Below are 56,749 nucleotides of genomic sequence, written 5' to 3' on the forward strand. Positions count from 1 at the left end.
CTTGCTATCTCCGATAGACTTTGAAAAGCAGTTCAATCAATCGGCTGAGCAGTGTCTACAAAGTTAGTGGCGATTCAAACTATATGGAAAAAGAATTTTCTATAAGCATTAAGTGGATAGTTATTGTACTGAGCACTTCATTAGTAGCTTGCGAGTCAAAGCCACCTCCTCCCCAAGAGTCTGTTATGGCCCAATATGGATGTCTGCCAGAACTAGAGGCAAATGACCAGACTGATAAGAGGCTGGTAGACAGTGGGATTTTAAAGTTATTTTTGAGAGAGAATCCTGAATATCATGTATCGACCCTCAAGGACATTTCAGATCATCCAGATATTTTTCGCTGGTGTTTGCATAGTCAACAAGAGCAAAAGTTTCAGCAGAAATTCAAAGAAGAATTCTTTAGACCGATGGTATCTGCGGATACTAACCAGGATGGTTATTTAGATTTCATAGTTGTTTTGGTAAGCAACGCTAAATTTAGTGTAGTGGTTTTTAATGGACTCGAGAATGAGCAACACTCGAAGCCATATTGGTTAATTCAAAATGACCCAGAAATTATTTTTGGAGTTGAAGTCAACGAGAGTGAGTTCATTATGCCTATGTATTGTACTGGATGTGATTCAAATCCAGTGTTCCATTGGGAAGGTGACGACTACGATCTCTATGGGCATATAAAAGACGAATCAGTTTGTTTAGCAGAACACACTCAGGCATATATTAAACCCGATCCGAGCTCAGATATTGTGTGGAGTGCTGAACGCGATCAAATGGTAGTGATTACAGATATAGGACCCAGAAATAATAACGAATATCGTTGGTATCAAATCAGCCTCCAGGATGAGCTTGAAGCCATTGGATATGTCCAAAGTAATGGATTTCAAGATGAGCCGGGTTCCTGTCAGTTATAAAGAGGTCAGTCGCAGTTAGTCTCAGAAAAGGCTTAAGACGAGTTTTTCTTTAAATCAAGTTTATTATTACAGTAAGGGCATTTAGTGTTTATGCTAAATCCCGCCTATTTAAAATTTTTCTTTAAATAAAACCCTCTTGTTCAGAGCAAAAATCCTTAATAAAATATTGGTCAATTAAGTAAATGTTTTTGACGTTTTTTGCATCATGTCTATCAGTAGTTTGTACAACAATTCATCTGACGTAAACCGTCGTTTGTGGCGCAAAAAGTCTCAGTTAATTGATAGTACTGGACGCGCCTATACTGCAGTTACCCACGATATTTCCATGAGCGGCATGAGCCTGTTTGCGGATAAGTATTACAAGCCCGGGCAGGTGTGTGATGTGGAGATTCCGGTGGCGGCTGAGTCTGGCTTGCGCAAATACAGGTTTAACTGTCGAGTGGTTTTTTCATCCTTGTGCGGGATGCGGGGATTCAGGACTAATTTGGAGTTTCTGGATGTGCCGTCAGAAAATAAACACTTGATTCAGTCAGTGATGTCCAGATAAGCGTGTGGGCAGATGGTCGCCACGAGAGATGCAAAGACCCAGGGTGTGTGCCTTGGGTCTTTTTGTTTTTGGCTTACTGCTTTTTGCTAAGGGTGCACTTTTTCCAGGTGTAGGCGCCGCAGGTCATCAAGTAGAGGATGGCTGAGAAGATGTTGAGGACGGGCACCATGCTCCTGAAGGTGAGGAAGAAGGCTTTGCCCAGGGCGTGCCTGGGAGTGTTGAATTCGCAGTTTCTGAATTCAATCAGCGAGCCGATGGCGGAGATAATGAGTGGTACCAAATAGAATGCCGAGAATACCTTAAAGTCCATTGTGTGCCCCCGAGTTGTTTTTATGATTATAAATATATCTGGTTTAATGCGGTTTGGGGATGATTCCCGCGCTTGAGGTCTAGAGGTGACATATTTTGCATGCAGGGGATGGGCTGGTTATTTTTAAACGCTTGTATTAGCATCGTTGCTGGGTGATTGTTGGTCTGGTGATGTTTGTATTTTGCGCCATACCCCTGTCTTAAGCTTTCTGGTCTTGTTGATGACCGGCCGGTCTGTATCACTGATTTATCCGTATCAGTCAATTTGTCGGATGTTTATCTGTGTAATTGGCGAATTGATTTTAGTCACTTCCCTTAAATTAATGTGCGGGGGCTTAAGCTGGACATCCATGACTGCACAAAAAAACATATTCGCAGGGCAGGGCGCGCTTATCAGAATGATATGGCTGATAGGCTTGTGTGTTCTATTGTGTTGCCTATATTTGGCGACGGGCGATGATTTTTCTGCCGAGGCGGGTTCTGTCAGTTTGCTTCTGGTGATCGGCCTGGTGGTGTGGAGTGTGGGCGGCTGGTTGGCCTGGCGCCAGCAAGTGCTCTTCAAGCGACGTGTGGAGGCACAGCAGGCTGAAGCCAGTGCGCAGCATAGGCAGCTGAATCAGCTCTACATGGCTTTAAGCCAGTGTAATCAGTTAATTATTCAAAGCCAGAATCAACAGGCGCTGTTCGACCAGATTTGTCGCATTATTGTACATCTGGGCCACGCGAATCTGGTCTGGGTCGGTGAGCTGGATCATGATACCAAGCAGGTTCGGATGGCGAGTGCTTATGGTTCAGGGCTTGAGTATCTCGATCAGCTGACCATTACAGCAGATCCTTCACAGGTCAGTGGCAGAGGACCTTGTGGGTTGGCGATTGTGTCTGACCATCCTTACTGGGTACAGCATTTCCAAACGCATCCGGTCACCGCGCCCTGGCATGACAAAGCCAAGGAGTTCAATTGGCATTCAGCCGCTTTTTTACCGTTGCATACAGAAGGCCGGGTGATAGGTTGCCTGGCATTGTATGCCCAGCAGCCGCAGGCGTTTCATGAAAATATCCAGCATTTGCTCAAGGACATGGCGGCCAATATTGATTTTGCGCTGGACCGCTTTGCGGTTGAGGCGCAGCGCACGGCTTTTAGGCGGGATTTGCAGATCAGTGAGCAGCGCGCGCAGCTTGTGCTTGAAAACGCGCTGGATGCGATTGTGAATATTGATCAGGCCGGGCGGATTGTCGAGTGGAATCGGGCGGCCAGCCAACTGTTTGGCTATGCGCGAGCTGATGTCATGGGACGCGATCTGGGCGAGGTCATTGTCCCTTCCGCTTACAGGGAGGCGCATCATCAGGGCATGCTGCGTTTGCAGCAAACCGGCCAATCTACACTACTGGGCAAGTTGATTGAGATCACGGCGATCCGGCGCGATGGTCAGGAGTTTCCGATCGAGCTGACGATTGTTGAAATCGAGCGCGACGACGATCATTATTACAGCGCGTTTATCCGCGACATTACCACGCGAAAACAGGCTGAGGAGCGCATTCGATTTCTGGCTAATTATGACGCCTTGACCGGGCTGCCGAATCGCAACCTGCTCACCGAGCGCGTGATGGCTGAAATCGAAAAAGCCTGGGATCAGGATGGGCAGTTTGCGTTGATGTTTCTCGACCTGGACCACTTTAAGGACGTGAATGATAGTCTGGGCCATCGCTACGGCGATAATCTGCTGGTGGCACTGACCAAGCGCTTTCAGGCCATGGTGCGCCCGCAAGATACGATTTGCCGCCTGGGCGGTGACGAGTTTGTCTTTCTGCTGACTGAGGCCGATCAGGCGATGGCCAAAGACATGGTCGAGCGCCTGCTCAAGGTGGTTGAGCTGCCTGTGATTATTGACCAGTATGAGTTAACAATCACGGCCTCGATTGGTGTGGCGATTTATCCTGATGACGGGTTGGATATGGAAAGCCTGCAACGCAATGCGGATGTTGCCATGTACCGCGCCAAGCAGGAGAGTCGTAACAGTTTCCGTTTCTTTAGTAATCATATGCAATTGCAAACGGCGCGCAATTTGCAATTGGTGAATGGCCTGCGTCACGCCATTGCCCTGGGGCAATTGGCAGTGTATTACCAGCCACAAATTGCACTGGAGAATGGGCAGTTGGTTGGCGTAGAGGCGTTGTTGCGATGGCAGCATCCACAGTTGGGCTTTATCTCGCCTGCAGAGTTTATTCCACTGGCGGAGTCTAACGGGCTGATTATTGCCATTGGTAGCTGGGTACTGGAACAGGCGACGCAGCAAATTCAGCGTTGGCAGCAGCTGGGATTAGACAAGATGACGGTCTCGGTCAATCTCTCCAGTATTCAGTTCCGTGATCCCAAATTACCTGCGCTGGTGAAAAGCACGCTTGAGCGCTATGACGTGGCACCAGATTGTCTGGAGCTTGAACTGACCGAAGGCGTAGCCCTCGAGAACCCCATGGGGGCGGTGACCATGATGGATGCGCTCAACGCGCTAGGCGTGCGGCTGTCGATTGACGACTTTGGGACCGGCTATTCGTCTTTAAGCTATCTCAAAAAATTCAAGGTCTACAAGCTCAAGGTCGATCAGTCCTTTGTGCGCGATATCACCACCGATGATGAAGACAAGGCCATTGTCATTGCCATCATTCAACTGGCGCGCAGCCTGGGCCTGAAAACCATTGCCGAAGGGGTGGAAACGCCTGAACAACAAGCCTTTTTGCAGGCGCAAGGCTGTGATGAAATGCAAGGCTACCTGTTAAGCAAACCCATGCAAGTCGAGGATGCCACTGCATTCTTGCTGGCCTATCCGCACCGTCACTAATCGCACGATCTCTGGCCCTTATTTACCACCGCTATCACGCATGCCGTCTTTTTGGTTGACTTTATAAATGATAATCATTATCATTTAATCTCAATCAGCTAAAGGAGGCTTGTGATGAAACGTCAAACTGTTGTGGGTAAAACCATGCTGGCCGGCAACACCGCATGCAAAGTACTTTATCACCAGTCATCAGACATGGTGGAGCTCGAAGTGGGCGGGACTACGCTCAAGTTTGAAGCAGACAGCTTTATTGTGATTAATGAAATGTTGCGCAAGGCGGCGGCACGGATTGTGATGCAGACCGAGATTGCGATGACGGTTTAGAGAGGAGAACACACCATGCAAACCATGACTATGCCTGCCATGCGTTATGACCCCAGCTTGCCTGATGCCGAGTCTGTGATGGCCTCGCTGCTATATGTGGCGACGTTATATATCAAAAAACCCACCTATGACCTGGCCAAACAGGCGTTGCGGCTAGCTGAAACATTGGCTGCGCCAGAATACGCGGATTCCGACCTGATATGTCACGTGTCGCGCCGCATGTGCGTGCACTGGACCCTGCTAGTCAATGAACATGAGCAGGCCGGACCGGCACTGGCGACCAGCTAAGCGCGCGCTTTTGGTGCTGCTGGATGAATTCTGATCGACGAATGGTAGAAAGAAAACATGATGTGTAAAAGAATATTATTGTCCGGCCAAAGCGGGTTTCGCGTGCACTATTGTGAAACCCACCGTACGGTTGAACTGGAAATAGGTGCCATGAGTTTGCGGCTTGATGAAGACGCGCTGGCGGTAATGAGTGATGCGCTCTCTGAGTCACTCAGCAAACTACAGGCGTTACAAGCGTCTCAAGGATCATTTCGCGCCTTTATGCGCCAGCTCAATATGCCTGACTAGGCGGTTATTCCTGGCGGCAATAAAAAAGCTGTGATGAATGTCATCACAGCTTTTTTGTTTGGGCGAGGGTCCGGTGTGCGCTTAGCCTGGGATTTTGGCAGAAACGTTTTTAGTCAAATTGCTCAATGTTTTGTTGAGCCCATCAAAGTCATCATTAGACAGGCCGGTATCGCAGGCCACGCGCTTTTGCACGGTTGACAGTTTGCTACGCAAGGCTTGACCTTCTTCAGTCAGGCTGACAATCACTACGCGCTCATCATCTTTCTGGCGGGTACGCTTGGTCAGTTTTTTGACTTCCAGTCGTTTGACCACAGGCGTAATCGTGGCAGGCTCCAGTAATAGCTTCTCTGCAATTTCTTTAATCGAGAGCTGTTTGTATTGCCACAAGGCGACCAGAACCAGATATTGCGGATAAGTCAGATTTAACTTATCAAGGTCAGGCTTATAAGACCGCAATAAGGCATGAGTAGCGGAATACAACGAAAAACATAATTGATTTTCTAAGTATAAATTTGGCATAGTTAAAATTATATTGTCATTAATATGTATAAAGACAATTACAGCACCATTTATCGAGGGTGTCCATAGTTGTCGTGTAGGAGTATGTAACTAATGTTACATAATAATCGTTAAATCTTATCGTAGTGAGCTTACAGCAGCCTTGCAATGCGTCTCAATTGAAACCCGCTAAAACACTCTTTCTGGGCTAAAATAAAAGCCATGAAATTTCTTATGTTGCATTTGTGATCGTTTGTCTGCCTGATGTTGCCCTCTGTCACTTTTCTTGACCTCGAAACCACCGGGGCCACACCACTCAAAGACCGGATTACCGAAATTGCGCTGGTGCGTTTTGACCACGGCGTCGAAACGGCACGTTGGCAAACACTGGTCAACCCGCAACAGCCTATCCCGCCGTTTATTCAATCGCTGACAGGCATCAATGACGGCATGGTGGCAGAGGCGCCAACGTTTGCCGAGGTTGCAGACACCTTGCTTGCTTTTCTCGAGGGCACGGTGTTGGCGGCACACAATGTACGCTTTGATCATGGGTTCTTAAAGACCGAATTCAAGCGCATAGGCATCACTTTGCGGCAAAAAGTATTGTGCACGGTCAAGCTGTCACGATTGCTTTATCCGCAACATTATAGTCATGGCATAGATGCGATTGTGGCACGCCACCAGATCACTGGCCTGGCCAGACACCGCGCCATGGGCGATGTGGAGGCGATACTGGTCATGCTCAACGATGCGCGTCGAGAGCTTGGCGAAGACGCCGTGAAAGCTGCCGCGCTTAAGCTGATGTCAGCCCCAACCCTGCCACCGCATATTGATGCCAGCCTGGTCGGCGAGTTGCCTGAGGCGCCGGGTGTCTACCTGTTTTATGGCGAGAATGACTTGCCCCTGTATATCGGTAAAAGTGTCAATCTGCGCGCACGCGTGCTGTCGCATTTTAGCAGCGATCATGCCTCCACCAAGGAGATGCGCATGACGCAGGAGATGAAGCGTTTTGAATGGATCGCGACCGCCGGTGAGTTCAGTGCCTTGTTGCTGGAGTCGCGGCTGGTCAAGGAGCGACAGCCCATTTATAACCGTCAGCTTCGCCGCGAACGCTCTTTATGCAGCTGGCAGATTGATCCGGCCGCGCAACCTTTAGTCAGGCTGGTGCATGAGGATGAGATTGATCCTAGCCAGATGTCCCAGTTGTTTGGCACCTTTAGAAGCAAGCGCCAGGCTGTGGAAACCTTGCGCAAGATTGCTGAACTCAGTCATTTATGTGTCAAGGCCCTGGGGCTGGAACCCGGCCGCAGCGGGCCTTGTTTTGCCTTTCAGCTCAGGCGCTGCAAAGGTGTATGCTGCGGACAGGAATCGCCTGAAATGCATGCTCTGCGCGTACAACAGGCGCTGATGGCGCACAAGCTGAAAGTCTGGCCCTATCGTGGCAAGATTGGCATTGAGGAATATGACCTGGAGCATGATCTGCGTCAGATTCATGTGTTTGAGCACTGGGTCTATCTGGGCGTGGCAGAAGACGATGAAAGTTTAAATGCCTTGCGTGCGCAAACCACAGCGCTCAAGTTTGATCTGGATAGTTACAAACTGCTACTGAAAATGCTGGCGCATAAAAAGACCCGCGTACTCGATTTGGCTGACTAAAGAGGGTAGGTCAGCCATGGTACGCGGGCAAGGGGTGCTGTCAGGTCAGGGCTGGTAGAAGGTGCTTTCCGTGCTGACTTTTTCGCCGCTGGATAAGGCAGTCACTTCTATCTGGATGCGCTGGCTGCCACGGTGGTCGCTGGCGGGGGCCAGCAGGCTCATCGGCACCAGGACTTCCTCCGTCGGTTGCGCAGTCAGTGTTCGCTCACTTTCGATCTGCAAGCCATCCAGACCAATTGCACGTAATTGATAGCTTTCGCGGTGCTCGGTGGCATTGGTCAGGTGCAGCTGGTAAGCGTTTTCGATGCCCTGGCTGGTTTCTCGGTATAGGATGTTGCGGTCACGCATGATATCGACCTTGAAATCCGGTTTGTGTAGCAAGCCGTATCCCAGCCAGGCGATCATCAAGACAAATAAACTGCTGTAAATCAGTACGCGCGGACGCAATAAATGGGAACTGAGCGCGTGCTGGTCTGTGGCGCCAGCCGCAGAAAAACGAATCAGGTCACGCGGATAGTGCGTTTTGTCCATCACGTCATTGCAGGCATCAATACACAAGCCGCAACTGATGCATTCATATTGCAGTCCATTGCGGATATCAATGCCTACCGGGCACACCTGTACGCAGATGCTGCAATCGATGCAAGCGCCCAGTCCCTGTGACTGGTAGTCCTGACCCTTGGCGCGGTGACCGCGCGGTTCGCCACGTGCACTGTCATAGGCGACGATCAGGGTGTGGTTATCAAACATCGCACTCTGAAAACGCGCATAGGGGCACATATGTTTGCATACCTGTTCGCGCAAGAAGCCTGCGTTGCCATAGGTCGCCAGGCTGTAAAAGCCAAGCCAAAAGCAGGACCAGCCACCTAACTGCCATTGTGTGAGGTCAGTGACTAGCTCGCGGATGGGCGTAAAGTAGCCGACAAAACTCAAACCGGTAATGAGCGAAAAGCCGAGCCAGGCCGAGTGTTTGCTTAACTTGAGGCCAGTTTTGCGTAGCCCCCAGGGTTGGGCATCCAGCTTTTGCCTGGCCAGGCGGTCGCCTTCTATGCGGCGTTCCATCCATAAGAAAATTTCGGTATACACCGACTGCGGGCAAGAAAAGCCACACCAGAGCCGGCCTGCCACCGCCGTAAACAAAAATAATCCGACCGCACAAATGATCAGTAGCATGGCCAGATAAAACAGGTCCTGCGGAAAGATCACCAGGCCAAACAGATAAAAGCGATGCGTATCAATATCGAGCAAAAACGCCTGGCGGCCGCCATATTGCAGCCAGGGTAAGCCGTAAAACACCAGTTGCGTGGCACAGATCATGAACCAGCGCCAGTTTTTAAAATAGCCGCTGACACTGCGCGGGTAGACTTTGCTGGTTTTCTGATACAGCGAAATCGTTTGTTCGCTGGCAGGGGCAGCCACAATCGGGATCACGGGTTTGCTACGGGAAGCGGTCATACAGGCACTCTATCTTGATGAAGACGTGTGTAGTGTAGAGGGCGGGATTAATTTAAAACAGATTCAGTTTTTAAATAAAAAACCATATCAGATTGGCTGGGTTGTTCGTTGGCTATTGCATCCACTGCCCCAGAGTCTCTATCGCCTGCCTGTGCTCTGCATTGAGCGGGTGGCCATAGTTCAGACGCACATATCCGGCATATTGCTGTTGCGAGGAAAACAAGTGTCCAGGGGCGAGGCTGATATTATGCTGGATGGCTTGCTGAAACAACCCGAGGCTATCCTGATGGCCGGGCAGTTGCAGCCATAAGAAATAGCCGCCTTGCGGCAGGGTGTAGCGCACCTCAGCAGGAAAGGATTGATGAATGGCTTGGGTGAACTGCAGTTGTTGCAACATAAGCTGGTGACGCAGTTGGCGCAAGTGTTTGTCGTAACCGCCTTTCGCCAGATAGCTGGCCAGGGCCAGCTGTGCCGGAATCGAGGTCGCCAGGGTCGTGGAGAGTTTGAGGCGCGTGATAGTTTCGCTGAAGCGCCCGCCAGAGACCCAGCCGACGCGGTATCCGGGCGCGAGCGATTTTGAAAATGAACTGCAATGCATGACCCAGCCCTCGTTGTCCCAAGTCTTGGCCGGTAAAGGCCGCTGTTTGCCAAAATACAATTCGCGGTAGACGTCATCCTCAATCAGCGGTAACTGGTGGCGGGTAATCAGGGCCACCAGCGCCTGTTTTTTCGGCTCTGGCATCAGGCTGCCTGTCGGGTTCTGAAAATTGGTCATGAGCCAGCACGCTTTGGGGTGATGCTGAAGGATTGCTTGCTCAAGCGCCACCAGGTCTATGCCCAGTTCAGGGTCACTAGGCACCTCGATGGCTTTCAGCCCCATGCGCTCGATGGCTTGCAGCGCCGCATAAAAACTCGGCGATTCGATGATTACACTATCGCCCGGTTGCGTGACCGCGGCCAGGCATAAGTTCAGTGCTTCCATGGCGCCATTGGTCACCACGATCTCATGCGGATCCGTCGGCTTGCCGTCCAGTTGGTAGCGTAATGCAATCTGCCGCCGCAGCTCGGCATCGCCCTGGCCGATATCACTGACGGTCAGTTGTGGCTGCATGCGGCGCACCGTGCTGGCCATATGGTCGGCCAGTCTGGCAAGCGGGAACAGGGACGGGCTTGGGAACGCCGAGCCAAACGGGATTTGTTGCGGGTCTTTGATACGCTCCAGCAACGTGAACACCAGGTCACTGACTTGCAGTTTGGTCGGGTGGCTGGCATTGTGAGCTGCTTGTGGCAGCAGGCGCTCGCTGCGTAACGGCCCCGCCACATAGTAACCAGAGCGCGGGCGCGTCACAATCAGGCCGCGGGCCTCCAGCAGATAATATGCCTGAAACACGGTCGAAGCATTCACCTGTTTGCTGGCCTGGATGTGCCGGATAGAAGGCAGTTTGTCTCCCCGCTTGAGCAAGCCTTGCTGAATCGCACTGGCGATCTCTTCGGCAATTATTTCGTATTTTTTCAAGCCATGGTCCTGACAGGGGGATTATCTGATATGGTCAATTTAAAGCAAACTGCCTCTGTGATGCAATCAGCGTAGGCGTTAAGCTTGTCTTTTTCAGCAGGCGGCAGGACCAATGACTGACACAGGGAAAATTCATACGGGGGTTGAGCAAATGATTCAGCACAACAAAAAGCTCTACGGCGTCACATTGCGAGATGGTCAGTCGTTACAGCTTGCCGTGCAAGATATGTTTACCGTGCAATTAATGCAACACAGCCGGGTTCTGCTCAATGTGCGATTTCAGCCTTTGAGCTCGCTGAATAATCTGGAAATACAACCGGTGTATCGGGTGGCGGACATGCAAATGGACAAGCAGATAAATCCCGTGCTGGAAGAGGAGTTGCTCATGTGCGTGTTTGCAGTCTACCGCTATTACACACGTGGCAGTATTCGTCCCTGGCGATCTAGGGTAAACTAACCCCCTTTGGTGCCAGCGCTGGCTGCCATCCACCGTTCCTGCACGCGATTGAAATGATGCATAAATATATTTGCATTCCCGAATAAATTGCGTATAATTGCGGGTTCTTTAAAAGGCGATGTTTAAGGCATTATTATGTACGCAGTGATTAAAACAGGTGGCAAACAGTACAAAGTAGCCGCTGGTGACAAAGTAAAAGTTGAGAAATTGACTGGCGACGTTGGCTCCACAGTAGTGATCGACAAAGTGTTGTTGATTGCAGACGGCGAGACAACTACGATTGGTGCACCGTTGGTAGCTGGTGCAAAAGTGAATGCCACAGTGGTTTCACATGGCCGTGGTGACAAAGTGATGATCTTCAAAATGCGTCGTCGTAAGCACTACCGCAAGACGCAAGGTCATCGTCAGAGCTACACAGAAATTCAAATCGACACTATTTCAGCAAAATAAGCACGTTCTGCTTGAGTAGAGCAGATTGCTAGAATAAGGAATCAAACATGGCACACAAAAAAGCAGGCGGTAGTTCACGTAACGGTCGCGACTCACAAGCCAAACGCCTGGGCGTTAAAGCCTTCGGTGAAACAGTAGTCAACGCTGGTAGCATCATCGTGCGTCAGCGCGGGACTAAAATGCACGCTGGTGAAAACGTTGGCATGGGCAAAGACCACACCCTGTATGCACTGGTAGAAGGCAAAGTAAAATTTGCTGTAAAAGGCGCATTGAAGCGTCATACCGTGAGCATCGAAGCGGTCTAATCGCACTTTTATGAAAAAAGCCCTGTCGCTTGACGGGGCTTTTTACTTTATAGTTATCAGATTGTAGCCTTGTATGGTTGTGCGCTGGATTGTCCGCGCGCAGTGAGAAATTTTAAGATGCAGTGCAAGGCGCACGGTAGGCCCGAGCTTGCAATACACACAGGTTTTGAGCACCGAGTTACGCAGTAATGCGCTTAAAGGCAAATTGAATCATGAAGTTTATTGACGAAGCGACCATCAAAGTCTACGCCGGTGACGGCGGCAACGGTGTTGCCACGTTCCGCCGTGAGAAATACGAGCCTATGGGCGGTCCCAATGGCGGTGACGGTGGCCGTGGTGGTTCCATCTTTGTCATTGCAGACCGCAATATCAATACCCTGGTTGATTACCGTTATACGCGGACCTTCAAGGCCGAGCGTGGCGAAAATGGCAGCGGTTCCGATTGCTATGGCAAGGGGGGGGGCGACATGATACTGCGTGTGCCTGTCGGCACGACCATCAGCGATAAGGCCACCGGCCAAATGATGGCGGACTTGAATACTGATGGCCAGAAGGTCCTGATTGCCAAAGGCGGCAATGGCGGTCTGGGGAATATCCATTTTAAGACCAGTACCAACCGTTCTCCACGTCAATGTACCAAGGGTGAGCCTGGTGAAGCTTTTGAGTTATATTTCGAGCTGAAAGTATTGGCCGATGTGGGCTTGCTGGGCATGCCTAATGCCGGTAAGTCGACGTTTATTCGCTCGGTGTCTGCCGCCAAGCCCAAGGTCGCCGATTATCCTTTTACCACATTGCACCCTAACCTAGGCGTGGTGCGGGTCGATAGCAATCGCAGCTTTGTGATTGCCGATGTGCCTGGCCTGATTGAGGGCGCGGCGGAGGGGGCTGGACTAGGACATCAGTTCCTGCGTCATTTGCAACGCACCTCCTTGCTGTTGCATCTGGTCGATATTGCGCCGTTTGATGAGAGCGTCGATCCGGTGCAGGAAGCCAAGGCCATCGTCAACGAGCTGAAAAAATACGATCAAGAACTTTACGACAAACCCCGCTGGCTGGTGTTGAATAAGATTGATATGCTGGAAGACGGTGCGCAAAAAGTGGCTGACTTTATCAAAGCCTATGGCTGGGATGGACCGGTATTTCCTATCTCCGCCATTAGCGGTGTTGGTTGCCAGGCCTTGACCTACGCCATCATGGATCATATAGACCAGACGCGTGCGCAACGTGACCTTGAAGAGACTCCAGTCCAACCGATCACAGAATAGTTTTATGAGCGTTTCACTCATACAAGACAGTAAAACCCTGATCGTCAAGGTGGGTTCCAGCCTGGTGACTAACAATGGTCAGGGCCTGGATAAGACGGCGATTGCCGCTTGGGCACAGCAAATCAGTGCCTTGGTCAAGCAGGGCAAACAAGTTGTGCTGGTCTCCAGTGGTGCGGTTGCCGAAGGCATGCAGCGACTGGGCTGGAAAAAACGCCCGGTAGAGGTCAATGAATTGCAGGCCGCTGCGGCCGTTGGCCAAATGGGCCTGGTGCAGATGTATGAACAATGCTTTGCGCAACACGGATTGCACACGGCGCAATTGCTGCTCACCCACGAAGATCTGGCCGACCGCAAGCGTTACCTTAATGCGCGTAGTACATTGCGCACACTGCTAGACCTCAATGTCATCCCAATCATCAATGAAAACGATACGGTAGTGACCGAAGAAATCCGTTTTGGTGATAACGACACCCTGGGCGCGCTGGTGGCGAATCTGATTGAAGCAGACGCGCTGATCATCCTGACTGATCAAAAAGGCCTGTATTCCGCCGATCCGCGTAAAGACCCGAATGCCGTGTTTATCAATTTTGAAACTGCAGGCAATCCTGCGCTCGAAAGCATGGCAGGCGGCGCAGGCAGCTCAGTGGGTACTGGCGGCATGTTAACCAAGATATTGGCCGCCAAGCGTGCCGCCAACAGTGGCGCACATACCGTGATTGCTTCAGGACGCGAGCCGGAAGTGCTGGTGCGTTTGAGTCAGGGCGAGGCGATTGGGACGCACCTGCAAGCCGTGAGAATGAAAACGCTGGCTAAAAAGCAATGGCTGGCGGATCATCTGCGTGTGGGGGGTAAATTGGTGCTGGATGACGGTGCGGTGAATGTCCTGACCAAAGAGGGTAAAAGCCTGCTGCCGATTGGCGTGGTGGATGTGCTGGGCCAGTTTGAGCGCGGCGATGTGGTGGCTTGCGTCGATGCTGCGGGTAAGGAATGGGCACGCGGCATTGTCAATTACAATGCCAATGAAGTACGACGGATTAAACGTAAGCCCAGTAGCGAAATAGAAAGCGTGCTGGGGTATGTGGAAGAAAAAGAATTGATACACCGGGACAATCTGGTGTTGTTATAAGCAAACGTAGCTGGCTGCAGAAGCCATCTATGCATGACAAGTGAACACATTGATTAAAAGGTAACGGGATGAGTAAACCTTTGGTAGCCATTATTATGGGGTCGGACAGTGACTGGCCGGTGATGAAAAATGCCGCACAAATGCTGGCAGACTTTGGTGTCGCTTATGAGGCGCGCGTGGTATCTGCCCATCGTACGCCAGACCTGATGTTCGAGTTTGCTGAGTCTGCCGCAGGCAATGGCTTTCAGCTGATTATTGCCGGGGCGGGGGGCGCCGCACATTTGCCTGGCATGGTTGCAGCAAAAACCACCTTGCCAGTGTTGGGTGTGCCTGTGCCTTCCAAACACCTGCAAGGGCAAGACTCCCTGTTGTCCATCGTGCAAATGCCCAAGGGCATCCCGGTAGCGACCTTTGCCATTGGCGATGCCGGTGCGGCCAATGCCGGTTTGTTTGCTGTGGCGATGCTGGCCAATCAAGATCCGGCGTTAGCAGAAAAATTAACTACCTTCCGCAAAAAACAAGCTGAAAAAGTGCATGCAATGGAGTTGAGCGAAAAACCATGACATCATCCGTGATTCAACCTCCTGCCATGTTGGGCATGTTAGGCGGCGGCCAGCTGGGTCGCTTTTTTGTGATCGCAGCGCACGAGATGGGCTATAAAGTCACTGTGCTGGACCCTGACCAGAACAGTCCGGCAGGCATGATTGCGGATGTGCATTTATGTGCAGCCTATGACGATGCGGCCGCGCTGAAAACCATGGCGGAAACCTGCCAGGCCATCTCTACCGAATTTGAGAATGTACCGGCCGAGACGCTGGCTACCTTAGCTAAGTCTACCGTCGTGCATCCGAGCGCGGATGCTGTGGCGATTGCCCAGCATCGTGTGAAAGAAAAAACCTTCTTTAAAGAAGCTGGCTTGCCGGTGGGTCCGTTTGTGCCAGTGATGGCGGAGAGCGACTTGCCTGCCGATGGTGAGATGTATCCTGCCGTGCTCAAAGTGGCGCGCTTCGGTTACGATGGTAAAGGTCAGGCGCGTGTTGCCAACCGTGAGCAAGCGGTCGCTGCCTTTCAGGGCTTTAAGCAAGAAGTCTGCGTGCTGGAGAAAATGCTGCCTTTGGACCTGGAAGTGTCTGTTGTGCTTGCGCGAGATGCGCACGGCCATATTGCCGCTTTCCCCACGGCAGAAAACAGCCATTTGAATGGTATTCTGGATGTCAGCATCGCCCCTGCGCGCTGTTCTGAAGTGATCAAAGCCAATGCGCAAGAGCTCGCCAAAAAACTGGCGACCAAGCTCAATTATGTCGGCGTGTTGGGCGTTGAGTTTTTTGTGGTGGGCAACCAGTTGCTGGTGAACGAGATTGCGCCACGCCCTCATAACTCCGGCCATTACACTATCGATGCCTGTGTCACCAATCAGTTTGAACAGCAAGTGCGAGTGATCACCGGCCAAGCCTTGGGTAGTCCGCGCTTGCATAGCGATGCGGTGATGGTGAATATCCTGGGCGATAGCTGGCTGTACAGTGGTAAACAGGTAGAGCCAGCTTGGGATAAAGCCTTTGCCCACGGCAACCTCAAAATGCATTTGTATGGCAAGCATGAGCCGCGCAAAGGCCGCAAAATGGGCCATTTCACGGTGATTGGCGATGATGCGCAGGCTGTGTTGAATGCCGCTAAAGTGGCGCGTAGCGAGTTGCATATTGGTGAATAACTGTTTGCCAGCGCCATCAAAAAAGCCCGGTTATCCGGGCTTTTTTGTCTCTGAAGCAGGCAGGCTACGAAAGGTTTGCCTGCACCTGTTTTCTAAATTCAAGCGGTGCAGCAATTTGGTCAAACGTTTCTTTGGTGCCGCCTGTGCCTGTGACGGTAATCGTCCCAAAGCCGAATACTCTGCCGAGGATGCTTTGATTGACGCCTATGCCTTCCACCTTATGGAGCAATACTTCCAGCGAGTGGCGTCTGATAAAGCCAATCTTGATCAGCACGCGTTTGTTGGTAATGGCAAATTCAGAGGTCTTGTAGCGGATATAGCTGCTGATGCCACTGATCAAGGACAGCAACAAGCCGAGCAGGCTGATCGCCCATAATAGCTGGTTGGATTGTGCCAAGCGCAGATTAAATGCGCACGCCAACACGCTCAACAATAAGTAGATGAAGGTATTCAGGAAAATAATCCAGTGCATCTGCGCGCGGTAAATCACCGCTTCATTCTCAAGCAAGTTTTTGTCAATAAAACTCAAAGGGCTCTCCTGGGCAAAGATTGCAATTTCAGCTGTGATCATAGCAGCAACAGCGGTTTCGATAATGCGCTAGATCATCGTAATCAATAGATCAAGGCAATAAAAAAGCCGGACATCAGTCCGGCTTTTTTAGTATGCACCCCTACTGAAATTATTCAGCGGCTTTTTTCGCGCGAGGCTTGGCAGCTTTTTTAGCTGGTGCAGCTTCGGCTTTAGGGGCTGCTGCTTTTTTCACAGAAACCAAAGTTGCAGGTGCGTCACCGGACAATGCTTTGATTGCTGCAGTCAAACGGCTCTTGTGACGAGCAGCTTTGTTTTTGTGAATGATTTTTTTGTCAGCGATACGGTCGATCACGCTGACATTTTCTTGGTAAGAAGCCACAGCAGCAGCTTTGTCACCAGATTGAATCGCTTTGATTACTTTTTTGATCGCAGTACGCAAAGTTGAACGTAACGCAGCGTTGTGCGCGTTAACTTTGACGGATTGGCGCGCGCGTTTGCGAGCTTGTGCGGTATTTGCCATATTCGTTTTATCCTGTAACTTTCAAAAGGGGTGTGATACGAAACCGTGCATCATACTGTTTTCGCTTTGTTTTTGCAAGATAAAAACGCATTTTCCTCGACTGCGGATGCCTGCATGGTAAAATCGGCCAAATTTTTAATCAGTCAGCCGTTCGTTGGGAGCGGCTCACGGTCAAAAAAATAAACCAGGGCCTGTATTTTCCACCATTTATGAATTTGCTCAAAGCATTGGCCACCGTGGGTGGCATGACCTTTATTTCGCGCCTGCTGGGATTTGTGCGTGACACCTTGATTGCCCGTATTTTTGGCGCGGGGATGGCCACCGATGCTTTTTTTGTCGCTTTCAAGATTCCTAATCTATTACGCCGGATCTCGGGCGAAGGTGCGTTTAGTCAGGCCTTCGTGCCTATCCTTTCCGAATATCGCAAGCAACGCACGCCAGAAGCGACCCGGGCCTTGATCAACCATGTTGCCAGTTTGCTGGGCCTGTTTCTGGTCGGAATCACCATTGTGGGCATGCTGGCAGCACCGCTGATCGTGCGGCTGACCTCGCCTGGGTTTGTGAGCGACCCGGCCAAATTCGCACTCACCACGGAGCTGTTGCGCATTACCTTTCCTTATATCCTGTTTATCTCGCTGGTTTCGATGGCGGGGGGCGTGTTGAATGCCTTCAGCAAGTTTCAGGTGCCCGCATTTACGCCGGTCTGGCTCAATTTGAGTTTTATCACCGCTGCGATTTTTATTGCCCCGCATTTTCACAACTCGGTGTATGTACTGGCTTGGGCCGTGTTTGTCGGCGGGATTATTCAGTTGCTGTATCAACTGCCTTACCTGCAACAGATAGGCATGTTGCCGCGCTACGAACTGAATTTGCAAGATGAAGGCGTGCGCCGCATCCTTAAGCTCATGGGGCCCGCGATTTTTGGCGTTTCTGTCGCGCAAATTTCGATTGTGTTGAATAACATTTTTGCCTCATTCATGCCCACCGGCAGTGTGTCCTGGCTGTATTACGCTGACCGCCTCATGGAGTTCCCGACTGGGGTGCTGGGCGTGGCATTGGGCACGATTTTGTTGCCCAGCTTATCCAAGGCGCATGTGGATAAATCCAGCGCCGAGTTTTCGCAATTGCTGGACTGGGGCCTGCGCCTAACCTTTATGCTGGCCATTCCGGCGGCTGTGGCGATGGCCGTGCTGTCCAAACCATTGGTGGCGAGTCTATTTTATTACGGCAAATTCACACCGGTCGATGTGGCGCAAACCGAGCGCGCCCTGATTGCGTATAGCCTGAGCCTACTGGGCCTGATTATGGTCAAGGTGCTGGCCCCTGGCTTTTATGCACGCCAAAATGTCAAAACGCCGGTCAAAATTGCGATTTTTACCTTGGTGATGACCCAAATTCTCAATGTGGGCTTTTTGCTGTTTACTTCATTGCAGCATGCCGGGCTGGCGCTGGCTGTGGGCTTGGGCGCTTGCCTGAATGCGACCATGCTGTGGGTTATGTTGCAAAAAAGTGGTGCGTTCGAGCCGCAGCCAGGATGGGGCCGCTTTCTGTTCAAGCTGCTCGTTGCGGTCACCCTGATGGCCTTGGCATTGCACGCCACAGATCGTTGGGTGGGGGATTGGTTAGCCATGCCAGCCCTGAAGCGCATGCTGCATCTGGCGGGGGTGGTGGTTTTGGGTATGGCAGTTTATTTTTCAGCCTTAGGTTTGCTAGGCTTTAGGCCTCAACATTTTATGAAGCGGGTGGCCAAATAATGCAAATATTTCGTCATTTTCCAGCGGCTCAAACGCCGCAGGCGATAGCCATCGGTAATTTTGATGGCATGCATTTAGGGCATCAGGCCTTGCTGAGGCAGCTGATTGCCTACACGCAAACCTACAAGATTACGCCAGCGGTCATGACCTTTGAGCCGCATCCACGTGAATTTTTTACACCACAAAACGCCCCCGCGCGTTTGGCCTCCATGCGCGAAAAGCTGGAGTATTTTGCCGAGTGTGGTGTGCAGCATGTCTATGTGCAGCGCTTTAACCAGGCGTTTGCCGGGCAGAGTCCAACCGCTTTTATGCAAGTGCTGCGCGAGCAACTCAACGCCAATGTGGTGATGGTGGGCGAGGACTTCTGTTTTGGTTCCAGGCGGGCGGGCAGTGTGCAAACCCTGATTGAGCACGGATTTAATGTGATTCCCTTACCAGAAGTGCAACTGCAAGGTGAGCGTGTGTCGAGCACCTTGGTGCGCGATGCGCTGGCGGCTGGTGAGTTGCTCAAAGCGCAGGCCTTGCTGGGGCGGCCTTACAGCATCAGTGGCAAGGTCGTCCATGGCGCCAAGCTGGGCCGGCAACTGGGGTTCCCCACTGCCAATGTCCATATGCGCCACGAACGGCCTGCACTGACAGGGGTTTATGCGGTAAAATTGAACAATTTACCGGCTGTGGCCAATTTGGGCAATCGCCCGACGCTGGAAGGCATCCCCAAGCTTAAACTCGAAGTGCATGTGTTTGATTTTAATGGTGATCTTTATGATCAGCATGTGCATGTGCAGTTTTTCCATAAACTGCGTGACGAACAAAAGTTTGCCGGACTAGATGCGTTAAAAGCGCAGATTGCGCTGGATGCCTTGCAGGCAAAGCAATATTTTACCGCCGATGAACGCGGATAAACGCCGATAGCCTTCTATATTTTGATAGAGGGTTTTATCGGCGTGCATCTGCGTTGATCGGCGGTTAACTCATGGATTTTTAAATGACCGACCAAAGCAAAGATTCAAAATATAAACTGAATTTACCCGAAACCAGCTTTCCCATGCGTGGCGATTTGTCCAAGCGCGAACCCGCCTGGTTAAAAAGCTGGCAAGAGCGCAAGGTCTACGAGCGTATCCGCGCCAAGCGCAAAGGTGCGCCAGCGTTCATCCTGCATGATGGCCCTCCCTATGCCAACGGCGATATTCACATTGGTCACGCCGTCAATAAAATCCTCAAGGACATCATCATCAAGGCCAAAACCATGAGTGGTTTTGACGCGCCTTATGTGCCAGGCTGGGATTGCCACGGCCTACCCATTGAGTTGGTGGTCGAGAAAAACCATGGCAAAAATATAGACCCGGCCAAGTTCCGCGAGCTGTGCCGCGCCTATGCCGCCGAGCAGGTCGAGAAGCAGAAAAAAGACTTTATTCGCCTGGGGGTGCTGGGCGATTGGGATCACCCATACCTGACCATGGCGTTTAATACCGAGGCCGATATCATGCGTGCCTTGGGCGAAATCTACCAGAATGGCTATTTGTACCAGGGTTCCAAGCCCGTGCACTGGTGCGTGGACTGCGGTTCTGCGCTGGCTGAAGCCGAGGTTGAGTATGAAGACGTCAATTCGCCTGCGATTGATGTGGGCTTCAAGGTGGTTGATAACGCCGGCTTGAGTCATGCGTTTGGTACGACCGTGAGCGGCGATGCGTATGCCGTGATCTGGACCACCACGCCTTGGACCTTGCCTGCCAACCAGGCGGTGAGTGTGAATGCCGAGTTGGAATATGATTTGATCCAGACCAGCAAGGGTTTGCTGATACTGGTGCGGGACTTGTCCGAGAAAACCTTGGCCAGATATGCAGAAGAAAATACTTCTGTACTGGCCAGTTGCAAAGGTGAAGCTTTGCGTGGGTTATTGCTACAACACCCATTCGATAACCGTCAGGTACCAGTGATTACCGGTGACCATGTGACGACAGATGCGGGTACCGGTTTGGTGCACACGGCGGCAGCGCACGGTAACGATGACTGGCTGGTCATGCGCGCTAATTTCCCTAACGAGAAGCCACGCGTCTTGATTGGTGGCGATGGCAAATTTTTTAGCAGTGAACTGGTTGAGCTGGCTGAGATCCGTGGCCTGAGCCGCCAGGATGCGAATAAAGTGATTCTGGCTAAACTGCAGGAAAACGGCGTGCTGTTTGCCTCTGCGCGTTTAAACCACAGCTTCCCGCATTGCTGGCGCCATAAAACGCCATTGATGCAATTGGCAACGCATCAGTGGTTTATTGGCATGAACTCTGTTGGCAAAGATGGCAAAGCTTTGCGTGAACATGCCAACACAGCGGTAGACGCGACCCAGTTCTTCCCGAGCTGGGGCCGTGCACGCCTGGAGGCCATGATTAAAAACCGCCCAGACTGGTGCGTCTCTCGCCAGCGTAACTGGGGTGTGCCTATGCCGTTCTTTGTGCATAAAGAAACTGGTGAACCACATCCACAGACCATGCAGTTGCTGGAAACCGTGTGCAAACAGGTGGAGCAGCAGGGCATAGAAGCCTGGTTCAGCCTCGATGGCGCGACTTTCCTCGCGCAGCATGCGCCTGAAAATGCCGAGCAATACAAAAAAGTGACCGATACGCTGGACGTGTGGTTTGACTCTGGCGCCACGCATTATGCAGTGGTGCGTTCAGCGCATCATGCTAGCCTATCTGCGGCAGCTAACCAGCGTGAGGCTGAACACCAGCCTGTGGCTGACTTGTATCTGGAAGGCTCTGACCAACACCGTGGCTGGTTTCAGTCCAGCTTGCTGACTGGGTGCGCCATTGATGGCAATGCGCCTTACAAAGCCTTGCTGACACATGGTTTTGTGGTGGATGGAGCAGGTCACAAAATGAGTAAGTCCAAAGGCAACGTGGTTGCACCGCAAAAGGTGATGGACACCTATGGTGCTGATATCCTGCGCTTGTGGGTTGCCTCAACCGACTACTCAGGTGAGCTGACCATCAGTGACGAGATCCTCAAGCGCGTGGCCGATGGCTATCGCCGTATCCGCAATACCTTGCGCTTCTTGCTCTCTAACCTGGCTGACTTTGATGCCAGCAAAGACTTGTTGCCGGTTGATCAGTGGCTGGAAATTGACCGTTACGCGCTGCATCTGACCCATCAATTGCAAACGGGTATTCTGGCCGATTACGACAAATACGAATTCCATCTGGCCGTACAGAAATTTGTGAGTTTCTGTTCTGAAGACTTGGGCGGTTTCTACCTCGATATCCTCAAAGACCGTTTGTACACCAGCGGTGAAACCTCGCATGCGCGACGTGCGGCTCAGAGCGCCCTGCATCACATCACGCATGCCATGATGCGTTTGATGGCGCCAATCTTGAGCTTTACTGCTGATGAAATCTGGCAGACCTTGGGACTGGATGCTGTGGCGACCGTGTTTGAAGAAGACTGGTATGCATTGCCTGCCCATGGCTTGAGTGACACGCAATTACAGCACTGGCAAACTGTTATTGCCTTGCGCGCGCAAGCTGCCAAAGAGATTGAAGTGTTGCGTGGCGAAGGCAAGGTGGGGTCTTCATTGCAAGCCGAGCTGGAGTTTCATGTTACCAGCGAGGCGTTTGAAGCCCTGAGCAGCCTGCAGGATGACTTGCGCTTTGTCATGATCACCTCCAGCGCGATCACCTATAAAGTGGCCGATGCGTCAGCGCAGAAAATCCTGGTGAAGCCGAGCGCACACCAGAAGTGCGACCGTTGCTGGCATTACCGTGCGGATGTCGGCATTGATCTCGCACACCCGACCCTGTGCGGCCGCTGTGTAAGCAACCTGTTTGGCAAAGGTGAAGTGCGCAACTATGCCTAATGTTCGCTCGGCTCTGCCATGGCTGGTGTTAAGCGCCATTGTCATCGCGCTTGATCTCTACACCAAGCACCTGATCCAGCGCATGTTTGTCTATGGCGAGCACGTGCCAGTGACCGGTTTTTTTGATCTGGTGCGTTACCACAACACCGGCGCGGCCTTTAGCTTTTTGGCCAATGCCGGCGGCTGGCAGCATGGCTTTTTCACCGCGGTCTCTACGCTGGCTTCGGCCGTGATGGTGTATTTGCTGGTCAAACATCCGCAGAAAAAGGTATTCTGTTTGGGGCTGGCGCTGGTGTTGGGCGGCGCCTTGGGCAATCTCTATGATCGCCTGACGCTCGGCTATGTGGTGGACTTTTTGCTGTTTTATTATCAGCAATGGGCCTGGCCTGCGTTTAATGTGGCAGACAGTGCCATTTGCGTCGGTGTGGGCATGTTGATGCTGGATAGTTTTAAACAACCCACGGCCTCCTGAAACCGCGTTCTGCAGTCTAGTGAACGCGGGTCCTGGTGACTTGCGATGACTGAGGTGGTGATGGATGGACTGGAATATACGTTTACTGATGTGATCAGGCTTTGGCAAGGCAGCAAAAGCACCTGGCATTACGTCAGCTTGCCGCCAGACATCTCTGACGAAATTCATACCCTTAGCCAATACCATCAAACCAAACGCCGCGGCTGGGGGGCGGTCAAGGTCACTGCGAGTATCACTTCCAAACGCGCCCCATCTATTCCAGCCCCAGCCTTGACGTGGCAAACCTCGATTTTTCCGGCATTTGATCACAAGCGCTATGCCTTGTTTTTAAAGGCAGAAATTCGCAAGCAGGCGAGTGTGCGGGAAGGTGATGCCGTGACTATACAGCTCAAACTGCAGTTTTAAGCCGTAGGCTGACAGCGTCAAAGATTAAGCGCTCAGCGTTTGTGTCTTGGCCGCGACTAACAGGGGCGGAATGCCTTGGATATCCATCGGGCGGCCCAGCAGAAAGCCCTGGATGCAATCGCAGCCGATCTTGCGCAGAAACTCAAGCTGCGCTTCGGTTTCAATGCCTTCTACCACAACGGACAAGCCCAGAATGCCGGCTGTTTTGATAATGGTGCTGACAATTTCGCTGTCGGCGCTGCTTTCCGGTACATCAATCATAAAGGCACGGTCAATTTTGAGTTCATCCAGGGGCAGGTGTTTGAGTTTAAACAGCGATGAGTTGCCTACACCAAAATCATCGAGCGACAGGCGCACGCCAATAGCCTTGAATTGTTTTAAGGTTTCCAGCGCCTGTTCTTCATGTTCAAAGACGGCACTTTCGGTGATTTCCAGGGTCAGCAAGCGGGCCGGCAGGTGATAGCGTTGTAGTTGCCCGGCAATGCGCAGTGGCAAGCTATGGTCACGGAATTGCCGCGGGGAGATGTTAATTGAAAGGCCCACCTCATGACCACTGTCTTTAACCAGCTTGGCCCAATGCTTGAATGCTTCTGCAATAATCCATTCGCCCATGGGTAAAATCAGGCCAGACTGTTCGGCGTAGGGGATAAATTCAGCCGGGGAGACCACCTCTCCCTTGTTGGTTTTCCAGCGGATGAGCGCCTCAATATTGCAGATGACCGGTTGTTGTTTGCCCAGGCTGAAAATCGGTTGAAACTGCAAAAAGAATTCTTGTTTTTTGATGGCTTTGCGCAGTTGCACGTCGAGCTTGAAGCGGTTTTGGGCCAGCCTGGTATGTTCTTTGCAATAGAATAAATACGGATGTTGGGTGCCGTGCTTGGCATGCGCAAGTGCGGTGTTGGCATTGCGTGCCAGCTGCTCTGCATCTTCTGCATCACGCGGAAACAGGCTGATGCCGATATAGGCATCCAGAATCAATTCATGTCCTTCAATCAGCACGGGCTTATGCACAATTCTGCATAAATTGTTTGCCAGATGAACCAGTTCGGCATCGGTTTTCCGCGAGGTAATCAGGGCAAATTTGTCGCCATGCACACGGCCTAACTCGCCGGATTCATGCGTGATATATTGCAGGCGCTGGGCGATCTCCAGTAAGTACAAGTCGCCGGTATGGTGGCCGAAGCTGTCGTTAATGCTTTGAAAATGCTTTAAATCAATCATGAGCAGGGCGACGGTGTCGCTGGCATCGGCTGCCGTGATGATGGCGTGTTCTAGCAGAGTGTGTATGGCCAGCCGGTTGGGAAGCCGCGTGAGCGGGTCGTTGCGCGACAACTGCTGGAACTGGCGTTCTTTTTCGGCCAGCAGATTTTCGGCGAGTAGCAGTTTTTCACTCTCACGCAGCAAGATACTTTGCCGCAGGGCCGAGAACACCAGAATCATCATGACTGAGCCGATGGCAATGTAATAGGCATAGGGGTGCGGGCCGCTTTGCCACCAGATGAGCGCCAGTGTACACATGCTAAAAATAAAGGTAATGGCTGGAATCAAGCCGCGAACGCGTCTGCATTGCCTGTGATAAGACACGCGCTTGGCAATGCGGACTTGCCAGCCATACAGCCCGCTGCCGATCAACAGGTCTGCCGCTGAAAAACCGTAATTGGTCCAGAGGCTAGTTTGAGGCACGTGGTTGAGTGCGTTCAGGTTCCATTGCATCCAGCATGCGCCCAGCAAGGTCAACCCCGCGCTGAGCATAAGCCAGGGCATCATCCATGCCGGTCGCAGGTATGGGATCAATAGCAGGGAAACCAGCGCAGCACTGAGTAAACTGGCAGGGTAGGCACTGAGCACGGCCAGCTGTAGTGGGCTGACTTCGGACGATTGTGGCAAATATAAAATTAGGATGTAGCTGAGAACAGCAATGCTGAATGAAATGGTGTCAATCGAGAATGCCCAGGTTTTGGCCGCAGAAAGCTGGCTGCGTAAGGCGGTGATAAAGCCGATGATGAGGCATACGCCCATGAGGGGGTAAAAAATATCGGACTGGGCGGGGAAATTGGTTTGTTTGGTGAGGACTTCAAATATCCAGAGGACGCCGCCGGTAAAATAGGCCAAGGTACCAAACACAAACCAGCGTTTACAGGGGCGGTGTGAGAGATGGCTGCGGTAATAACCCAGTAGCGCCAGAATCAGGCAGGCCGCATTGGTGACAAACCAGTGCACATTATCCAGCCATAACATTTGAGCGGGTGTTGCTTGCAAAGAACCGAGCAAGCAAGCAACGGAAACCGATAAAGCAACCACTATTACTTTGCGCGAAAGTATCATGAAGCCCCCTTTTTAGGTAATTCTAACAAGGGCTTAGAAAAAAACTAGTGTTTCTTTCTAAATATCATCGCGATATGGATTAAGACGAAGCAGATAGCGCCCGCCAATATGCCGATCAAGGCGTTCCACAACAGCGTCCACTGTGGAGATTGCTCAATCAGCGCATGCAAGGGGGGGATGCCATGGGCGAGAATGCCACCGCCGACCAGAAACATGGCCGCGGTGCCGACGATGCTGAGCAAGCGCATCAGGTAGGGGACCGTTTGCACCATGCCCCAACCTGTTTTGCGTGCGGCAGAGGCCAGAAGATGATGACCGCTTCGTTGCATCAGCCATAAGCCGATATCATCCATTTTGACGATCAAAGCGACCAGGCCATACACCCCCAGTGTCATGACGACTGCAATGAGGGAGAGCACCAGAATACGCTGCGTGATAGCTGCATCGGCGACAACGCCCAGGGCAATCACAATAATTTCGGCGGACAGAATGAAGTCCGTCCGAACAGCGCCTTTGATTTTTTCCTGCTCCAGGGCGACCAGGTCTGTCTCAGGTTGCTGCATGGCGGCGTGGATCGCTTGTTCACTGGTGTCCGAGTGCTTGTCATGGCGCAGTTTGTGCCAGACTTTCTCAAAGCCTTCAAAGCACAGAAAGGCCCCTCCCAGCATCAGCAAGGGGGTGATCAGCCAAGGTAAAAACGCACTGATCAACAGCGCTGCAGGCACCAGAATCAGTTTGTTCAGCAGCGATCCTCGCGCCACCGCCCACACCACTGGCAGCTCTCTCTTGGCGGCAATCCCTGTGACTTGCTGGGCATTGAGCGCAAGGTCATCGCCCAGCACCCCCGCTGTTTTTTTGGCCGCGAGCTGGCTCATGACGGAAACGTCATCCAGCATGGTGGTAATGTCATCTAGTAGTGCCAGCAGGCTGGGAGTGGCCATGGTTTGTCCTGTGTCAATGAAGAGGCTATTGTTTATTTTAAAGGATTGCCGTTAAAATGGCGGCATGGTGACGCGCAAATTTCAACGTTGGATGGCACGCATGGCCTTGATGGCTATCATGCTGGCTGCGCTCGTGCCGACGTTGAGCCTCGCGTTTCCCATGCAAACAGGCAAAAGCTTTATTCAGGAGGTGTGTTCCTCGCAGGGCAGTAAACTGGTCATTCAGGTGATCACCACGCAAGGAAAATTGCGCGCCACCCTGATTGACTATCAGCCTTCACAAAAACCGGTTTCACTGGGACATCATCTCAATCATTGTCCGTTCTGCCATATGGCGATGGATGATGTGGTATTGCCCCAGCCCAATCCGGCTTACATTCTGTTTCAACAAGCCCAGGCCGAGATTGCTTTAAGCAGCTATCAGGCCCCGGTTGTCGCAAGTGTTTACTCCACCGCGCACCCCACGCGCGCACCCCCACTGACTCCACGCTCAATCTAGCACCGTCTGTCGTCTAGACGGTTTATGGGTATGCCTGTGATGCAGGCACATATGGAGTCATGACATGATCGTCATCAACCTTCAGGCAATGATATTTGCCAAACAGGTGGAGTGGAAACGCCACATCACCCTCAAAGAAATCGCTGAGTCTAGCGGCATCAGCCGCATGACCTTGCATCGCATGGTCAAAAATCCTTCTTACAACGCATGCACCGAGCATCTGGGCAAACTTTGCTCTTATTTCGCTTGTGACATCAGCGCGCTTATCCGCTGGCAACCCGATCGGGATGCCAGGCAAGTCTTTGCCGCCTGATGCGTGATGCTCACCCTGCTGGTAGCTGACCAGTAGGGGGCATGCCGTTTACAAAAAATATTTCTGAGGAAAAGTATATGAAAAAAACCTTCTTGGCCCTGGCCTTGCTGGGACTCACTCAACCTGCCTGGGCGCATTTAAGTTATACCGGGCGTGACTTTGGCACATTCTCTGGCCTGGTGAATGCCAGCAATAGCATTACCACCACCGTCAATACCAACTATGGCTGGGCCGGCGCCGCTGACGGCAATCTGGGCGACAGCCATATTGGTCGTGCTTTCCGTTTCACCCTGCAAAACAATGCCTGGGTGGATTTCAGCGTCGATGCAACCTCTGCCGATCTGTTACCTGCTTTCTCTATATACGGTGGACTGGCGGCAGTCAGAACCGGTGGCGTTTTTCCAGGCACGCAAACCAGTGCCGATTACGATAGTGCCAACGCTTCTATCGTCTGGCGCTACAGCTGGGCGCAAGCCAACCTGGGCTCCAACAAGTCGTATACCGACACCGATGGCAGCTGGAATGCACTGGGCAACTGGAAAATGGGCGGTGACGGCGATGCGATTGGCATCGACAGCGAACTGAGCAGCTTTATCTACAAGGGCTCTGCGACCACAGCGACCGATGTGGTCACCGGCAAGTTTCTGCTGGGGGCAGGGGATTACACCATCATGATTGGCGGTAACAACGCCGCAAACCAGCTGGCGACTAGTTTTGGCTACACCGCCTCACTGAATGTCAGCGCAGTCCCAGAGCCGGAAAACATGGCCCTGTTGCTGACAGGTCTGGCCTTGCTCGGCTGGCAGGTGCGCCGTCGTAGCAAATAACCCCACCACATGAATCGTTGGTGAGTGTGCTTAACGCCCTCACCAACATGATAGGAGAAGAAAATGAACGTATTGAAAAAAACATTGGCAATCGCTGCCATGACTTTGGCAACCAGCCCAGCATTTGCTGCGGTATCTACTTACAATGTGACCACCACCTGGTTTGAGCCAGACACCCAGCCAAAAAACTCTATTTTTGAAGGGTCATTTAGTTATGACTCAGCAACAAAAGTAATTACCGGCCTGGCGGGTAAGCTGAGTGAGTCTATGACTGGTACAGATGCTTCCAATATGACTTGGTTAAACCTGAATTACCAGTTGGTTTCTTGGTATGACGCTGCTTTAGGCGGCACATTTGCTGCCACCTTTAAAAACAGCAACACGAATACCTTCTCAACCCTGGCTGGCGGGGATGGCTGGAGCCCTCAGGCGGGTGTGGATATCGGCGGTGTTTATTACGGCTATCCGCGTCCGGCAAATAATCCTGGTAACGCTTACGCCTTGATTTTTGTCCCTGATAATCCATTGACTGCGTTGACACAGACTCAAATTAACAAACTGGCTTATGCCGACTGTGCGCCTGGCGGCATGATGGGCGCCGTTTGTATGACAGGGACCTCCGCGGCTGGGTATGGCTCGGTGGGCACCATGAGTGGGTATCCCGTCAGTCAGGTGATCAGCATTGTGGCTGTGCCTGTTCCTGAGGCAAGCACCTATACGCTGTTGAGTTTAGGCCTGGTCATGACCGGCATGATAGCGCGCCGCCGCCGTGAGCAAGCATAACTAGGAAGAGCGGAGAAAGATGGTAAATGCATGCGCATTTGCCATCTTTGACTGAAAAAATCATGAAATTATTGAGATTGTTGATGGCGTTGCTCGTCTCGCCCATGCTTGGTTACGCTGGCCATAATGCTGAGGAAAGCGAGAAAAGCTTGCAATTGCCTCCCGTGCAAGTTGACCAGGAAAGCCGTTTTAAAGGGGAGGTCATCCCTTTGAAAGCCATTCGGCAAAAGGGGGTTAACACGACAGATACCGCTAAGTTGCTGGAAGAGATCCCTGGTGTCAGTAGCTTTAGTGCTGGCGGCATTTCAAGTCTGCCGACCATTCATGGGTTTGCAGATGACCGTAACCGTACGCAAGTGGATGGCATGGATTTGATGAGTGCTTGCCCAAATCATATGAACCCGGCGTTGTCATTTATCAATCCGGCGCAAGTGCGCAGTATGCAGGTCTATGCGGGCGTTGCCCCAGTTAGCGTGGGCGGCGATAGTATCGGCAGCACCATACAAGTGGATTCAGCGCATCCGCGCTTTGCCAATGACGATCAGGGCTATGTCAGCTTTGGGCAGTTGGGGACGTTTTACCGGAGCAATGGGGCGGCCAGAGGAGCCAATGTGGCTTTGGGTGCAGCAACCCGTCAGTTTAGCCTGGCATATACAGAGACTTATGCCGATGCTAATAATTATCAGGCAGCAGGCAATTTCAAAAAACCAATTCTGCAAACGACTCCGACTGAAGATCGGGTTGGCGAAAAAGAGGTGGCCAGCTCTGCTTTCCGTCGATCGCGTAATCAGGAGCTGGGGTTGGCGTGGAATGTGGATGACAAACACCTGTTTGAATTGAAGTGGGGTGAGCAAAGCATAGATTGGGAGGGGTTTCCCAATCAGCGTATGGACATGGTCTCCAGCGAGTTTGATCCGAATAATGGTTCCAGCCTGTTAACGCACAAGCCTGCAAACGTAAATAAAACCGTCAACATGCATTATCTGGGAGCATACGATTGGGGTGAACTGGAGGTTCGCTATTTTCATCAAGACACCCGACACGCCATGGATATGTTGCGTAGCCGGGCCTTTGGTATGTATATGCCTATGCTGAGCGACGCAAGCACTGATGGCGGCAGCATCAAAACCACTTTGCTACTTAATGCGCGTGACACGCTGCGCCTTGGGGTGGATTTCCAAAACTATCGTCTCGACGATTGGTGGACACCTATTGATGGTTTTAATATGGGGCCAAACACGTTTCAGAACATACGGAATGGTAAAAGAGACCGTCTGGGTGTTTATGGCGAGTGGGAGTCTGTATGGGATGCAGAATGGATGACATTATTAGGCCTGCGTACAGACAGTGTCCGTTCATCTGTTGACCCTGTTCAAGGCTACAACACTACCTATAGTGTGGATGCTGCCAAACTGAATCGTGGCGATCGTAACACCCAGACTCAGCAGTATGATTTGACCGCGCTGGTGAAATATCGTGCTGACGCCAATCAGGCTTATGAGATCGGATTCGCCCGCAAAAATCGCTCCCCCAATTTATACGAACGCTTCGCATGGTCTACCAATAGCATGGCCGCCTTGATGAATAACTTTGTTGGGGATGGCAATGGTTATGTGGGTAATCCAGACCTAAAGCCTGAGGTCGCCTATACCACGAGTGTGGTCGCGGATTGGCATGATGCCAACCATGAAAAATGGGCGGTGAAAACGACGGCATATGCCACTTATGTTGACAATTATATTGATGCAAGGCGCCTGCAACGAAATACCTCTGCAGGAAGTGGCTGTAATGGTACTAACGTCACGACCACGAATTGCTACGTCTTGTTGCAATATGAGAATGTGGATGCGCTGCTATATGGGGCGGATTTGTCCGGCAGCTATCAGTTTGGGCGATTGGCAAGTGTAGGCAACTTTTCAGCCACAGGGGTAATTAGCTACGTACGCGGGAATAATGAAACCACTGGCGGACATCTTTATCACATGATGCCACTCAATCTAAAAGCTGGCTTTCAGCATCAATTGGGCAAGTGGACCAACCGTCTTGAGCTGCAAAGTGTGGCAGAAAAAGTGCGCGTTTCAGAGGTGCGAAACGAAGTAAATACGCCTGGTTACACGATTTTTCATTTGCGCAGCAGCTATGAGTGGCAGCATGCACGCCTCGATTTTTCTGTCGAAAACTTGTTCAACAAATTTTATTTATTGCCCCTGGGCGGGGCATATGTGGCAGAAGGTAACTCCATGACGACGGGGGGGGCAGCCTATTACGGGATGAATGTGCCCGGCATGGGGCGGTCGGTCAATGTGGCTTTTAATCTATTTTATTAACCATCTACTTAAATGCTCAGGGAAGAAGTCATGAAGCAGTTTCGTTTACCAGGCAGCCTTTACTGGGGTGCCAGCCTGGTGTTGGGGTTGGCATCCATGCCAGTGTATGCTGATCATAATCAGGTAGAGCTGGATGATGTCGAGGTATCGGGTACGGTGGATAGCCGGATTGTCGATTATCCGGCCACCGTAGAGAGCTTTAACAAAAAACAGATTCAGGAGAGTGTGAATGCCACCACGGCCGCGCAGGCGATGAAGTTTTTGCCCAGTTTGCAAATCCGGGAGCGCTATATTGGCGATAGAAACGGCATTATTGCCGGGCGAACCGTGGGGACACTTTCAAGTGCGCAAACCATGCTGTACGCAGATGGCGTATTACTCTCCAATTTGCTGGGAAACTCGTTTGCCTTCCCGCCACGCTGGGGGATGATTGGTCCGGATGAGATTGAGCAGATTAGCATGATGTATGGACCTTTTTCTGCCATGTTCGCCGGTAACTCGTTTGGCGGTGTGGTCAGTGTAAAAACCAGGATGCCGACCAAGCTGGAGGCGCATACCAATGTGCAGTATTTCCGCCAAAATTTTGATTTATACCATTCAAAACTCAATCTTGAAGGCCAGCACCTTTCTGCTTCGCTTGGTGACAAATGGAATGATCTGAGCCTGCTGCTCAGCGCTGATTATCTGAATAATGAAGGCCAGCCCATGGATTTTGTCGTCCGTGATTTGAGTGCTGGGAGCCGCACATCGGGCGGGGTCGCCGTTACCGGTGCCTCTGTCGACAAAAACGATAGAAATTTGCCGCGTAATGTGTTTGGGGCAGTGAGCATGGAGCGGCCGGAGCAAACAAATCTGCGGCTCAAGGCCGCATATGATGTAACGGATACCGTGAAAGCCACCTATACTCTGGGGTTATGGCATTTGAACAGTCATACGGATGTGGCGTCGTATCTCAAGGACGCTAATGGAAACACGGTGTATAACAACCGCGTACAGCTCAATGGCCTGCGCTATGATTTGAGCGGATTTAATCCGTCAAAAGCCGACGCGACGCATGTCATGCAGGCCATAGACCTCAAGTCGGACAGCAAAGGCTTTTTTGACTGGCAACTGACTTTTTCAGACTATGACTACCAGCAGGACAAAAATAGCCAGTCAAATATTGCTACCTCGACAACGACACTTGCTGCGGGGAATCCCTACATCAATCGTGCCGGGCGCGTGACAGACATGTCAGGCACGGGCTGGACCACCTTTGATGCGCGTGCAACCTTCAGGCCGGCAGAGGCTGGCTGGGGGCGGCATGTTGCGGATGTGGGCTACCATATTGATGAGTACGATCTTAGCAGCACCACCTTTGATACGGCAGACTGGCAAGTGGGAAACAAAGGCAACTTGAATAGCAGCTCACGTGGCAGCACGCGTACGCAAGCATTGTTTATTCAGGATAAATGGCAACTTCACCCGCAATGGTCGCTCACGTTAGGCGGGCGTGCAGAGCGCTGGCAGGCTATGGATGGCCGTAACCAGGCCGTGACTGGCGGCGTGTTGTCTACTGCCAATTATGCGACGGCAGAGGCTAACCGGTTTTCGCCCAAGGTTTCATTGAGTTTTGAACCCATGCCAGAATGGGGATTCCGTGCTTCATTTGGACAGGCATTCCGTTTTCCGACGGTGAGTGAGCTCTATCAACAGGTTACGCAGAGCAGCCAGATTGTCCAGAACAACCCGAATCTCAAACCGGAGGAGGTGCTATCAGCTGAAATCACTGCCGAAAGGCGGTTTGCTAACGGCCTGATTCGCGCCAGCGTGTTTAACGAAGAAAAATATGATGCCTTGATCTCACAGACCATTGCCAATGGCCGCGCGATTCCCTATGGCACAGGGGTGTGTACAGCCGGGGCGGGTGGCTGTTCCTTTATCCAGAATTTGGACCACGTCAGGACCCGGGGGATAGAGTTGTCCACAGAATGGCAGGATGTATGGATTCATGGCCTGGATATTTTGGGCAGTGCCACGTTTACCGATGCAGAAATACTCCGTAACCGGGTGGACCGTAGTATTGAGGGCAATAAGGCCCCGCGGATTCCACGCGAAATGTTCAAGCTGGTGACGACCTATCATCAGGGCAGTCAGATCACCTACAGTGTGAGTGCCCGGTATAGCGGCCGTCAATACAACTTGCTGGATAACAGCGATGTCAATGATGACACCTACATCGCTGCGAGCAAGTTCTTTTTCGTGGATGTGAAGGCCAACTATCACATGAGCAGGCGCTGGACGGCCAGCGTGGGGATCGATAACCTGAACAACGATCAGGCCTATGTCCGCCACCCCTACCCGCAACGCACGGGGTATGTACAAGTCAAGTTTGATTATTGACCCGCGCCATCTTTACCGCGGGTCATCTTTCAACCGGGTCAAACGGTCGCGTAAACTTTATCCAGAAAGTAGCTGGTGCGCTGTTTGAGCCGCATGCGTTTTTGCAGGATATCGGGCAGCTGCTCAGGTTTCAGGCACTGGATGATGTTGATGTCCAGCGCTTCCCTGAGGTCAAAAGTTTCACCTTCTTCCTCAGGATCATCGTTGAGGATCTGCACGAAAGGCCTTAAGGGTTGCTGCGGGTTGGTGGAGATCACCGTTGCCAGTTGCTGATCTGAAAGGCGCACCACACTGCCTGGCGGATAAATGCCCAGGCATTTGATAAAGCGGCGCAAAATGGTCTGGTCAAACTGGTGACGTTGCTGCGCAAACATCATGCTGAGCGCTTCGTAGGGCGTTTTTGCCAACGCCGGGTTAGAAGGGTTGCATAGGTTGTCATACACATTGGCGATGATCAGGATATGCGCCAACGGGTCAATCTGTTCTGCACGCAGGCCTTGCGGGTAACCGCTGCCATCTGCAAATTCATGATGCTGGGCAATCAGGGTCATGATTTTTTTGGGTACGGCCACCTCTTTGAGCATATTCAGGCCTAAGGCGACGTGGGTTTGATAAATCGCAACTTCGCGCAGGTTAAGGGGGTCCTTTTTCAACAGGATTTTGTCACTAATTTGCCGCTTGCCAATATCATGCAAAATGGCCGCCATGCCCAGTATCACCGCATCCTCATCGCTGATATTCAGGTTCTTGGCCAGGATCAGGCTGGCCACCAGGGTATTCAGCTCATGCTGGTAATGCTGATCGCCGACACGGTGTCCGCTCATGGCGTGGATCGCAATATCACCTTCAGTCAGTGTGCTGCTGACCAGGTCTTGTACCAGGGTCTGAGCCAGTCCATAGGCCTGGTCAGGATGCTCGGTTGAGAGCTTCTGAATGTTTTTGACCTCGGCACTGGTGCGCATAAACTTTTGCTCACTCTCGTTGATGACTTGTTTGAGCACCTGTCGTTTTTGCTGAGCAGCATTGAGCGGCGTTGTTTCCTTGGCGGGTTCCGGCTCTGGAAACAACGCTTTTTTCACCAGAAACTCCACGACATTGGCATTTTTTTTCAGTGGGTGACTGGTGCTTCGTCGCGGGTCATAGCGTAGCTGCTTGAGCCCCAGCGATTTGATCGTGTCAATTTGCGCATCTTCAGTGATCTTGAAGTTGCTGACCGAGAATGGATGATCCATCCAACCGAGATCAAGGTGGATATATAACCCCACTTGCAGTTGGTCTGGGCTAATGTAATAAGTGTCGGAGGCTTGATTATGCATGGCGTTTTATTTTTCTTTGATTGTTTAATGTTAACAGTTTTACAAAATCGTCCGCATTGACCGGGTAGGCGTACAGATAGCCTTGGGCTGTCTGGCACCCCAGTCGCTGTAAAAATTTTTCCTGCTCTTCTGTCTCTACGCCTTCAGCCACCACGGTAAATCCCAGCTGGGTTGCCATGGCGTAAATCGCACTGGTAATCGCAGCATCGTCCTTGTCGTTTGGCAGGTCTTTGACAAAGCTGCGGTCTATCTTGATCTGGTCCAGCGGCAACCGTTTCAAGTGTGAGAGTGAAGAGTAGCCGGTGCCAAAATCATCAATCGCAATACTGATTCCCAACAGCTTGAGTTGATTGAAGGTGTCGACCACATGTTGCGTATGCTGCATCAAGGTGCTTTCGGTGATTTCAAGCTCAATGATGGATGGGTCACATTCGCTTTCCATCAGGATGCCGTAGACCGTGTCGGCAAACTTGCTTTTCATGATCTGCACAGCAGAGACATTAATCGCAATTTTCTTGAATTCCGGATGCTGTTGATGCCAGGCATGCGCTTGCCGGACCGACTGAGCGAGGGCCCATTCCCCTATGCTCAGAATCAGGCCGGTTTCTTCTGCCAGCGGGATGAATTTGGCGGGCGAGATAATGCCCTGTGTCGGATGCATCCAGCGGATGAGCGCTTCCGCGCCAATAATCATGCCTGTCTTGAGGTCAATCTGGGCCTGATAGAACATATTCAGCTGGTTTTTATTGAGCGCCTGCCGCAACTCGGTTTCCAGCTGGAAGTGCTCAACGGCGTCGCGGCTCAGTGCAGCGTCGTAAAACGCGACATGGTTTTTACCGTTGTTTTTGACCTGATACATGGCGAGGTCGGCGGCTTTGATCAGGCTCTCGACATCCTGCCCATCCTGCGGGTACATCGAGATGCCTATGCTGCCACTGACAAAAATCTGGTGGTGGTCAATATTGAATTCAACACGCAGGGCTTCCAGAATATCATGCGCTTTTTGTGACGCATCGGCCTTGCTGCGCAGGTTTTCCAGCATGATGATGAATTCGTCACCACCAAGGCGGCCAACGATGTCAGACTCACGGACGGCCTGACGCAGACGTTCGGTTACGCTCAACAATAACTGGTCGCCTGCATAATGCCCCAGGCTGTCGTTGATATTTTTAAAGCGGTCGAGGTCGATAAACAGAATGGCCGCTTGCTGCTCATTGCGGCCGGAGCGCTGAATCGCATGCGCGAACAGGTGATTAATCAGGCGGCGGTTAGGCAGGCCGGTCAGCGGATCGTGATTGACCAGAGAGTTCAACTGGCGTTGCGAACGTTTCATTTCCGAAATATCCGCAAACACGCCCACATAATTGGTGATGGCATTGGCGTGGTTACGCACCGCTGTGATAGTCATCCACTCGGTGTAGCTCTCGCCGTTTTTGCGGACATTCTCAATTTCCCCAGACCATTTGCCATGACGTTTGAGCGCACCAAACAAGCCGCGCGGACGCTGTTTGAAGATTTGCGGTTTGCTGCCCAGTACCTCTTCTTCTGCATAGCCGGTAATCAAGGTGTAACCCTGGTTGATCCCCACCAGCTCCCCGGCCGGGTTCACAATCATGATGCCTTCGGTGGTACTGTCAAAGGCGATTTTTGCCAGTTTGAGATGTTTTCCGGTTTGTTCGCGGTTGATGGCCACGCTCAAGGTGCGGCCGATGGCCATCAGTGAGCCCAGTTCTTGTGAACTGGTCGGCTCTGCATCAAAACAGCGTTCAATGACCATGGAGCCCCACCAGTCATCGTCCAGCATCAGCGGCACAATGACCAGGTTGACCGTGTCGTGCGACTTGAGCAGGGCGCGCTCGGCCTCTGGCAGGCTCAGGGCATCACACATAACCGGCTGGCCCTGCGCCAGCAGGGCATGCCAGCGTTGTAGTTCTGGCGTGAGGAAAGACACTTTTTCCCAGTGCTCATACGTGGCATGAAAGCCGTTCATGGCCCAATGAAACAGGGCCTTGGAGCGCATTTCTGTCTTGTTGCGCGTATGGATATTCTCATGCTGCAGCAGGGTGGCGCGACTGAATCTAAAGGACAGGCAGCATTGTTGCAGCACGTTTTCTGCCACCGTTTGCCAGCGTTCAGTCGAGTGCAGCATCCAGTCGCATGAGATCAGGGTATCCAGCACGGCACTGCGGTTGTTGAGTTGGGTTTGAATAAACTTTTGCTCGCTCACATCGCGAGCGACCGTGATCAGGTGGCTTGGAAGGTCTTCGCGGTCGTAGTAGGCGACTTTATGCACTTCTAGCGTTTTATGACCGCCTTGTGGCAAATGCACCAACTCTTCATTGTGGTAGGGCTGGCGCGTTTGCCAGACTTGTTGGTCTGATTTTTCGTGATGTTCAAAACTGTTGCGGAATACCGGGTGCAAGGTTTGCGCAATTTGACGGTTATTCAAAAACTCAAAGTCAAAATGGTTGATCTGGAAGGTGTTGAGCATTTGCTCGTTGGCCATCATCCAGCGGTTGTCGCTATCCTTAATGCAAATCAGGTCAGGGCTCATTTCGATCAGTGAATGCACGATGGATTGCATATGCAGCAACTGGTCGGTCAAGGTCTTTTCTTCTTCCTCCAGCATGAGTCCCACGGCGCGACGGGTGTGTTGCGGATAGAATAGTCTGCATTTGAAATCGCGCTTGAGGCCTTTGAGGGTAAGCGTGATGTTTAGCTCGGTTTTGCCTTCGCGCATGGCTTCGATGAGCACCTGACGTGACTCTTTGGGTAATTCCTCACCCACGGGGGCGAGCAGAGACAATGCCTGTTCGTTTGCCGCCAGGCTCACTGCACGGCGATTGATGGCCAGCATAGCCATATCAGGCATGGTGACGGCAAATGGCTGCAACCATGCTGTGCTATGATGATCAAAAACGGTGGGTAACATAATTCAGTCTGCTTGATTCCAGGCGTCTATCTGGGACGATTAAGTGGGTTAACGGCGCAGTTGGCGCTAAACTTTAGCGAGTTTCACTTGTGTTAATGAACGTCAATTTTATACATAAAATCAATCTGCTCAGGCACGGGTTAAGCGTGGTTTTAGGGCTATTTGTCCTGATGACAAGCTGGGTGGATTGTGCGCAAGCGCACGAAGGTCATGAGGGCCATGCCGAGCAGGCGCCCAACGCCCTGGCCGTCAGTGTCGCGCCCGAGGGTGCCGGCCGCATCTGGCTGGCTCAGGCCAGGCAGGGTCAGGTCTGGGTGTCTTTGCTGGATGCCACGGGCAAACCCCTTGGTCGGGAAACCGTGGTCAATCCGTTGCCGATGAAAGTGGCCGCCGATGGCGAAGCCAGGCCCAAGATTGCGGTTGGCCCCAATGGCCATCTGTATGTCACCTGGACCGAATCGCTGAAAAAGCCTTATGCCGGCTATATCTGGTTTGCACGCTCTACCGATGGCGGCAAAAGCTTTGAGGCCCCTTATATCGTGCACCAGCACCGCGATGAAATCACCCACCGTTTTGACAGTTTGCACGTGGCCGCCAATGGCACCATCACCGTGGCCTGGGTGGATAAACGTGATTTGCTGGCCGCCAAGGCTACGGGTAAACCGTATGATGGTGCTGCCATTTACTATGCGGTTTCAAGCGATCAAGGCAAAAGTTTTGCCCCAGAACAAAAATTGGCGGATAGCAGCTGCGAGTGTTGCCGGATTGCCATGACCAGCAAGCCGGATGGCACGGTGGCGGTCTTGTGGCGGCATGTCTTTGAGGGCAGTGAGCGCGACCATGCCATGGCCGAAATTGGTGGCACCGGCAAACCGGTGCTGGTGCGTGCCAGTTATGGTCACTGGAAACTGGATGGTTGTCCGCATCATGGTGCTGCGATTGCGGTTGGTGAAGGCTTTGGCTATCACTTGGCCTATTTTGATGGGGCTGGGGACAAGCCCGGTTTGCGGCTGGCGCGCATGGATGGCCAAGCCTGGGTGAGCTCACCGCCGAAACGGATTGGTGACCTCAAACGCAATGCCAGTCATCCGGCCTTGTTGAGCGTGGCCGATAAAGTCTGGCTGGCCTGGCAAGAGCGGGATAGCAGCGGTTTTGATATTGTGGGCATGGTCTCTGTGGATGGTGGCCGTACCTGGGGCACGCCCAGTGTCATGCTGCATAGCACGACAAAGCTGGATTACCCGCAATGGCTCAATTTACAAGGCCAGGTGTCGCTGGCCGTGAATACCAGTGATCAAGGCTTGAAAGTCCTGCCATTCGCAAAATAGCCAGCTCAAAAACGCTGTCATTTGATCTGGCGCTATTGAAAACGCAAAAACCCGCCGCATTATATGGGTATCCAGCCGCAAGCGTGCGGCGATACTTTAATCAAGAAAGGGTTTGCCATGCGTTTTGATAAACTCACGACTAAATTTCAACAGGCCCTGGCCGATGCGCAGAGCATGGCCGTCGGGGCGGATCATCCCACCATAGAAGCGCCTCACTTGTTGCTGGCCATGCTCAACCAGGACGACAGTGGGGTAGCGGCGCTGTTGTCACGCGCAGGCGCGCAAGTCAGCGCACTTAAAACCGGGTTGCAGCAAGCCATAGACAACCTGCCCAAAGTCAGCGAAAACAGCGGCGATGTCAGCGTGTCGCGCGACCTCAATAATTTGCTCAATGTCACTGACAAGCTCGCGCAAAAGAGCGGCGACAGCTATATTGCCAGCGAAATGTTCTTGCTGGCGCTGGCCGAAGATAAAGGCCCCACCGGGCAACTGCTCAAGCAACATGGCTTGAGTAAAACTGCACTTGAGCAGGCGATTAAAGCCGTGCGCGGCAATGATTCCGTCAACAGCCAGGAAGCGGAAGGCCAGCGCGAAGCGTTGAAAAAATACACGCTGGACCTGACCGAGCGCGCCCGTGCTGGCAAGCTGGATCCGGTGATTGGCCGCGATGACGAGATTCGGCGCGCCATTCAGGTTTTGCAGCGCCGCACCAAAAATAATCCGGTATTGATCGGTGAGCCCGGCGTGGGTAAAACCGCGATTGTAGAAGGCCTGGCGCAGCGTATCGTCAATGGCGAAGTGCCTGATTCGCTTAAAAACAAAAAAGTATTGAGCCTGGACATGGCTGCCCTGTTGGCCGGGGCCAAATACCGCGGCGAATTTGAAGAACGTTTGAAAGCGGTGCTCAAGGAGCTGGCGCAAGACGAAGGCCAGACCATCGTCTTTATTGACGAGATTCATACCATGGTCGGTGCCGGCAAATCTGAAGGCGCGATGGATGCCGGCAATATGCTCAAGCCTGCATTGGCCCGGGGTGAGCTGCATTGCGTGGGCGCGACCACGCTGGATGAATACCGTAAATACATCGAAAAAGATGCGGCCTTGGAGCGTCGCTTCCAGAAGGTGCTGGTGGATGAACCTAGCGTCGAGGCGACCATTGCCATCTTGCGCGGTTTGCAGGAAAAGTACGAATTACACCACGGTGTGGAAATTACCGATCCGGCCATTGTCGCGGCGGCAGAACTGTCTAACCGTTATATTACGGACCGTTTTTTGCCGGATAAGGCCATCGACCTGATCGACGAGGCGGCTTCGCGTATCAAGATGGAGATCGACTCCAAGCCGGAAGTGATGGATAAGCTGGATCGCCGACTGATTCAGCTTAAGATTGAGCGTGAAGCCGTGCGCCGCGAGAAAGATGAAGCCAGCCAGAAACGCTTTGGCCTGATTGAAGAAGAAATCAGCAAGCTTGAAAAAGAGTATGCCGACCTCGAGGAAATCTGGAAAGCGGAGAAGGCTGCCGTACAAGGCTCGGCAGGCGTGAAAGAGGCGATTGAAAAAATTAAACTGGAGATGGAAGCCGCCAAACGCAAAGGCGACTGGCAAAAAGTCTCAGAGTTGCAGTATGGCAAATTGCCGCAACTCGAAGCCCAGTTGAAGCACGCGTCAAGCGCTGAAGCGAGTGGCACGGTCAAACATAAAATGTTGCGTACCGAAGTCGGTGCCGATGAAATTGCTGAAGTGGTCAGCCGGGCCACCGGCATCCCGGTCAGCAAAATGATGACCGGCGAGCGCGAAAAGCTGCTCAATATGGAAAACAGCCTGCATGCGCGCGTGGTGGGCCAGGACGAAGCGGTTCGGCTGGTCTCGGATGCGATCCGCCGTTCACGCAGTGGCTTGAGTGACCCTAACCGACCATATGGCAGCTTTTTGTTCCTGGGGCCGACTGGCGTGGGTAAAACCGAGTTGTGCAAGGCGCTGGCCAACTTTCTGTTCGACAGTGAAGACCATCTGGTGCGCATCGACATGAGTGAGTTTATGGAAAAACACTCGGTCTCGCGTTTGATTGGTGCGCCCCCCGGCTATGTTGGCTATGAAGAAGGCGGCACGCTGACCGAAGCCGTGCGCCGCAAGCCTTATTCAGTCGTATTGCTGGACGAGGTGGAAAAAGCGCATCCGGATGTGTTTAACGTGTTGCTGCAAGTGCTGGACGATGGTCGCCTGACCGATGGCCAGGGGCGGACGGTAGACTTTAAGAATACCGTCATTATCATGACCTCTAACCTGGGTAGCCAGATGATCCAGAGCATGAGTGACCAGGATTATCAGGTGGTTAAACTGGCGGTGATGGGTGAGGTGAAAACGCACTTCAGGCCAGAGTTCATCAACCGGATTGATGAGGTGGTCGTGTTCCATTCACTGGGAGAAGCGCATGTGAAGTCGATTGCCAATATCCAGTTGCAATTGCTGGCCAAACGGCTGGCAGCCATGGAGATGCAACTCGACGTCACCGACGCAGCGCTGGCCGAAATTGCCAATGCAGGCTTTGATCCCGTTTATGGCGCACGTCCGCTCAAACGCGCCATTCAAAGTGAAATTGAGAATCCGCTGGCACGTGAAATCCTGGCTGGGCAGTTTGCGGCCAAAGACACGATACAGGTGGATTTTCAGGGTGGGAAAATGCAGTTCCGCAAAGCCTGAGTGTCAGCGCGCGCATCTTGGGCGCAGCGTGGTCATCTGCCTGCAGGCTGAACCTGTGGTGCAAGCAAAGGGTCATATTCGTATGACCCTTTTTTATTGTGCGGGTGTAAAATGGAGCAACTATGCGAGACTCACAAGCTTGGCGTTTGTCCTTGATCATTTTTTTGCTCGGTTTGATGAGCGGATGCGCGACACAACCACCGCAACCGGTGCAGATTGACCGTATTTCTCCCGAGCAACTCGCTGCGCTGGTGCCACCGCCGCAGTCGACGTTGAGTTTGGATGAGATTGTGACCATGAGCAAGCAGGGCAAGACGGATGCCGAAATTATTGATGCAATCAAGCAGTCGCAATCGCGTTATGCATTGACCCCTTCAGAGGTGCTGTCATGGCATCAAAAAGGTATTTCCAAAGGCGTGCTTGATTATATGCAGCAGGCGAATGCGCTGGCGCAGCAAAACGCCATCGCCGATGAGATTAACAAGCGTGAAAAAGCGCGCGCCGAGGCAGAAGCCAAGTTAAAGCGTGAACGGGATTATGCCCGGTTGCGCAGCATGGATCCCTGGTTTTACGGGCCAGGTTTTTACGGCGGCCCCGGTTTTTATGGTGGCCCTTGGGGACCCAGGCCCTATTGGGGCGGCGGCTGGCGTTACTGGTAAACTGACGCTGATTTACGGATAGATTGATGGATGCGACAACAGCACGAAACCCTCTCTATTAATGCCCAAGGTCGGCGTTTGTATGACATCACGCCGCAGGTATTGCAATGGGTGCAGCAATCCGGCATTCAGTCCGGCTTGTTGACGCTGTATATCCAGCACACTTCAGCCAGCCTGCTGATCAATGAAAATTATGACCGCGATGTGCTGGTGGACCTGGAAGCCTTTTTTAACCGGCTGGTACCGGATGGCGATGACCTGTTCATTCATACCGTGGAGGGCCCGGATGACATGCCTGCACATGTGCGTACCGCGCTGACACAAACCAGCTTGTCGATTCCTGTGCTACAAGGCAGGGTTGCCCTGGGCCAGTGGCAGGGCATTTTTTTGTTTGAGCATCGGCACCTGCCTGCCCGCAGACGCGTCCTCATGCATGTGATGGGTGAATAAGATTTTTGAGTGTTTGATAGAAGTGTCGTATTGCCGTGCGTTATTCTGAACTGTTTTTATCTCTGACCTGTAGTTTCTTGGTGGTGGCTTGTAGCGAAGATGCGCCCAGCCAATCGTCTACAGCGCTTCCCCTGCCACCCAGTGATGTGTCGTCCAATGATCTGGCGCCGCCAGCGGATGCCATGCCAGCAGCGGGGGGCACGCGCTACGTGCAACTCATGCAGGTCTCTATCACTACGCTTACCATGTCGCAAGCTGAGCTCGACAAGTTGTATCTGGAAGCCAGGCAGCATGTGCGCGAGGCCGTGGATTCACCAACAGAAGAACGGTACTAGGACCGCGCGCCGACCAGGACACCGGGGTGCGCAAGGCGGGCAACGCCTAACGCACACTACTCCATTGCAGCGGATCAAACGGCACACTGTTGCGGCGCAGTTCGTAATAAACCCCATTTTCAGCATTGCCACCGCTATTGCCCACCGCGGCAATCGTATCGCCCGCTTTAACACTTTGCCCTGACGATTTGTACAAGGCCTCGTTGTTACCGTACAAGCTCATGTAGCCGTTGCCGTGGTCAATCACAATCAGGTTGCCAAAGCCACGCATCCAGTCGGCAAACACCACTTGCCCGCCTGCGACCGATTTCACCTCGCTGCCCTCCCTGGCGCGGATGAAAATGCCTTTCCAGCTTACCCCGGTCTCTGCCCGCGCCGTGCCAAAACGGTTGATCACATCGCCGCGTACCGGCAGACGTAAACGTCCCCGTAACTGGGCAAAGTTTTCCTTGTTGGCGTTGTATTCAGGCAGCGTTTCGTTTTTGGCAATCACGGTGCTGCTTTGCGTGTCGCTGCCTGAGTCATCGACTGTCGCTTGCGGCGCATGCTCAAATGTGCGGCCGCCGGATTTCTTTTTACGTGTCGCCAGTTCAGCGGCTTTTTTAGCCGCCGCTTCTTTCTCGCGCTTGGCTTTCGCCAGCGCTTCCTGCTCACGTTTCTTGGCCTCGGCCAGCAAACGCTGGAACAACTGTGACAGCGCTTCTTCGTCTTTTTTCAGCCGGACCATCTGCTGTTCTTGCGTTTCGATCTGTTTGGACAGCTCTTTTAACGCCTCGCTACGTAGTGATTTTTCGTTTTCGAGTTTTTGCGTGGTGTCGCTGTATTGGCTGGCCAGACGTTCGGTTTCGTGCAATTGTTCGGTGGTTTGCGCGCGGACGCGGTCTATGGCTTCCTGGTTGGTTTGCAGCGACTGAATCTGCTGCTGGTGCGCCGCCGTGAGATAGCCCAGGTATTTAAGATTGCGTGCTGTGTTGTTGGGGTCCTGTTGTTGCAACAGCATTTGCAGCGGGCTATGGTTGCCATGCCGGTATTGCTGGTTTAGCTGCTCGTTGAGCGATTGTTTTTGCTGGTTGACCTGACGTTGCAGGCCATTGAGTTGTTTTTGCAAGTCTTGTAACTTGCTGCGGTTTTCCAGCTGCGCATCCTGAATCTCGCGCAATTTTTTGCGGGATGCGCTGATGGCCGTTTCCGAAGCCTTGAGCGCTTCATGTGCATCCTGTTTGGCCACGCGCGAAGCTTTGAGCGCATTGGCCAGTTGCTGGATTTTCTCTTTGACCTGTTCGAGATCGCCTTTGGTCGTTTCTGTTTTGTCTGCAGGCGCGGCCTGCGCTGGCAGACTCACGGCGCCACAGAGCCAGAGGCCTGCCAACAGGCTAAAACACTTGATCGCTGGCTTTGCCAGCTGCTTAACGATGATCGGAGTCATGCACCTGAGCGGCCACTCAGGCCGCTGCATTCAATTGGATCAGCGACTGGCCGGTCATTTCTGCAGGTTGTGCGACCCCCATCAGCGATAACAAGGTCGGTGCAATGTCTGACAGTGCGCCGCCGCTACGAATCACCGCCTGGCGCCCAACGTAAATAAAGGGCACCAGATTGGTGGTGTGCTGGGTGTGTGCCTGCGCACTGGTGTGGTCAAACATGCTCTCGGCATTGCCATGGTCGGCGGTAATAATCACTTCAGCGCCGGTTTTTTGGGCAGCCGCCACAATCCGGCCGACACAGGTGTCCAGCGTTTCTACCGCTTTAATGGCCGCTTGCAAGTTGCCGGTATGGCCCACCATATCGCCATTGGCATAGTTGCAGATCACGGCCTGATATTGCTGCGATTCAATGGCGGCGACCAGTTTGTCGGTGACTTCTGGCGCACTCATTTCTGGTTGCAAGTCATAGGTCGCAACTTTGGGCGAAGGCACCAGAATGCGGTCTTCACCCGCAAAAACGGTTTCTTCACCGCCGTTGAAGAAGAACGTCACGTGTGGATACTTTTCGGTTTCGGCAATGCGCAATTGCTTGAGCCCGAGCTTGGAGACGTATTCGCCAAAGGTATTGGGCACGGTGTAGGGCGCGAAGATCGGTTCTGCCAGCGTCTGGTTTTTGTCGTACTGGGTCAGCGTAAAATAGTGGCTAAAGCGTGGCACCCGGCTGCGCTCAAAGCCTGCAAACTGCTGGTTGAGCAGGGCATCGGTCAGCTGGCGGGCGCGGTCACTCCTGAAGTTCATGAACACCAGGCAGTCACCGTCTTCCATACGCACGGGGGCTTCGTCAGCAGCGCGAATCGCCGTGCACTTCACAAACTCGTCGCTTTCATCGCGGGCGTACGCTTGCTGCAAGGCGGTCAGGCTATCTGCCGCCACATATTCGGCCGTGCCATTGACCAGCAACTCATATGCCACCGAGACCCGCTCCCAGCGCTTGTCGCGGTCCATGCCATAAAAGCGGCCGCCCACAGAGGCCACCCGGCCAACGCCCAGCTGCTGGAGATGGTCTTCGAGCGCTTGCAGGTAAGGCTGCGCGCTTTTTGGCGGGGTATCCCGGCCATCCAGAAAGGCATGCACATACACCTTGCTCAGGCCCTGTTGCTTGGCCATTTCGAGCAGGGCGTGAATATGCGGCTGGTAGCTATGCACGCCGCCATCAGACAGCAGGCCCAGGATATGCAGCGCTTTGTCACTGGCTTTGAGTGCCTGCATGGCATTGACCAGGGCGGGTAACTTGAAAAACTCACCACTGCTGATGCTGTTATTAATACGCTCAAAGTCTTGAAAGACAATGCGTCCCGCCCCAATATTCAGGTGACCCACTTCAGAATTGCCCATTTGGCCGTCTGGCAGGCCGACATAGTGTTCGGAGGCGTTGATCAGGCTGTGGGGGTAAGTGGCTTTGAGCCGGTCGAGGTTGGGCGTGTTTGCCTGTAAAACAGCATTGTGTTCGCGGGTCTCGCTGTGGCCAAAACCATCGAGGATCAGCAATATGACAGGTTTGATAGACATGGCTAACAATCTTTAAAAGTGATGACGAAATGTCGGATTGATGAATTCGTCTATTATAATCGCAACCGCTGGTCACGCCTACCTAAGCGGCCAGTCTCCTGAAGACCGCACACCGGTCGTCATAACCCAACAAAGTGAGTAACGCTGTGGAATTTTTAAAACATAATGTGTTGTTAATCGGACTGGCGGTCGGCTCTGGCCTGGCGCTGATCCTGCCCATGCTGAGCCGTTCTGCGGCGGGGGCAACTGTGCTCTCAGTCACTGAAGCCGTGATGCTGATGAATAGAAAATCTGCCTTGGTACTGGATGTGCGCGAGGCGGACGAATTTGCCCTGGGGCATTTGCAGGGTGCGCGCCATATTCCGCTTGCGCAACTGGCTGACCGCATAAATGAAATTCAAAAATTCAAGGAAAAGCCGGTGTTGCTGGTTTGCCAGCGCGGCAGCCGCGCCAACGCCGCCGCCAAATTGCTCAAGGCACAGGGCTTTACCACGTTGAATGTGCTCAAAGGTGGCATGGCCGCCTGGGTGGAGGCCAAGATGCCAGCCACCAAGTCATCCACTTGAAAGGAATCATGATGGCAAAAGTAGTGATGTATACCTCGGCAGTCTGCCCTTATTGCATCAATGCCGAACGGTTATTGAAAAACAAGGGCGTGACCGAAATTGAAAAAATTCGTGTCGATTTGCAGCCAGAGTTACGGGCCGAAATGATGGAAAAAACCGGCCGCCGTACGGTGCCACAGATTTTTATTGGCGAGCACCATGTTGGCGGCTTTGATGACTTGCATGCCCTGGATGTGCAGGGCGGTCTGGACCCGTTGCTGGCCGCTTGAAGTGACCTGTCCGCTGTCATAAAAAACCCATAGTCAGGCCAGGGATGTCCGGTTAGAATAGCGCCTTTGTGTATTGATAATTTTAAGGACGATTCATGGCTCAGGAACCACAAAACCAAGCGGACCAAAACGCAGCACCGATTTTCAGCATCGAAAAATTGTACGTGCATGATGCTTCTATCGAAGTGCCTAATGCTCCAGCGATTTTCACCGAGCGCACGACGCCACAGATCAATGTAGAGCTGGGCAATACGGCACAACAGGTTGAAGACGGTATTTTCAACGTCTCCATCAAAGTGACTGTGACCGCGAAAATCGAAGATAAAACCGCATTCCTGGTAGAAGTGAACCAATCCGGTATTTTTGCCATCCGCAACGTGCCACAAGAAAACATGGAGCCTATCCTGGCGGTGGCTTGCCCTAACATCTTGTTCCCTTATGCACGCGAAGCCATCTCCGATATGGTTACCCGCGCTGGCTTCATGCCCGTGTTGTTGAACCCGATCAACTTCGAAGCCTTGTACCTGCAGCAGCAGCAGCAAGCTGCGCAAGCGGCTGGCGCTCCTAACTAATTTCGTCTCACTTTGTCAGTCACCGCAGATAGCTCGCGGTGACTGATCAGGATCCATCCAAATGAGTAAAGTTGCCGTTCTTGGTGCAGGTGCCTGGGGTACTGCACTTGCCATGCATATTGCCTTGCAACACGAGGTGGTGTTGTGGGCGCGTAATAGCGGGCACGTTTCTGGCATGCGCAAGGCGCGTGCCAATCCGCTGTATCTGGGCGACTTTGCTTTCCCTGAAAAACTCTCGGTAGAGGATGATCTGGCTGCAGCGATTGATGGCGCCGATTTGATTTTATCCGTGGTGCCTACGGCGGGTTTCCGGCCGATTTTGCAGCAACTCAAAAGTTTGGGCATACAACAGCCCTTGATCTGGGCCAACAAAGGCCTGGAGCCGCAAACGGCAAAACTGCCTTTTGAAGTGGCGCAAGAGGAGTTGGGCGCAGAGTATCCGTGGGGCGTGTTAAGCGGCCCCAGCTTTGCCGCCGAACTGGTGCGAGGCCTGCCAACGGCAATTACTCTGGCTGCCAATCACCGCGAGCTGGCGCAGCAATCGGCACAGCTGATTCATGGCGGCTGCTTGCGCGTCTACGATAGCGTCGACGTGGTCGGCGCTTCGGTGGGTGGGGCGGTTAAAAACGTGATGGCGATTGCCGCCGGTATCTCTGACGGCATGGGCTTTGGTAACAATGCGCGCGCTGCCATGATCACGCGGGGCTTAGCCGAAATCACCCGCTTTGGCATGGCGCTGGGTGCCAAGGCCGAGACCTTTATGGGCTTGGCGGGGGCAGGCGACTTGATTCTGACCTGTACCGGCCAATATTCGCGTAACCGTGAAGTCGGTTTGCAACTGGCTTCTGGCAAATCATTAGAGAGCATTCTGGCGGGATTGGGCCACGTGGCAGAAGGCGTCAACACTGCGCGTGAAGTCATGCGTCGTGCCGAAACCATAGACGTCGAAATGCCCATCACTTTTGAAGTCAATCAACTACTCACCAACCAGAAAACGGCGCAAGCAGCCGTCAGTGCCTTGTTGGGTCGCGGTCAGCGACAAGAGTCCGTCTAGGTTTTTTGCCAGCGGCTTGATCAGCCAAGCACAGTGGCCTGAGCCGCATAGACCCGCACACTTTCCTGCTCATTGGCATCGTTACGTGCCACGAGCGCAATCGCTTCGGTATCAGGGCTCAAATTGACTGGCTGATGCGGCACCCCTGCCGGGATGAAAATAAAGTCGCCCGCTTGATTGATACAGGACTTGCTCAAATTTTCACCATAAAACGTTTGCACTTCACCCTTCAGCAGGTAAATCGCTGTTTCAAAGCCTTGATGGTAATGCGGTTGCGCTTTGGCCGCTGGCGGGATCACCACGATATTCATCGAAATGCCCCTGGCCCCCGCCGTCATTTGAGAGATGCCCACATAATTGGGCAGGTGCTGAATGGTATCTATGCTGTGTTCAGGGCGCACAGTCACGATTTCACCGGTTAAGTTTAATTGAGGATCTTGCATCTGTGGCGCTCGACAATGTGAAAGATTTACAAAGTCTAACAATAGCGCAGGCAGGGAGGCAAGCCGGGAATCGGCGGCCCCATGAAAAAGGGCACCCGACGGGTGCCCTGAATCTGTATTGCCTTGAATCTGTATCAATAAGACTGGTTTATTCTATAGCCAACAACTCAACCTGAAACACCAGCGTCGCATCCGGGCCAATCACAGGGCTGCTGCCGTTTGCGCCATACGCCAGGTGCGATGGAATGGTCAGCTCAAACTTGCTACCTACGTTCATCAACTGCAAGCCTTCTACCCAGCCTGCAATCACGCCAGTCACTGGAAACACAATCGGTTCGCCGCGTTGATAAGAGCTATCAAACACCGTGCCGTCCGTCAGTGTGCCGTGGTAGTGGACTTTGACACGGTCGCTGGTGGTAGGCTTCGCGCCATTGCCTGCGACCAGTTGTTTATACTGCAAGCCACTCGCTGTCGTGGTTACGCCTTCTTTTTTCGCATTGTCTGCCAGATAGGCTTCGCCTGCCGCCTTGTTTTTCGCGTGGGCAGCCATCTGTCTGGCCTGGCTCTCTTGTTGTACTTGTTCCACTGTGCTGCGTTTTTCGTCGTCGGTCATGCGTGAAGCATTGCCGGCCATCACATCGCTCACTGCCAGCGCCACGGCCGCAGCATCCAGCTCCAGGCCGTCATTTTGCAATTGGTGAGCCATATTTTCGCCGACGATATAGCTCAGGCGTTGAGTGAGGGTGTTTAGAGTAGTCATATGAATTCTTTCGTGAGATGAGTATGCCGCGCATATGCGCCGCGCCATTCGCCATTATGGCGGAGAATGACAGATAAAACAAAACCCGCAGAAGCGGGTTTTGTTTGTGCGAATGCTTGTTAGGGCATTTCAACTTCAATGCCAAGGTGAGGCTAGGCGTTGAAACATTTACGACGCAGACAGTACATGAAGTACGGCAAGGACTAAATGTCAAAACTAACGACGCATCACCGATGCAGGGAAGATTGAAATGACATCATGCCGCGCCACTGTTTTGTATGGTCGGCAATGATGTCATCCAAGCAAAGGCTACATCATACCGCCCATGCCACCCATACCGCCCATATCACCACCCATCGCTGGTGCATCTTCTTTAGGCAATTCAGCCACCATGCAGTCAGTGGTCAGCATCAGGCCAGCCACAGAAGCCGCGTGTTGCAAGGCAGAGCGGGTCACTTTAGTTGGATCCAGTACGCCCATCTCAACCATGTCGCCATAGGTTTCGTTGGCTGCGTTGTAACCGTAGTTGCCTTTACCGGCAGCCACGTTGTTCACCACGACTGATGGTTCAACGCCAGCGTTCTGTGTGATCTGACGCAGTGGCTCTTCAACCGCACGCAGAACGATCTTGATGCCTGCTTCTTGATCCAGGTTGTCACCTTTCACTTTGGCAATCGCTTCGCGGGCACGAATCAATGCCACGCCACCGCCTGCCACAATGCCTTCTTCAACCGCAGCACGGGTCGCGTGCAATGCATCTTCCACGCGGGCTTTTTTCTCTTTCATTTCGATTTCAGTCGTCGCGCCAACCTTGATCACGGCAACACCGCCAGCTAGTTTGGCCACGCGCTCTTGCAGTTTTTCACGGTCGTAGTCGCTAGAAGCTTCTTCGATTTGTGTTTTGATTTGAGTGATACGGGCCTTGATCGCTTCTTCGTTGCCAGCACCGTCAATGATGATGGTGTTTTCTTTGCCCACTTCGATACGTTTGGCTTGACCCAGATCGTGCAGTTGTACGGCTTCCAGTTTCAGGCCCACTTCTTCAGAGATCACAGTACCGCCAGTCAGAATCGCGATGTCTTCCAACATGGCTTTACGACGGTCACCAAAGCCTGGGGCTTTAACTGCAGTCGTTTTCAAGATGCCGCGGATGTTGTTCACTACCAGGGTTGCCAGCGCTTCGCCATCGACATCTTCAGCGATGATCAGCAATGGACGGCCAGCTTTTGCCACTTGTTCCAAGGTTGGCAGCAAGTCACGGATGTTGGAGATTTTTTTGTCGTGCAACAACACGAATGGGTTGTCCAGCAACGCGATTTGACGCTCTGGGTTGTTGATGAAGTATGGAGACAGGTAACCACGGTCAAACTGCATACCTTCAACCACATCCAACTCGTTGCTCAGGCCTGAACCGTCTTCAACAGTGATCACGCCTTCTTTACCCACTTTGTCCATTGCATCCGCAATGATCTGGCCAACAGAGGCGTCAGAGTTAGCAGAGATCGCGCCAACTTGGGCGATTTCTTTGCTGGTAGTACAGGGTTTGGATTGTGCTTTCAGGTCAGCTACAGCAGCTTCAACTGCTTTGTCGATACCGCGCTTCAGGTCCATTGGGTTCATGCCGGCAGCGACAGATTTCATGCCTTCGCGGATAATGGCTTGTGCCAACACAGTCGCAGTCGTTGTACCGTCACCAGCGATGTCATTGGTTTTAGAAGCAACTTCTTTCACCATCTGTGCACCCATGTTTTCGAACTTGTCTTTCAGTTCGATTTCTTTAGCCACAGACACACCATCTTTAGTGATGGTTGGCGCGCCAAAAGAACGCTCCAATACCACGTTACGGCCTTTAGGGCCCAAAGTTACACGAACAGCGTTAGCCAATACGTTAACGCCATTTACCATTTTTTGGCGAACGTCATCACCAAATCTTACGTCTTTAGCTGCCATTTAAATTCTCCTAAATTACAAATGTGTGGGATTGAGTTGCGAGTGATTACTCAACAATCGCCATAATGTCTTCTTCGCGCATCACCAACAGCTCTTCGCCGTTGACTTTCACTGTTTGGCCGGAGTATTTGCCGAACAATACTTTGTCGCCGACTTTCACGTCCAAAGCGATAGCCTTGCCGTTGTCATCTTTTTTGCCATTGCCAACTGCCTGAACCACACCTTGGTCTGGTTTCTCTGTTGCACTGTCAGGGATCACAATGCCAGAAGCAGTAGTGCGCTCTTCAGCAGCGCGTTTAACAATTACACGGTCGTGCAACGGACGAATGTTCATGAGATTCTCCTTGGAGTTTTCCTAAAGTGTTATAGGGATAACGTTAAAACTAAAACAATCAAAGCGGTACGCATTTTAGCACTCGCGCACCTTGATTGCTAATTTGGGGCGGGATTTTTTGATTTCAAGGGCTAATACATAAAAATTTTATGGGTTTTTGTCGTTTGTAATTCAACTTGAGATTTTTGCAATTCAAATCTAGAGTGTCATTTCATATTAATCAATAAGTTGCTATCTCCGATAGACGTGAAATAGCATTTCAAAAACGTGGGTAGTTCATAAAGTACAATATGATCATGATTCGCGAGAGTGATACTAGTAGACAGAAACTTGCCCCTGAACTGCTGAATGCCTTATTTACAGCTGCAGAGCACTTTGAACAAATTTGGGATGGCATGCTTAATGATGGCTTCACTGTGGATGAATGTTATTTCAGAATACTTGCAAAGCTAGAGCCGTCAGAACCGGGTTTAATCCCAGCAAAAAAATACTTGATAGAAAACATCAAAGAGTCTTTTACCAACACATACTGGCTTATGCGTACCAGATCTTCCAGCATGAATGGATATCGTTCAATTTATCTGGACTGGCTTGAAGAGCAAAATAAACTGGGAAAGTGGGTGATAGATAACCAAGGTTTTGATATTCAACCGTCATTTATGGCTTTAACACCTCTCTGGTATGGCGGACAAGATCCAACTTTGGAATTAAAAAAAAGTATCAAAGAGAGTATCAAGCTTCAAATTACTCAAGATATTAGTCAGCTAAAAGCTAAGGTTCCTGACTTTTTCAAAGTCCCTTTCGTGCTTACAAAAAAAGACTTTACTAAGTTGTTAGCTAGCCTACTAAGCGATATTGGCTTTACCCTTGTAAAAATCGAAAAAGATCTAAGGGCTATTGTATTTTCTAAACCCTTACCAAAATCTTTGGGATTTATCTCATTATGCTTTGATAAGAAACAATGGACACAACAACATCGATGGGATATTACCGTCGCGATCTCTCAGCAACCAGTCACACAATGGTTTACATGGCGTGGCTATCCGAGTATGCCTATCGCCTTTGACTTAGGTTTGTTTTCTCCGGGATGGCATGATGTTAGCTATTTCTTAGATTTTGAGTCTCGCCAAGATTTTCAAGGAGTGTGGCATCCAATAAGGAATGAAATTGATGATGATAAGAATAAATACGCAGCTCTTTTTATGAGAGATGCGATTAAGAATCTAGACAATTTGATTTCTGAATCTATAGCTGGATAAAAAGCTTTAGAGTGAGTTTTTAAGCGTCCATCTGGCAATATGACATTTCAATCGCACCTATTCTGCAAAGCCACTTTGTTAAACTTTATCGTTCAGCGATAAAAGGCGAGATATCTGGAGTTAAATTGCCAACGATATTTGTAAGCCGCTGGCGCCGTACAACTCATTAATTGCTACTCAACCATTAGTGCAAAGCGTCTAGACAAAACATGAAGTTCGATTGCAACGAGCCATGCGTTTGACAGCTCCTCAGTGGTGAAGGCACCACATCGCTTCAGACATTCCATCGCTTGAATGATGAGATCGGCTAGTACGGCAAGTCCAGAGGCAATTGTTTGAGGTAATGCTAGCATGCCCATGGAGTGAGAATCATGAACAAGCATACTAGCTCGTCCTAGTGAGTAGTTTTTTAGCAGAGCATTGTATTTTCGATGTGTAAACTTCGATAATTGGGCGTAGATACCCTTATTTGCTCGGCCAATTCAACATGGCTACATTAACCATCCTTTTGAGTTCTTCTTGAGTGGCGCCATTGACCGCTTGCACTGACATTCCTTGATGTAGAGTAGCTAAATATTTAGATAAATCAACGGCATTTACGTCAGGCGATAAATCACCTTCCAGTTGTGCCAACTCAAATCGCTCAGTCAACAAGCCCTCATAATGTTTTCTATACTGAATAAGCTGCTCTTTGATGATTTGTGCGCCTTCACCGCATGAAAGGGCACCTTGCACGATCATGCATCCCTTGGGATGTGCTTCACTCGTTAGAAACTCTGCGCTACTTAATAAAAACTTTTCTGCGACTTTGCGCGCTGTTGGCTCTTTCATCACCATCCTCACAAATGAAGCTGGACCGGAGACATACTTAGAAAGCGCTTGCCTAAACAATTCTTCCTTATTGCCAAACGCAGCATACAAACTTGGCTTATTCACACCGAGCGTGGAGGTTAACTCGGCCATTGAGGCGCCTTCATAGCCCCTTTCCCAAAACACTTTCAAAGCCTTGTCCAGGATCACCTCGTTATCAAACATTTTGGGGCGACCTCGTGTCTTTTTTAACTCTTCAGTCATCTCAATTTTCTTCACTTAAGTAATTTATACCAATTGTTACAAAAAATTGTTGACAGAGCAAATTTTGTTGCATAGTATTTATGTACCGATTGGTATTTTATATGTGCATAACTGTTAAACCGTAAAGAGGTAGAAAAATGAATGCAGTGAATAAACTTGGGACAGCATTGATCACAGGTGCATCAACTGGGATTGGGGCTGTGTATGCAGACCGACTAGCAAAGCGAGGTTATGACTTGATTTTGGTGGCACGTGATCAAGCAAAGCTGCAAAAAGTAGCAGATGGTATTAAGAGTGCATCTGGAAGTCAGGTAGAAATCATGCCGGCCGACCTGACCCTCAAGGCTGATTTATTAAAAGTCGAAACACGCTTACGGGAAGATAGCAGTATTACCCTGCTGGTGAATAACGCAGGTGGTGGTGCGTCTACGACGTTGGTTGAGTCTGATATGGATGCGATGGAGACCATGATCCAATTGAACATCACCGCGCTCACACGACTCTCCGGCGCAGCTGCCAAACGATTTTTTGCTGAAGGCAAAGGTGCCATCATCAATGTTGCCTCAGTGCTTGCCTATATTCCTGAAATGTTCAATGGCGTTTACAACGCAACTAAGTCTTATGTGGTGATGTTTAGCCAATCCATGCAGCATGAACTTGGTGACAAAGGGGTGCGCATTCAGGTGGTGTTGCCAGGCGCGACCGATACGCCGTTTCTGGACAAAGTGAATATGCCAGCAAGTCACTTGCCGCCTGAAATGGTGATGAAAACTGATGATCTGGTAGATGCCGCCCTTAGAGGATTTGATTTGGGCGAGGTGATCACTATTCCATCTTTGCCAAACATTGAGGATTGGCAAGCATTTGAAGCGGCAAGAAAAGCATTGGGGCCGCATTTGTCATTAGCTAAACCAGCGAATCGCTACCTGAGCTAATCACCGCGGGCTAAACATCTATTTGACTGAACAGGAGATATTCGTGAATAAAATTTTAAAATCATTGTTACTTATCGCCACTACCTTATCCATCATAGAGTCAGGCACGGCCTTGGCTGCAGATAAACTGGAGACAGCGGCCACAAAATTTGTCGAAGCCAATGGCATTAAATTCTCTTACCGCACTTTAGGCCCTAAATCAGGTACTCCATTAGTGCTCCTTCAGCACTTCACTGGCAATATGGATGCCTGGGATCCGGCAGTAGTGAATGCCTTGGCCAAGAATCGTCCAGTGGTTGTATTCAATAACAGAGGCGTTGGTGCTACGAATGGAGTGGTTGCCGACAACATCGCACAAATGACCACAGATGCTTATGCGTTTATTCAAGCTCTGGGCTATAAGCAAGTGGATGTGTTGGGGTTTTCGATGGGTGGGTTTGTTGCTCAAGAACTTGCTGCGCAACATCCAGAACTGGTTCGAAAAGTGATTCTCGCCGGGACTACCCATCAAGGCGGTGGCAATCATCTGATGAAAGTGTTGGGTGAGGCTTTTTCAAGAGCCAATGCACCAGATCCTCGCGACTATCTGTTCTTCTCTCAAAGTGATGCAGGGAAGCAAGCCGCCGCTGCATTTTTGTCTCGCGTGTATGCCAGAAAAGAAGGGCGTGACCCTGAAAGTGGCAAGGAGATTGCAGATGCACATGGCAAGGCCTTAATTGTATGGACGAGCACACCTGATCCTGAATTCAAAACGTTAAAAGCCATTCAACAACCGGTTTTGGTGGTGACGGGTAGCAATGACACCATGTTACCAACCGAGGGTTCGATTACCCTATATAAGCAGCTTAAAAATGCGCAATTGCTGTTATATCCAGACTCCAATCACGGTTCGATTTTTCAGTACCATGATTCGTTTGTAAACACAGCTGAGTTCTTTCTGAGTCACTAAGCGAACACTG

Annotated in this window: 54 protein-coding genes; 37 read left to right on the forward strand and 17 right to left on the reverse strand. The window is 51.7% G+C overall.

The features are described from left to right. Positions 1 to 83 precede the first annotated feature (83 nt). Together ACT53D_RS00005 and ACT53D_RS00010 are read left to right on the forward strand one after the other, a co-directional pair. Positions 84 to 908, forward strand: a complete 825-nt coding sequence (locus ACT53D_RS00005) for a hypothetical protein (RefSeq protein ID WP_476153861.1) — start codon at positions 84 to 86, stop codon at positions 906 to 908. Positions 909 to 1,113: 205 nt separating this feature from the next. Continuing rightward, positions 1,114 to 1,455, forward strand: coding sequence for a PilZ domain-containing protein (locus ACT53D_RS00010; RefSeq protein ID WP_194748605.1), 342 nt, complete (start codon positions 1,114 to 1,116; stop codon positions 1,453 to 1,455). A 73-nt stretch (positions 1,456 to 1,528) separates the two neighbouring features. On the opposite strand, the gene ACT53D_RS00015 is transcribed toward ACT53D_RS00010, so the two are convergent. Then, the gene (locus tag ACT53D_RS00015; protein WP_313987427.1) at positions 1,529 to 1,765 is read right to left on the reverse strand and encodes a hypothetical protein; all 237 of its coding nucleotides are present in this window, start codon (positions 1,763 to 1,765) and stop codon (positions 1,529 to 1,531) included. A gap of 349 nt (positions 1,766 to 2,114) precedes the next feature. Here ACT53D_RS00015 and ACT53D_RS00020 point away from each other — a divergent pair, with 349 nt between their 5' ends. From ACT53D_RS00020 to ACT53D_RS00035, 4 genes are all read left to right on the forward strand, one after another. Further along, positions 2,115 to 4,601 (forward strand): putative bifunctional diguanylate cyclase/phosphodiesterase, encoded by a 2,487-nt coding sequence (locus ACT53D_RS00020; protein WP_476153864.1) that lies wholly within the window; start codon positions 2,115 to 2,117, stop codon positions 4,599 to 4,601. Between the two features lie 114 nt (positions 4,602 to 4,715). Further along, positions 4,716 to 4,925, forward strand: a complete 210-nt coding sequence (locus tag ACT53D_RS00025) for a hypothetical protein (RefSeq protein ID WP_194748602.1) — start codon at positions 4,716 to 4,718, stop codon at positions 4,923 to 4,925. A gap of 15 nt (positions 4,926 to 4,940) precedes the next feature. Further along, positions 4,941 to 5,213 carry a hypothetical protein gene (locus ACT53D_RS00030; protein WP_194748601.1) on the forward strand — a complete coding sequence of 91 codons (273 nt, stop codon included), beginning with the start codon at positions 4,941 to 4,943 and terminating at the stop codon, positions 5,211 to 5,213. Positions 5,214 to 5,273: 60 nt separating this feature from the next. Beyond that, the gene (locus ACT53D_RS00035) at positions 5,274 to 5,501 is read left to right on the forward strand and encodes a hypothetical protein (protein WP_194748600.1); all 228 of its coding nucleotides are present in this window, start codon (positions 5,274 to 5,276) and stop codon (positions 5,499 to 5,501) included. A gap of 81 nt (positions 5,502 to 5,582) precedes the next feature. Here ACT53D_RS00035 and ACT53D_RS00040 read toward each other — a convergent pair whose 3' ends face one another. After that, positions 5,583 to 5,957, reverse strand: coding sequence for a MarR family winged helix-turn-helix transcriptional regulator (locus tag ACT53D_RS00040; protein WP_228518828.1), 375 nt, complete (start codon positions 5,955 to 5,957; stop codon positions 5,583 to 5,585). Between the two features lie 306 nt (positions 5,958 to 6,263). Here ACT53D_RS00040 and ACT53D_RS00045 point away from each other — a divergent pair, with 306 nt between their 5' ends. After that, entirely contained in the window at positions 6,264 to 7,655 is a 1,392-nt protein-coding gene (locus ACT53D_RS00045; RefSeq protein ID WP_476153866.1) for an exonuclease domain-containing protein, read from the forward strand. Between the two features lie 45 nt (positions 7,656 to 7,700). Here the strand turns inward: ACT53D_RS00045 and ccoG are convergent, their stop codons facing one another. Together ccoG and ACT53D_RS00055 are read right to left on the reverse strand one after the other, a co-directional pair. Then, positions 7,701 to 9,110 (reverse strand): cytochrome c oxidase accessory protein CcoG, encoded by a 1,410-nt coding sequence (ccoG, locus tag ACT53D_RS00050; RefSeq protein ID WP_476153868.1) that lies wholly within the window; start codon positions 9,108 to 9,110, stop codon positions 7,701 to 7,703. A gap of 112 nt (positions 9,111 to 9,222) precedes the next feature. Continuing rightward, positions 9,223 to 10,626, reverse strand: a complete 1,404-nt coding sequence (locus ACT53D_RS00055; protein ID WP_476153870.1) for an aminotransferase-like domain-containing protein — start codon at positions 10,624 to 10,626, stop codon at positions 9,223 to 9,225. A gap of 112 nt (positions 10,627 to 10,738) precedes the next feature. On the opposite strand from ACT53D_RS00055, the gene ACT53D_RS00060 reads away from it, so the two are divergent. The 7 genes from ACT53D_RS00060 to ACT53D_RS00090 all read left to right on the forward strand — a co-directional run bounded on the left by ACT53D_RS00060 (position 10,739) and on the right by ACT53D_RS00090 (position 15,937). After that, positions 10,739 to 11,083 (forward strand): hypothetical protein, encoded by a 345-nt coding sequence (locus ACT53D_RS00060; RefSeq protein ID WP_476153871.1) that lies wholly within the window; start codon positions 10,739 to 10,741, stop codon positions 11,081 to 11,083. Between the two features lie 135 nt (positions 11,084 to 11,218). Then, positions 11,219 to 11,533 carry a 50S ribosomal protein L21 gene (gene rplU / locus ACT53D_RS00065; RefSeq protein WP_018986099.1) on the forward strand — a complete coding sequence of 105 codons (315 nt, stop codon included), beginning with the start codon at positions 11,219 to 11,221 and terminating at the stop codon, positions 11,531 to 11,533. Between the two features lie 47 nt (positions 11,534 to 11,580). Then, positions 11,581 to 11,838: a 50S ribosomal protein L27 gene (gene rpmA / locus ACT53D_RS00070; protein ID WP_049637894.1), complete on the forward strand. Its 258-nt coding sequence runs from the start codon at positions 11,581 to 11,583 to the stop codon at positions 11,836 to 11,838. A 212-nt stretch (positions 11,839 to 12,050) separates the two neighbouring features. Continuing rightward, the gene (gene cgtA / locus ACT53D_RS00075) at positions 12,051 to 13,103 is read left to right on the forward strand and encodes an Obg family GTPase CgtA (RefSeq protein ID WP_476153873.1); all 1,053 of its coding nucleotides are present in this window, start codon (positions 12,051 to 12,053) and stop codon (positions 13,101 to 13,103) included. Between the two features lie 4 nt (positions 13,104 to 13,107). Further along, on the forward strand, positions 13,108 to 14,229 hold the full coding sequence (proB, locus tag ACT53D_RS00080) for a glutamate 5-kinase (protein ID WP_275356201.1): 1,122 nt from the start codon (positions 13,108 to 13,110) through the stop codon (positions 14,227 to 14,229). Between the two features lie 68 nt (positions 14,230 to 14,297). Further along, on the forward strand, positions 14,298 to 14,792 hold the full coding sequence (gene purE / locus ACT53D_RS00085) for a 5-(carboxyamino)imidazole ribonucleotide mutase (protein WP_476153875.1): 495 nt from the start codon (positions 14,298 to 14,300) through the stop codon (positions 14,790 to 14,792). Then, on the forward strand, positions 14,789 to 15,937 hold the full coding sequence (locus ACT53D_RS00090) for a 5-(carboxyamino)imidazole ribonucleotide synthase (protein WP_476153877.1): 1,149 nt from the start codon (positions 14,789 to 14,791) through the stop codon (positions 15,935 to 15,937). Before purE ends, ACT53D_RS00090 begins: the two co-directional genes overlap by 4 nt. A 64-nt stretch (positions 15,938 to 16,001) precedes the next feature. Here ACT53D_RS00090 and ACT53D_RS00095 read toward each other — a convergent pair whose 3' ends face one another. After that, the gene (locus ACT53D_RS00095; protein ID WP_476153879.1) at positions 16,002 to 16,466 is read right to left on the reverse strand and encodes a PH domain-containing protein; all 465 of its coding nucleotides are present in this window, start codon (positions 16,464 to 16,466) and stop codon (positions 16,002 to 16,004) included. Positions 16,467 to 16,617: 151 nt separating this feature from the next. Further along, on the reverse strand, positions 16,618 to 16,989 hold the full coding sequence (gene rpsT / locus ACT53D_RS00100) for a 30S ribosomal protein S20 (protein ID WP_194748589.1): 372 nt from the start codon (positions 16,987 to 16,989) through the stop codon (positions 16,618 to 16,620). A gap of 209 nt (positions 16,990 to 17,198) precedes the next feature. Here rpsT and murJ point away from each other — a divergent pair, with 209 nt between their 5' ends. From murJ to ACT53D_RS00125, 5 genes are all read left to right on the forward strand, one after another. Further along, a complete protein-coding gene (murJ, locus tag ACT53D_RS00105; RefSeq protein WP_476153881.1) occupies positions 17,199 to 18,743 on the forward strand; it encodes a murein biosynthesis integral membrane protein MurJ in 1,545 nt (514 codons plus the stop codon). Next, positions 18,743 to 19,645: a bifunctional riboflavin kinase/FAD synthetase gene (locus tag ACT53D_RS00110; protein WP_476144286.1), complete on the forward strand. Its 903-nt coding sequence runs from the start codon at positions 18,743 to 18,745 to the stop codon at positions 19,643 to 19,645. Before murJ ends, ACT53D_RS00110 begins: the two co-directional genes overlap by 1 nt. A gap of 83 nt (positions 19,646 to 19,728) precedes the next feature. Then, a complete protein-coding gene (gene ileS, locus ACT53D_RS00115; RefSeq protein WP_476153883.1) occupies positions 19,729 to 22,587 on the forward strand; it encodes an isoleucine--tRNA ligase in 2,859 nt (952 codons plus the stop codon). Then, positions 22,580 to 23,059 carry a signal peptidase II gene (gene lspA / locus ACT53D_RS00120; RefSeq protein WP_313987379.1) on the forward strand — a complete coding sequence of 160 codons (480 nt, stop codon included), beginning with the start codon at positions 22,580 to 22,582 and terminating at the stop codon, positions 23,057 to 23,059. The genes ileS and lspA overlap by 8 nt, the downstream gene beginning before the upstream one ends. Positions 23,060 to 23,104: 45 nt before the next feature. Then, a complete protein-coding gene (locus ACT53D_RS00125) occupies positions 23,105 to 23,464 on the forward strand; it encodes a DUF1905 domain-containing protein (protein WP_476153886.1) in 360 nt (119 codons plus the stop codon). A 24-nt stretch (positions 23,465 to 23,488) separates the two neighbouring features. Here ACT53D_RS00125 and ACT53D_RS00130 read toward each other — a convergent pair whose 3' ends face one another. Beyond that, positions 23,489 to 25,702: a putative bifunctional diguanylate cyclase/phosphodiesterase gene (locus tag ACT53D_RS00130; protein WP_313987373.1), complete on the reverse strand. Its 2,214-nt coding sequence runs from the start codon at positions 25,700 to 25,702 to the stop codon at positions 23,489 to 23,491. Between the two features lie 131 nt (positions 25,703 to 25,833). After that, positions 25,834 to 26,730, reverse strand: coding sequence for a DUF808 domain-containing protein (locus tag ACT53D_RS00135; RefSeq protein WP_313987369.1), 897 nt, complete (start codon positions 26,728 to 26,730; stop codon positions 25,834 to 25,836). A gap of 64 nt (positions 26,731 to 26,794) precedes the next feature. Between ACT53D_RS00135 and ACT53D_RS00140 the strand changes: the two genes are divergently transcribed. The 6 genes from ACT53D_RS00140 (at position 26,795) to ACT53D_RS00165 (ending at position 33,861) form a co-directional block, all read left to right on the forward strand. Beyond that, positions 26,795 to 27,229, forward strand: coding sequence for a DUF2946 domain-containing protein (locus ACT53D_RS00140; RefSeq protein ID WP_313987366.1), 435 nt, complete (start codon positions 26,795 to 26,797; stop codon positions 27,227 to 27,229). A gap of 64 nt (positions 27,230 to 27,293) precedes the next feature. Beyond that, positions 27,294 to 27,542 (forward strand): helix-turn-helix domain-containing protein, encoded by a 249-nt coding sequence (locus ACT53D_RS00145; protein ID WP_476153889.1) that lies wholly within the window; start codon positions 27,294 to 27,296, stop codon positions 27,540 to 27,542. A gap of 77 nt (positions 27,543 to 27,619) precedes the next feature. Continuing rightward, positions 27,620 to 28,369, forward strand: a complete 750-nt coding sequence (locus tag ACT53D_RS00150; protein WP_476153891.1) for an FxDxF family PEP-CTERM protein — start codon at positions 27,620 to 27,622, stop codon at positions 28,367 to 28,369. A gap of 63 nt (positions 28,370 to 28,432) precedes the next feature. Further along, on the forward strand, positions 28,433 to 29,152 hold the full coding sequence (locus ACT53D_RS00155; RefSeq protein WP_313987359.1) for a PEP-CTERM sorting domain-containing protein: 720 nt from the start codon (positions 28,433 to 28,435) through the stop codon (positions 29,150 to 29,152). Positions 29,153 to 29,214: 62 nt separating this feature from the next. Beyond that, on the forward strand, positions 29,215 to 31,479 hold the full coding sequence (locus tag ACT53D_RS00160; RefSeq protein ID WP_476153893.1) for a TonB-dependent receptor: 2,265 nt from the start codon (positions 29,215 to 29,217) through the stop codon (positions 31,477 to 31,479). 30 nt (positions 31,480 to 31,509) lie between these two features. Further along, positions 31,510 to 33,861, forward strand: coding sequence for a TonB-dependent receptor (locus tag ACT53D_RS00165; protein ID WP_476153895.1), 2,352 nt, complete (start codon positions 31,510 to 31,512; stop codon positions 33,859 to 33,861). 38 nt (positions 33,862 to 33,899) lie between these two features. Here ACT53D_RS00165 and ACT53D_RS00170 read toward each other — a convergent pair whose 3' ends face one another. Then, positions 33,900 to 35,177, reverse strand: coding sequence for an HD-GYP domain-containing protein (locus tag ACT53D_RS00170; protein ID WP_313987350.1), 1,278 nt, complete (start codon positions 35,175 to 35,177; stop codon positions 33,900 to 33,902). Further along, entirely contained in the window at positions 35,170 to 38,109 is a 2,940-nt protein-coding gene (locus ACT53D_RS00175) for an EAL domain-containing protein (protein WP_313987347.1), read from the reverse strand. Before ACT53D_RS00175 ends, ACT53D_RS00170 begins: the two co-directional genes overlap by 8 nt. Positions 38,110 to 38,279: 170 nt before the next feature. On the opposite strand from ACT53D_RS00175, the gene ACT53D_RS00180 reads away from it, so the two are divergent. The 5 genes from ACT53D_RS00180 to ACT53D_RS00200 all read left to right on the forward strand — a co-directional run bounded on the left by ACT53D_RS00180 (position 38,280) and on the right by ACT53D_RS00200 (position 43,581). Next, entirely contained in the window at positions 38,280 to 39,437 is a 1,158-nt protein-coding gene (locus tag ACT53D_RS00180) for a sialidase family protein (RefSeq protein WP_476153898.1), read from the forward strand. 117 nt (positions 39,438 to 39,554) lie between these two features. Further along, on the forward strand, positions 39,555 to 42,137 hold the full coding sequence (gene clpB / locus ACT53D_RS00185) for an ATP-dependent chaperone ClpB (RefSeq protein ID WP_338655148.1): 2,583 nt from the start codon (positions 39,555 to 39,557) through the stop codon (positions 42,135 to 42,137). 122 nt (positions 42,138 to 42,259) lie between these two features. Beyond that, positions 42,260 to 42,796 (forward strand): hypothetical protein, encoded by a 537-nt coding sequence (locus ACT53D_RS00190; RefSeq protein ID WP_194748574.1) that lies wholly within the window; start codon positions 42,260 to 42,262, stop codon positions 42,794 to 42,796. A gap of 30 nt (positions 42,797 to 42,826) precedes the next feature. Beyond that, positions 42,827 to 43,246 carry a secondary thiamine-phosphate synthase enzyme YjbQ gene (locus ACT53D_RS00195; RefSeq protein ID WP_194740530.1) on the forward strand — a complete coding sequence of 140 codons (420 nt, stop codon included), beginning with the start codon at positions 42,827 to 42,829 and terminating at the stop codon, positions 43,244 to 43,246. Between the two features lie 35 nt (positions 43,247 to 43,281). After that, on the forward strand, positions 43,282 to 43,581 hold the full coding sequence (locus ACT53D_RS00200) for a hypothetical protein (RefSeq protein WP_476153900.1): 300 nt from the start codon (positions 43,282 to 43,284) through the stop codon (positions 43,579 to 43,581). Positions 43,582 to 43,627: 46 nt separating this feature from the next. Here ACT53D_RS00200 and ACT53D_RS00205 read toward each other — a convergent pair whose 3' ends face one another. Together ACT53D_RS00205 and gpmI are read right to left on the reverse strand one after the other, a co-directional pair. Further along, a complete protein-coding gene (locus ACT53D_RS00205; protein ID WP_476153902.1) occupies positions 43,628 to 45,007 on the reverse strand; it encodes a murein hydrolase activator EnvC family protein in 1,380 nt (459 codons plus the stop codon). A gap of 16 nt (positions 45,008 to 45,023) precedes the next feature. Then, on the reverse strand, positions 45,024 to 46,574 hold the full coding sequence (gpmI, locus tag ACT53D_RS00210) for a 2,3-bisphosphoglycerate-independent phosphoglycerate mutase (protein WP_338655136.1): 1,551 nt from the start codon (positions 46,572 to 46,574) through the stop codon (positions 45,024 to 45,026). Between the two features lie 146 nt (positions 46,575 to 46,720). Between gpmI and ACT53D_RS00215 the strand changes: the two genes are divergently transcribed. The 4 genes from ACT53D_RS00215 to ACT53D_RS00230 all read left to right on the forward strand — a co-directional run bounded on the left by ACT53D_RS00215 (position 46,721) and on the right by ACT53D_RS00230 (position 49,035). Next, the gene (locus tag ACT53D_RS00215) at positions 46,721 to 47,140 is read left to right on the forward strand and encodes a rhodanese-like domain-containing protein (protein ID WP_275356179.1); all 420 of its coding nucleotides are present in this window, start codon (positions 46,721 to 46,723) and stop codon (positions 47,138 to 47,140) included. An 11-nt stretch (positions 47,141 to 47,151) separates the two neighbouring features. After that, a complete protein-coding gene (gene grxC, locus ACT53D_RS00220) occupies positions 47,152 to 47,409 on the forward strand; it encodes a glutaredoxin 3 (RefSeq protein WP_194748569.1) in 258 nt (85 codons plus the stop codon). A 95-nt stretch (positions 47,410 to 47,504) separates the two neighbouring features. After that, a complete protein-coding gene (secB, locus tag ACT53D_RS00225) occupies positions 47,505 to 47,981 on the forward strand; it encodes a protein-export chaperone SecB (RefSeq protein WP_194748568.1) in 477 nt (158 codons plus the stop codon). A gap of 61 nt (positions 47,982 to 48,042) precedes the next feature. Then, a complete protein-coding gene (locus tag ACT53D_RS00230; protein WP_275356178.1) occupies positions 48,043 to 49,035 on the forward strand; it encodes an NAD(P)H-dependent glycerol-3-phosphate dehydrogenase in 993 nt (330 codons plus the stop codon). Positions 49,036 to 49,055: 20 nt separating this feature from the next. Here ACT53D_RS00230 and ACT53D_RS00235 read toward each other — a convergent pair whose 3' ends face one another. The 4 genes from ACT53D_RS00235 to ACT53D_RS00250 form a co-directional block, all read right to left on the reverse strand. Next, on the reverse strand, positions 49,056 to 49,478 hold the full coding sequence (locus ACT53D_RS00235) for a cupin domain-containing protein (protein ID WP_275356177.1): 423 nt from the start codon (positions 49,476 to 49,478) through the stop codon (positions 49,056 to 49,058). A 148-nt stretch (positions 49,479 to 49,626) separates the two neighbouring features. Beyond that, the gene (locus ACT53D_RS00240) at positions 49,627 to 50,238 is read right to left on the reverse strand and encodes an FKBP-type peptidyl-prolyl cis-trans isomerase (protein WP_476153905.1); all 612 of its coding nucleotides are present in this window, start codon (positions 50,236 to 50,238) and stop codon (positions 49,627 to 49,629) included. 309 nt (positions 50,239 to 50,547) lie between these two features. Beyond that, positions 50,548 to 52,188, reverse strand: a complete 1,641-nt coding sequence (gene groL / locus ACT53D_RS00245) for a chaperonin GroEL (RefSeq protein ID WP_194748563.1) — start codon at positions 52,186 to 52,188, stop codon at positions 50,548 to 50,550. Between the two features lie 46 nt (positions 52,189 to 52,234). Next, on the reverse strand, positions 52,235 to 52,522 hold the full coding sequence (locus ACT53D_RS00250) for a co-chaperone GroES (protein ID WP_194748562.1): 288 nt from the start codon (positions 52,520 to 52,522) through the stop codon (positions 52,235 to 52,237). A 290-nt stretch (positions 52,523 to 52,812) separates the two neighbouring features. Here ACT53D_RS00250 and ACT53D_RS00255 point away from each other — a divergent pair, with 290 nt between their 5' ends. Then, on the forward strand, positions 52,813 to 53,781 hold the full coding sequence (locus tag ACT53D_RS00255; protein WP_476153907.1) for a hypothetical protein: 969 nt from the start codon (positions 52,813 to 52,815) through the stop codon (positions 53,779 to 53,781). Between the two features lie 465 nt (positions 53,782 to 54,246). On the opposite strand, the gene ACT53D_RS00260 is transcribed toward ACT53D_RS00255, so the two are convergent. Next, on the reverse strand, positions 54,247 to 54,855 hold the full coding sequence (locus ACT53D_RS00260) for a TetR/AcrR family transcriptional regulator (protein ID WP_275356174.1): 609 nt from the start codon (positions 54,853 to 54,855) through the stop codon (positions 54,247 to 54,249). A 137-nt stretch (positions 54,856 to 54,992) separates the two neighbouring features. Here ACT53D_RS00260 and ACT53D_RS00265 point away from each other — a divergent pair, with 137 nt between their 5' ends. Further along, positions 54,993 to 55,790 carry an SDR family NAD(P)-dependent oxidoreductase gene (locus tag ACT53D_RS00265; protein ID WP_476153909.1) on the forward strand — a complete coding sequence of 266 codons (798 nt, stop codon included), beginning with the start codon at positions 54,993 to 54,995 and terminating at the stop codon, positions 55,788 to 55,790. Between the two features lie 43 nt (positions 55,791 to 55,833). Beyond that, a complete protein-coding gene (locus tag ACT53D_RS00270) occupies positions 55,834 to 56,739 on the forward strand; it encodes an alpha/beta fold hydrolase (protein WP_476153911.1) in 906 nt (301 codons plus the stop codon). The last annotated feature ends 10 nt before the right edge of the window (positions 56,740 to 56,749 follow it).

This window comes from Methylophilus sp. DMC16, from assembly GCF_056314045.1.

Excerpts from the sequence above, each read along its gene's own strand:
- ACT53D_RS00005 (WP_476153861.1), top strand. The coding sequence starts at position 84 with ATGGAAAAAGAATTTTCTATAAGCATTAAGTGGATAGTTATTGTACTG.
- ACT53D_RS00010 (WP_194748605.1), top strand. The coding sequence starts at position 1,114 with ATGTCTATCAGTAGTTTGTACAACAATTCATCTGACGTAAACCGTCGT.
- ACT53D_RS00015 (WP_313987427.1), bottom strand. The coding sequence starts at position 1,765 with ATGGACTTTAAGGTATTCTCGGCATTCTATTTGGTACCACTCATTATC.
- ACT53D_RS00020 (WP_476153864.1), top strand. The coding sequence starts at position 2,115 with ATGACTGCACAAAAAAACATATTCGCAGGGCAGGGCGCGCTTATCAGA.
- ACT53D_RS00025 (WP_194748602.1), top strand. The coding sequence starts at position 4,716 with ATGAAACGTCAAACTGTTGTGGGTAAAACCATGCTGGCCGGCAACACC.
- ACT53D_RS00030 (WP_194748601.1), top strand. The coding sequence starts at position 4,941 with ATGCAAACCATGACTATGCCTGCCATGCGTTATGACCCCAGCTTGCCT.
- ACT53D_RS00035 (WP_194748600.1), top strand. The coding sequence starts at position 5,274 with ATGTGTAAAAGAATATTATTGTCCGGCCAAAGCGGGTTTCGCGTGCAC.
- ACT53D_RS00045 (WP_476153866.1), top strand. The coding sequence starts at position 6,264 with ATGTTGCCCTCTGTCACTTTTCTTGACCTCGAAACCACCGGGGCCACA.
- ccoG (WP_476153868.1), bottom strand. The coding sequence starts at position 9,110 with ATGACCGCTTCCCGTAGCAAACCCGTGATCCCGATTGTGGCTGCCCCT.
- ACT53D_RS00060 (WP_476153871.1), top strand. The coding sequence starts at position 10,739 with ATGACTGACACAGGGAAAATTCATACGGGGGTTGAGCAAATGATTCAG.
- rplU (WP_018986099.1), top strand. The coding sequence starts at position 11,219 with ATGTACGCAGTGATTAAAACAGGTGGCAAACAGTACAAAGTAGCCGCT.
- rpmA (WP_049637894.1), top strand. The coding sequence starts at position 11,581 with ATGGCACACAAAAAAGCAGGCGGTAGTTCACGTAACGGTCGCGACTCA.
- cgtA (WP_476153873.1), top strand. The coding sequence starts at position 12,051 with ATGAAGTTTATTGACGAAGCGACCATCAAAGTCTACGCCGGTGACGGC.
- proB (WP_275356201.1), top strand. The coding sequence starts at position 13,108 with ATGAGCGTTTCACTCATACAAGACAGTAAAACCCTGATCGTCAAGGTG.
- purE (WP_476153875.1), top strand. The coding sequence starts at position 14,298 with ATGAGTAAACCTTTGGTAGCCATTATTATGGGGTCGGACAGTGACTGG.
- ACT53D_RS00090 (WP_476153877.1), top strand. The coding sequence starts at position 14,789 with ATGACATCATCCGTGATTCAACCTCCTGCCATGTTGGGCATGTTAGGC.
- rpsT (WP_194748589.1), bottom strand. The coding sequence starts at position 16,989 with ATGGCAAATACCGCACAAGCTCGCAAACGCGCGCGCCAATCCGTCAAA.
- murJ (WP_476153881.1), top strand. The coding sequence starts at position 17,199 with ATGAATTTGCTCAAAGCATTGGCCACCGTGGGTGGCATGACCTTTATT.
- ACT53D_RS00110 (WP_476144286.1), top strand. The coding sequence starts at position 18,743 with ATGCAAATATTTCGTCATTTTCCAGCGGCTCAAACGCCGCAGGCGATA.
- ileS (WP_476153883.1), top strand. The coding sequence starts at position 19,729 with ATGACCGACCAAAGCAAAGATTCAAAATATAAACTGAATTTACCCGAA.
- lspA (WP_313987379.1), top strand. The coding sequence starts at position 22,580 with ATGCCTAATGTTCGCTCGGCTCTGCCATGGCTGGTGTTAAGCGCCATT.
- ACT53D_RS00125 (WP_476153886.1), top strand. The coding sequence starts at position 23,105 with ATGACTGAGGTGGTGATGGATGGACTGGAATATACGTTTACTGATGTG.
- ACT53D_RS00130 (WP_313987373.1), bottom strand. The coding sequence starts at position 25,702 with ATGTTATGGCTGGATAATGTGCACTGGTTTGTCACCAATGCGGCCTGC.
- ACT53D_RS00135 (WP_313987369.1), bottom strand. The coding sequence starts at position 26,730 with ATGGCCACTCCCAGCCTGCTGGCACTACTAGATGACATTACCACCATG.
- ACT53D_RS00140 (WP_313987366.1), top strand. The coding sequence starts at position 26,795 with ATGGTGACGCGCAAATTTCAACGTTGGATGGCACGCATGGCCTTGATG.
- ACT53D_RS00145 (WP_476153889.1), top strand. The coding sequence starts at position 27,294 with ATGATCGTCATCAACCTTCAGGCAATGATATTTGCCAAACAGGTGGAG.
- ACT53D_RS00150 (WP_476153891.1), top strand. The coding sequence starts at position 27,620 with ATGAAAAAAACCTTCTTGGCCCTGGCCTTGCTGGGACTCACTCAACCT.
- ACT53D_RS00155 (WP_313987359.1), top strand. The coding sequence starts at position 28,433 with ATGAACGTATTGAAAAAAACATTGGCAATCGCTGCCATGACTTTGGCA.
- ACT53D_RS00160 (WP_476153893.1), top strand. The coding sequence starts at position 29,215 with ATGAAATTATTGAGATTGTTGATGGCGTTGCTCGTCTCGCCCATGCTT.
- ACT53D_RS00165 (WP_476153895.1), top strand. The coding sequence starts at position 31,510 with ATGAAGCAGTTTCGTTTACCAGGCAGCCTTTACTGGGGTGCCAGCCTG.
- ACT53D_RS00170 (WP_313987350.1), bottom strand. The coding sequence starts at position 35,177 with ATGCATAATCAAGCCTCCGACACTTATTACATTAGCCCAGACCAACTG.
- ACT53D_RS00175 (WP_313987347.1), bottom strand. The coding sequence starts at position 38,109 with ATGTTACCCACCGTTTTTGATCATCATAGCACAGCATGGTTGCAGCCA.
- ACT53D_RS00180 (WP_476153898.1), top strand. The coding sequence starts at position 38,280 with ATGACAAGCTGGGTGGATTGTGCGCAAGCGCACGAAGGTCATGAGGGC.
- clpB (WP_338655148.1), top strand. The coding sequence starts at position 39,555 with ATGCGTTTTGATAAACTCACGACTAAATTTCAACAGGCCCTGGCCGAT.
- ACT53D_RS00190 (WP_194748574.1), top strand. The coding sequence starts at position 42,260 with ATGCGAGACTCACAAGCTTGGCGTTTGTCCTTGATCATTTTTTTGCTC.
- ACT53D_RS00195 (WP_194740530.1), top strand. The coding sequence starts at position 42,827 with ATGCGACAACAGCACGAAACCCTCTCTATTAATGCCCAAGGTCGGCGT.
- ACT53D_RS00205 (WP_476153902.1), bottom strand. The coding sequence starts at position 45,007 with ATGACTCCGATCATCGTTAAGCAGCTGGCAAAGCCAGCGATCAAGTGT.
- gpmI (WP_338655136.1), bottom strand. The coding sequence starts at position 46,574 with ATGTCTATCAAACCTGTCATATTGCTGATCCTCGATGGTTTTGGCCAC.
- grxC (WP_194748569.1), top strand. The coding sequence starts at position 47,152 with ATGGCAAAAGTAGTGATGTATACCTCGGCAGTCTGCCCTTATTGCATC.
- secB (WP_194748568.1), top strand. The coding sequence starts at position 47,505 with ATGGCTCAGGAACCACAAAACCAAGCGGACCAAAACGCAGCACCGATT.
- ACT53D_RS00230 (WP_275356178.1), top strand. The coding sequence starts at position 48,043 with ATGAGTAAAGTTGCCGTTCTTGGTGCAGGTGCCTGGGGTACTGCACTT.
- ACT53D_RS00235 (WP_275356177.1), bottom strand. The coding sequence starts at position 49,478 with ATGCAAGATCCTCAATTAAACTTAACCGGTGAAATCGTGACTGTGCGC.
- ACT53D_RS00240 (WP_476153905.1), bottom strand. The coding sequence starts at position 50,238 with ATGACTACTCTAAACACCCTCACTCAACGCCTGAGCTATATCGTCGGC.
- groL (WP_194748563.1), bottom strand. The coding sequence starts at position 52,188 with ATGGCAGCTAAAGACGTAAGATTTGGTGATGACGTTCGCCAAAAAATG.
- ACT53D_RS00250 (WP_194748562.1), bottom strand. The coding sequence starts at position 52,522 with ATGAACATTCGTCCGTTGCACGACCGTGTAATTGTTAAACGCGCTGCT.
- ACT53D_RS00255 (WP_476153907.1), top strand. The coding sequence starts at position 52,813 with ATGATCATGATTCGCGAGAGTGATACTAGTAGACAGAAACTTGCCCCT.
- ACT53D_RS00260 (WP_275356174.1), bottom strand. The coding sequence starts at position 54,855 with ATGACTGAAGAGTTAAAAAAGACACGAGGTCGCCCCAAAATGTTTGAT.
- ACT53D_RS00265 (WP_476153909.1), top strand. The coding sequence starts at position 54,993 with ATGAATGCAGTGAATAAACTTGGGACAGCATTGATCACAGGTGCATCA.